Genomic DNA, 56,253 nt, shown 5'->3' on the forward strand with positions numbered 1-56,253 from the left:
GGATTCACCTAACCAAGAGGTTGCCTCCTGATCGATCGGAATCGCAGGCACCTTCTCCGATTGCTGGATTTGGTGACACCCAACGATTCCGAGCAGAACCCAGAGGATCTGCATGTCAGCTCGCTACAATTCGGACATTCGTTCAGCGTCGGAATTGAGGGGCATGCATGATCTTTCGGAACTCGTTGCCAGCCGCGGTATCTCAGATGGGACCGCGAGACGCGGAGTTCGTCTACAACGAGTCCGGCGGACATCTGAGCCACATGGTCTGCGCCTACTTCTTCGACACGACGGGCCATCCGCTCGCAGAGATGACGCACGACGACGCGGTTCGGTGGATCACCGAAAGATTCGGGTACTGGCCACTGTTCACGAGTCGACTCCAGCGAGTTCCGCTGGATCTGGACTATCCCTATTGGGTCCCGGCCGATTTCGACGTCGATGATCACGTGCACGTCCATCGTGCCCCTGTTGCCGGGTGGGCCCCGGTTCGTGAATTGCTCGGGCGCTCGCTCGGGGAGCCGATGGACCTGTCCCGGCCGCCCTGGGAGTTGCACGTCATGACCGGCGTGCACGGGATCGACGAGCTGCCGGGCAATCTGACGCTGATCATGCTCAAGACCCACCACGGGGCTGGTGACGGTCTGGCGATCCGCGATCTGACCAACCTTCTGTTCTCCGGTCCGCCGAAGCCGGAGACGAAGCGTGCCGGTTCGGGGCTTTCGTCGCTGGATTTGATCGGGCGCACGGTCGTCGGTTTGCCCGGCCAGGCGATCCGTTTCGGCCGGGGTCTGTCCGTGACAAAGGTTGCGGCCGAGACGGTTCGGGAGGCGGAAGAGGCCGGAGAGCTGCCTACGTACTCGGCCGACCGCCTACCGACCCGATTCAACGGCGTGCTGGGCGGAGACATCACGATCGATTTCCTGACGCTGGACGGCGCAGACATCAAAGCGATCCGAGCGGCCGTTCCGGACGTGACGGTCAACGACATCTTCCTGACCGTGGTCGCCGGTGCTCTCGACGCATACCTGTCGGAAAAGGGCGAGAAGTCGGCCAGTGGGTTGGCGGCGATGGTTCCCCGATCGATGCGGCAGATAGCCGAATGGGAATCGGCCAACCAACTGGCGCTGTTGACGGTCGATCTGCACACGGACGTCGAAGATCCGGTCGAGCGGCTGACACTGATCAGGGATTCGGCGCTGATGGCAAAGGGGCGGAGTTCGCACCCAGCCGTCCGTCGTTACGGCACACGCATCGAAACCTCGCCTGCGGCTCTGCTCAGACTCACCGGTCTCTCGCGTCGGCTCAACAAGCTGGACCCTTCGCACAAGGTCATTCAGAACACGACGATCAGCAATGTCCCGGTATCGGTCGACGGCAATGTTTTCGAAGGTGCGCCGGCGGTGGCAGTTCTCGGCGGGCAGGCGCCGGTCGACGGAGATATTCTGCGCCACTTCCTCATTGCCGCGCGTGGAGGTTCTCTGACGCTCAATGTCATCGTCTCGCAAGAGACGATGCCGGATATCGAGCACTACGTCGAATTGTTGCGGGTGGGGTTCACGACGCTTTTGCAGGCAGTTTCTGACCAAAATCGTGAGGTAGTCGAACGATAAAGTGCAACTTGCGTCGGAACTTGTGGTGAATCGACGATTTGTGTTCGGGAAATTTCTGTCGAATTCATCCTAATTAAGGTAATTGTCCGTAGTGGTGTCGAGTCGTTATCTCGCGGATTAATGTGACTGTCGACACGTCGAGTGTCTACCGCCGGACTGGTTCGATAATCGTCACCGACGGTAAAAAGAATCACCTACGCGAGGAGCTGAACATGGGTTCGTTGATGGATATTCTCGGTGGTCCGAATGGGGACGGTGCACCGATGCAGGCTTTGCTGACAATGCTGCTGGGATTGGACAATGTCGGTGCAAACCTCTTCGGTTCACTGGCTGACACCGCCGGTGGAATCTTCGGATCTCTCGACACCCTCAGCTTTACGCCGCCTGTCGTTCCCTGAGTTTTCTGATCGGCGTCATTTGCTCGTCCCAAGTGAACCACTGAACATCTAAAGGAGAACGTCATGCTTGAAGGATCTGTCATGGACGCTGCCGGCTCAGTCGGTGCGATCATCGGTCAGGGGTTGGGCAGCGTCAGTGGCCTGGCCGTCAAGGGTCTCGAGGCCCTCGCTGCGCTCAGCGGTGGAGAGTTGAAGGCCGCCAAGTAGATTGTTGATTTCGGGGCCTGCTCGTGTTGGCGCGTAGGCCCCGAAATACCTTTTGTCGGCGCGTAATTCTCGCCATGTCAGGTGCCGGAATCCTCAACCTAACGGCATGAGCATCCAGGCGGCGAGATATACCAAAGCCGCGGTTCCGCCCGTGCAAATAGCGGCGATAACGGCGAGTAGACGGACAAGATTGACGTCGGCGCCGAAGTAATCTGCAATTCCGCCGCACACTCCGGCGAACATTTTCTTGTCGTTGGAACGGGTGAAGGGGCGAGGTGTGTTGCTTTCGAATGTCATGCTTCAATTCTGAAGCGAGATCGCATCAGGCACCATCGGGGACGACCCCCATCTGCACCCTGATCTTTTGAGCCCGTCGTGTCATACCCCGGTAGTTCATCCCAGCTTCACCGAACGGTTGCTGCGGGAGACTACCTTGTCGGCGGTGACCGATTTAGCAGAACGCCGACCGTTCCTCAGCGCCTTCGCGGATCTCTCGACCGCCGTCGATCTGGCCGACACCGCCGCCTTCACCGTCGACGACAATGACGACGACGATCCGGTGCTGCTGACGTCGCCGGACGGTTTCGAGGTCGACACCTGGCGGGAGGGCTACCCGTACGACGCACGGATGCCTCGGGACGAGTACGAAATGTCCAAGCGTCTGCTGCAGATCGAACTCCTCAAGCTGCAGAACTGGTCGAAGGAAACCGGCGCACGGCACGCCATCGTGTTCGAAGGACGCGACGCTGCCGGCAAGGGCGGAACGATCAAACGATTCATGGAGCACCTCAATCCTCGCGGCGCACGGGTCGTCGCATTGGAGAAGCCGTCGGCCCGCGAGTCGACGCAGTGGTACTTCCAGCGCTACGTGCAGCACCTTCCGGCTGCCGGGGAACTGGTGATGTTCGATCGGTCTTGGTACAACCGGGCCGGGGTCGAGCGGGTCATGGGTTTCTGCACCGACGAGGAGCATGAGCGATTTCTGCGCCAGGTGCCGTTGTTCGAGCAGATGCTCGTCGACGACGGCATCAGCTTGATCAAGTTCTGGTTCTCGGTTTCCCCGCTGGAGCAGCGCACGCGGTTCGCGATCAGACAGGTCGATCCCGTGCGGCAGTGGAAGCTTTCGCCGATGGACATCGCTTCTCTGGACAAGTGGGATGCGTACACGGCGGCGAAGGAAGAGATGATCCGGTTCACCGATACCGACACCGCTCCGTGGACCGTCATCAAGAGCAATGACAAGAAACGCGCACGGATAAACGCGATGCGTCACGTGCTCAGTCAGTTCGATTACGACAACAAGGATTACGAGATCGTGGGTACTCCGGATCCGCTGATCGTGGGAAGCCTCGAATAGTCGGCGCGTGGGCTCTGCCCATCCGCGGCGTGGGTGGTTAGTGTGAGTTGAATGGAGACCGTACCGATCCAACTCCCCGACGGCACCGTGACCCCGATCCGTCTGTTTCCCGGACCGAACGACGACGCACCCGTGGTGGTGATGTTGCCCGGGCTCGGAGTTCCCGCCGGGTTCTACGATCCGGTGGCGCAGGCCCTGGTCGAAGCCGGCTTCAATGCGGCCATCGGTGAACTGCGTGGCCAAGGTGACAGCAAACCGCGCCCGAGCGCGTCGAGTGTTTTCGGATATCAGGAACTGGTCTCGATCGATTGTCCGGCGACGTTCGAGGTGGTGCGTGAGCGGTTTCCGGCCAGCACACCATTTCTGATGGGGCACAGCATGGGCGGCCAGATCGGGGTCATGTACGCGTCGAGGATTCGGGGCCGGCTCGGCGGACTGATCCTGGTTGCCTCCGGATCGCCGTATCACCGCGGATTCCCCGGAATCCGTGCGCCCGGACTCTATCTGGGTTCGTCCGCGATGTCGGTGACAGCCAACATCGCCGGCTTCTGGCCTGGAGACCGGGTCAACGTCGGCGGCTTCGGTCGACAGTCGAAAGTACTGATCACCGATTGGGCCCGGTTCGCCAGGACCGGTCGCATGGAACCCGTCGGTGCGGATATCGACTACGAGGAGCGGATCGCTCGCCTGACCTTGCCGGTTCTGTCGATCACGATCGAAGGGGACGATCTCGCTCCACGCCGGTCGGCAAAGAACCTGGTGGACAAGCTCTCCGGGGCCCAAGTGACGATGACGCACATCGACGAACCACTCGGTCACAACGGTTGGATACGCAATCCCACCGCTGTGAGCGAGCGCGTCGTCGCGTGGTTGCGCGACCGCTGAAAGATCAGGCGAGTTTCTGCCAGAGGAACTCGTAGGTCAGCGCAGTCTTGAAGGCCAGCTGAGCATTGTCCGCGGCGCCGCCGTGGCCACCCTCGATGTTCTCGAAATACAGCACCGGCTTGCCCAGCTCTTCCAGCCGTGCGGCCATCTTGCGGGCATGCGCGGGGTGGACGCGGTCGTCGCGGGTGGACGTCGCGATCAGGATCGGTGGGTACGACGCGGCGGCGTCGATGTTCTGATACGGCGAGTACTCCGAGATGAATGCCCACTCCTCCGGGACATCGGGGTCACCGTATTCGGCCATCCACGAAGCGCCGGCCAGCAGGAGATGGAATCGGCGCATGTCCAGCAGCGGGACCTGACAGACGATGGCGCCGAAGAGCTCGGGGTACTTGGTCAGCATGATGCCCATCAGCAGGCCGCCGTTGCTACCGCCCTGAGCTGCCAGAAGATCCGGGGTCGTGATTCCGCGATCGACGAGGTCTCTCGCGACGGCAGCGAAGTCTTCGTGCACCTTGTGGCGCCCGGCCTTGAGAACCTGTGTGTGCCAACCGGGTCCGTACTCGCCGCCACCACGAATGTTCGCAACCACATAGGTTCCGCCCTGCGTCAGCCAGGCACGGCCCAGAGAACCGCTGTACGACGGTGTCAGCGAGATCTCGAATCCGCCGTACCCGTAGAGCAGGGTAGGGCCGGGCTCGCTACGCGGACTGCGCACCACGAAGTACGGAACTTGGGTGCCGTCGGCAGAGGTGGCGAAGAACTGCTCCGTGGTGATGCCCTCGGCGTCGAAGAACGCGGGAGCCTGCTTGAGGGCAGTGGGTTCGGTTTCGCCGATCACGCCGTGCAAAAGAGTTGCAGGGGAGGTGTATCCACTCGAATTGACGAAGTACTCGTTGCTGACATCAGGGTCGGTGTCGAGAATTTCGATACTGGTCAGTTCTGGAAGCCCTTCGAAAGGTCGATCCTCCCAGCCGTTTTCGCCCGGCGTCAGGATTCGCAGCGTCGTGCGCACGTCGGTCAGGACCACCAGAATCAGATGATCGCGTGTCCAGGTGTAGTGCTCGAGCGAGGAATGTGCGTCGGGTTCGAAGATCGATGTCAGTGCTCGTGAGCCGGCAAGGAAATCGTCGTAACGGATGGCAAGCAGTGCGCCGGTCGGATATTCGGTGTCCTCGACGGCCCACACGGACTTGGTGCGGATCAACAACCACTCGTGGTGAATCGAGATCCCGGCGTCCTCGGGGACGTCCACGAGCACCAGTTCACCGTCGGGGCGAACTTCGAAATGCTGAGAGTTGTAGAAATCGACCGAGCGAGTGACGAAGTCCCGTTCGAACCCGGGCGTCGGATCGTGCGAAGCCGAGATGGCCACGTCCGTGGCCTGGCCCGCGTAGACGGTCTCGGCGCTGGAGAGGGGAGTGCCGCGCTTCCACCGCTGGGCCAGACGGGGATATCCGGAATCGGTGAGCGACCCCGGTCCGATATCCGTTCCGACGTAGACGGTATCGATGTCGATCCAGTCGATGTCGGTCTTGGCCTCGGGAAGGTAGAAGCCGGGATTCTCGCCCTCGGGAGCGAGGAACTCGCGCTTGTCGATGTCGAACTCGCGAACGACCGCCGCGTCTGCCCCGCCGCGGGAGAGGCTGATCAATGCACGGTTGCGGTGTGGCCGTAGAAGTTGCGTGCCCTTCCAGACCCAGTTCTCGCCCTCGGCCTCGGCCAGGGCGTCGAGGTCGACCAGGACGTCCCATTCCGGGTCGTCGGTGACGTACTGATCGAACGTCGTGCGTCGCCACAATCCGCGAACGTGGGTGCTGTCGCGCCAGAAGTTGTAGAGGAACTCACCTCGACGGCGGACGTAGGGGATTCGCGCGTCGGTATCGAGGATCTCGCGCACGTCGCTCTGTAGTCGATCGAAGCGCTCGTTGTCGGTGAGCTGCTCCTCGGTCACGGCATTGTGCTGACGGACCCAATCGAGTGCAGACTCACCGGTCACGTCTTCGAGCCAGAGGTAGGGGTCGTCGCCGGTGGTGGGCTGCTGATCGGAAGTCATACGTCCATTCTTACTGCTCGCTCCCGACAGCACTCGACCCCGCTCCCGAAACACTGGAGCGGGGTCGAGTGAGAACGAATCGGGTCAGACGCCCAGGGAGTGAGCGAGCATCGGCCAGGAGTTGTGGAGATCGTCCTGCCAGTAGCCCCACGAGTGGGTGCCGGTCGGCTTGAAGTCGAAGGTGGCCGGGATCTTCAGATCGCTCAGGCGGTAGGCGAGGTTGTGGGTGCAGTAGTTGACCGCTGCCTCGATGACGCCGCCGACGATCGCCTGGTTGGCGAGCGCACCGACCTGACCGTTGATCGCGGGATTGGCGAGAGTGTCGTGTGGGCCGGGGAGTCCGGAGCCGGTGGAGACGTAGAGTTCGGTGCCGCGGAGCTTCTCGGCGTTGAGGACCGGATCGTTGTCCTTCCAGCCCTGACCGTCGAGCGGGCCCCACATGTTGGTGATGTCAGCTCCGCCGCGGGTACCTGTGACAAGTTCGATCGCACTCTGACCGACGGGGGTGCTGGTCTCAGCGCATCCGCTGTACGCCCCGACGCCCTTGTAGAGGCCGGGAGCCGCGATGGCGAGGTTGAGGACCGAGGTCGCGGTCATGGAGATCGCGGAGATCGACTGGACCTTGTTGGTGTTGAACTCGGCGTCGATGACGGGCGGGAGTTCCTTGGTGAGGAACGTCTGCCACTTCTGGCGACCGAGAACCGGATCGTCGTTCACCCAGTCGGTGTAATAGCTGAACGCGCCTTCGAGTGGAGTGACGACGTTGACGTTCTTGTCCTGGAAGAAGTTCATGACGTCGGTCTTGCGTTGCCAGGTCGCCGAGTCTTCGCCGCCGCCTGCACCGTTGAGCAGGTAGAGCGTCGGGCGGGGTTCGCTGCCATCTGCGGGGAGGATGACCTCGAGCGGGATGTTGCGATCCATCGCCGGGGAGAAGACCGAGATGGTGACCTTGCGGTCGCCGGTCTTGGTGTTGCTCACGACGTGCGATCCGGACGTGTCACCGCCCGCAGAAGCTGTCGCCGGACTGATCAGCATCGGCAGCACCGTGGCCACTGCGAGAGCTGCGATCACACTGCCACGCTTGAAAATTCGAGCACGCATACGTTCGGATCCTCCACCTGAATGTCTTCGGATCCGGAACGGATCGAAGTGCCTGTGAGCCCTTACTGGAACAGGTTCACTTTTTGTTATGTGTCAGTAAAGCAGAGCGGGCGCAGAAAGTGACGCGATTCGATTGCCTGACAATTGAATTGGCCCCGGAATTAACCCCCGAATCAACCCCCGAATCGGCCCAGACAAGCACTCGACCCCGCTCCCGGAAGTGCAGGGAGCGGGGTCGAGTCGGAACGATTTCGGTCAGATGCCCATCGAACGAGCGAGCATCGGCCAGGAGTTGTGGAGATCGTCTTCCCAGTAGCCCCACGAGTGGGTGCCGGTCGGCTTGAAGTCGAAGGTGGCCGGGATCTTGAGATCGTTGAGGCGGTAGGCGAGGTTGTGGGTGCAGTAGTTGACTGCTGCCTCGATGACGCCGCCGACGATCACCTGGTTGGCGAGTGTGCCGACCTGTCCGTTGATCGCCTCGTTGTTCAGGGTGTCGTGCGGGCCGGGGAGTCCGGAGCCGGTGGAGATGAAGAGCTCGGTGCCGCGGAGCTTCTCGGCGTTGACGACGGGGTCGTTGTCGATCCAGCCCTGGCCGTCGAGGGGGCCCCACATGTTGGTCACGTCAGCGTCGCCGCGCATGCCCACAACCAGTTCGATGGAGGACTGGCCGACCGGTGTGCTGGTCTCGGCGCATCCGCTGTATGCACCGACGCCCTTGTAGAGGCCCGGAGCTGCGATGGCGAGGTTGAGGACCGAGGTCGCGGTCATCGAGATCGCGGAGATCGACTGGACGCCGTTGGTGTTGAACTCGGCGTCGATGACGGGCGGGAGTTCCTGGGTCAGGAACGTCTGCCACTTCTGACGGCCGAGGGACGGGTCGTCGTTCACCCAGTCGGTGTAGTAGCTGAATGCACCTTCGAGCGGGGTGACGACGTTGACGTTCTTGTCAGCGAAGAACTCGTTGACGTCGGTCTGACGCTGCCACGTCGCCCGGTCTTCGCCGCCGCCTGCACCGTTGAGCAGGTAGAGGGTCGGGCGGGGTTCGCTGCCGTCTGCCGGGAGGATGACCTCGAGCGGAATGTCGCGTCCCATGGAAGGTGAGTACACCTTGATGGTGGCGATGCGCCCGTTGTCCGTGCGGCTCGAGAGCTTGGAACCCGTTGTGTTTGCCTTGGCAACAGTTGCCGTGGTGGTCGACGGATCTCCGCCTGCGGACGACACTGCAGGGCTGATCAGCATCGGCAGCACGGATACTGCGGCTACAGCGGCGACCAGACGGCCACGCTTGAAAGTGCGAGCACGCATACGTTCAGAAACCTCCACCTAAAATTCCTTCGAATCCGCCCAGGAGTGAACGGTCCTTTGTTGCTGTTCCCGTACGGGAATTCATGCTGGGTACATGCTCTGTCGATAGGTACAGGGCGTGTGAGTCTTGTAAGTTCTACCGCATCGGTGCGTTATCCGCCAGTGAACCAGAGATTTGCTGAACGTACGACCAGTTTCAGGTGAATTTCCCTGATCATCGACGGGATTAGTGAGTGAACCGGACATATCCACTATGGGAACAACATTGTTGCCTACCTCTGCAGTCGAACGCGTCTGTCGAAGATCTTCTCCGATATCAGCGCCCAGCGGGGAGTTACGTTTCGGTGAACGTCGGTTACTCGCCGCAGACTCGCGCGGACTCGACGGCAATCGCCAAGAGTTTCGCGTGGCAGGCGCGGGTCGAGTTCCCGGAGATCACCCCTGTCTTCACCGTCGACGGCGTCGTCGAGATTCAGGAGTCCGGCGGAATCGCCCTGGCCTTCGACCTGGAGGACTCGAATCCGCTGGAGGGAGACCTGGCCAACGTCTCGTACTTCTACGACCTCGGAGTCCGCTCGATGTTGCCGACGTATAACTACATGAACGCTGCCGGCTGCGGCTGCTTGGACCTGGCGGACACGGGGTTGAGTGGATACGGCCGTGACCTGGTTGCCGAGATGAATCGCGTCGGAATGACGGTCGACGGCTCACATTGTTCTGTACAGACGGGGTTGGACATCTCAGCTATCACCCAGCGAGCAATGATCTACAGCCACTCGAACCTCCGAAGGTTGTGGGAGCATCCGCGCAACATCACCGACGATCAGGCCAGAGCGTGTGCGGAGACCGGCGGCGTCGTCGGGATCAACGGCGTGGGCATATTCCTCGGCGTCAACGGACCGGATGACGACCAGGCTCGGCTGTCCGCGATGGCCGACCACATCGAAGAGGCTGTGGGACTCGTCGGCATCGATCATGTCGGGATCGGCTCCGACTTCTCATTCGACGCCGACGACTTCCGCGAAGAGATCGAGCAGAACCCGTCGTCGTTCTCCGAGGCGTACACCGCGTGGGGGCCACTGCAGTGGACTCCTCCGGAGGAGGTGCTGACACTTGATCAGGTATTGCGTGAGCGGGGCTTCGACGAGCCGTCGATCGAGGCCGTGTACGGCGGAAATTTCGCCCGAGTTGCCCGAGAAGTGTGGGCTACCGACGGGTAATACGACCATCTGGGGACAGCGAAACGATGCAGGACTACCCTGGTGAATCGTGACCTCACACTATGACGTCGTTGTCCTCGGAGCCGGCCCCGGTGGGTACGTCGCTGCTATCCGCGCGGCACAACTGGGCCTGAGCACCGCCATCATCGAGCAGAAGTACTGGGGCGGTGTATGCCTGAATGTCGGCTGCATTCCGTCCAAGGCGCTTCTCCGTAACGCCGAACTCGCGCACATCTTCACGAAAGAAGCGAAGACGTTCGGCATGTCCGGAGACGTGTCCTTCGATTTCGGCTCCGCTTTCGATCGCAGCCGCAAGGTCGCGGACGGGCGAGTCAAGGGCATTCACTTCTTGATGAAGAAGAACAAGATCCCGGAGTACGACGGCAAGGGCACGTTCGTCGACGCCAACACCATCAGCGTGGAGCTGAGCAAGGGTGGCACCGAGACGATCACGTTCGACAACGCCATCATCGCGACCGGTTCGTACACCAAGCTGCTGCCCGGCACCTCGCTGAGCGAGAACGTCGTGACCTACGAAGAGCAGATCCTCACCCGTGACCTTCCGGGTTCGATCCTCATCGTCGGTGCCGGCGCGATCGGCATGGAGTTCGGTTACGTCCTCAAGAACTACGGCGTCGACGTCACGATCGTCGAGTTCCTCGATCGGGCACTGCCCAACGAGGACGCCGACGTCTCGAAGGAAATCGCCAAGCAGTACAAGAAGCTCGGCGTCACCATCAAGACCGGTGCCGCTGTGCAGTCCATCAGCGACGACGGCAGCAAGGTCACCGTCTCGATCAAGGACAACAAGTCCGGCGAGATCGAGACCGTGGTCGTCGACAAGGTTCTGCAGTCCGTCGGCTTCGCACCGCGCGTGGAGGGCTTCGGTCTCGAGAACACCGGTGTCGCGTTGACCGATCGCGGCGCCATCGCGATCGACGACTACATGCGCACCAACGTCCCGCACATCTTCGCCATCGGTGACGTCACCGCCAAGCTGCAGCTCGCGCACGTCGCAGAAGCTCAGGCTGTCGTCGCTGCCGAGACCATCGGCGGCGCGGAGACGCAGACACTCGGTGACTACCGGATGATGCCGCGTGCGACGTTCTGCCAGCCGCAGGTCGCCTCGTTCGGTTTGACCGAGGAGCAGGCCAAGGCCGAGGGCTACGACGTCAAGGTCGCGAATTTCCCGTTCGCTGCCAACGGCAAGGCACACGGTCTCGGTGACCCGACCGGTTTCGTCAAGCTGATCGCCGACAAGAAGTACGGCGAACTGCTCGGCGGGCACCTCATCGGACCGGACGTTTCGGAACTGCTGCCCGAGCTGACCTTGGCCCAGAAGTGGGACCTCACGGTCAACGAGTTGGCACGCAACGTCCACACCCACCCCACGCTCAGTGAGGCACTGCAGGAAGCGATCCACGGCCTCGCCGGCCACATGATCAACTTCTGACGGCAGGGCCTTCGGCCCCGTGCGCCTTTTCGGTAGTTCGCACTACCGGAAAGGCTCACGGGGTTTTTCGTCTTTTGTGTCGAGTTGTGTTGCGAAACCGCCATCTGAGGCCTTCGAGTCGGGGTGTAGGCGCGCAACGCATTAGCGTCCCGAGTCGACCATTCGGCTTTCGAAGGACCACTCATGAAAACTCGTTCCGTACTGCTCGCGGCTTGCGTCGCGCTGACGCTCTCCGCCTGTGGAACCTCAGGTGACTCCGGATCGGACGCCGAAGCTTCGGGTGCCGCCGAGGTGGGGGCGTTCCCCGTGACCGTCGACCACGCCTACGGTTCGACGACGATCGACGCGGAGCCTATGCGCATCGTGACCATCGGATGGAGTGGCCAGGATGCGGTGATCGCACTGAACAAGGTTCCGGTCGCCATGGAGAGCTTCTCCGGCGCCGGCATCGAGAACAACATCCTGCCCTGGGACGCTTCGCGTCTGAACGGTGCCAAGCCTGTTCTCATGACGACCAATCCCGATATCCCGTTCGAGCAGATCCTCGGGCTCGATCCCGACGTGATCCTCGCCGTGTACTCCGGCATCGACGAGGGCGAGTACAAGCGTCTCAGTGACATCGCGCCGACCGTCGCGTTCCCCGACCAGCCGTGGGATACGGCGTGGGACAAGCAGATGAGCATGATCGGTGCAGCGCTCGGACAGCCGGAGCAGGCTCAGACGCTGATCGACGAGACCGGGGCGTACTTCGAGAAGCAGGCCGCTGATCACCCACAGTTCCAGGGCAAAACCGCAACGTATGCAATGCGCACCGACGAGGGCCTGATCGTCTTCTGCGGCACCGACCCGCGGATCCGTCTTCTCGGCCAGCTCGGGGTGAAGACCTCGCCCGGTGTCGACGCAGTGTGCACTTCCGGCGACAGTTCGGTGTCCGTGGGCATGGAATCCATCGACACACTCGACGCCGACGTCTTCATTCTCGTCGACGCCGACGGCACCAACCTGGACAAGCTGATGTCCTTCGGTCCGTTCGCGAACATGACCTCGGTGTCGAACGGCCGTCTGGTTCGTCTGGTCGGAATGGACTACGCGATGGCTACGTCCGCTCCGACGGTGCTGAGCGTTCCCTACGCATTCGACGAGTTCATCGCTCAGCTCTCGGACAAGTTGAGCTGATTCCGGGCGTCGTACGACGCTTGTGACGCAACGATTTTCGGCACCTGCGATTCGAGTAGTTCGATCAGGGCCGTGATCTTTGCGGCGACGTCGGCGCCGAGTTCGGTCAGGCTGTATTCCACTTTGGGCGGGATGGTTTCGAGTACCTCACGGTGCACGAGGCCATCCCGCTCGAGTGTTTGCAGGGTCTGCGAGAGCATGCGCTCGCTGACTCCGTCGACGCGTCGGCGCAGGGCACTGAACCGGTACGGACCCTCGTTCAGTGCTGCCAGTGCGAGTGCGCCCCAGCGTCCGGTTGCATTCTGCAATGCCGCCCGAGAGTTGCACCCGCGAGCGAAGACGTCAGCCTCGAGGGTTGGGTCCACGACGTCGGCATTCGGATCAGGAGTCTGGGCAGCACGTGAAGGTGAGTCGGTGCTGGTCATGAACCCAGGCTACTACTGCACGATCCGATAGCGCTAACTCGCCGTGTTGCACTTACGAAAAATAAGTGCATGATGGTTGCAGAACGCATTTACGCTTCAACCTGGATCGGGAGTTCGCATGAGCATTGCAGTCACCGGCGCAACCGGAAACCTCGGACAACTGGTAGTCGAGTCGTTGATCGAGCGGGGAGCCGCCGCGTCCGACATCGTCGCAGTGGTCCGCAATCCACAGAAGGCGGAAAGCCTCGCCGCCCGCGGAGTAGTTGTACGCCAAGCGGACTACGCCGATGCCTCGGCGTTGGAAACCGCATTGGCGGGCGTCGACAAGCTGGTGCTGATCTCGGGAAGTGAAGTGGGGTCACGGCTCGCGCAACACACCAACATCATCGACGCGGCGAAGGCTGCCGGCGTCGGATTCATCGCCTACACGAGCATATTGAATGCTCAGGACACGCCGATGAAGCTTGCTGCCGAGCACAAGGCGACCGAGGACGTGCTCACTCGGAGCGGTATTCCGTTCGCGCTGTTGCGCAACGGTTGGTACTGGGAGAACTTCACCAACGACCTGGCCGGTGTGATCGAACGCGGCGCACTGGTCGGTGCGGGAGCGGAAGGCAAGATCGCGGCTGCGGCGCGTGCGGATTACGCCGACGCCGCAGCAGTAGTCGCGACCACCGATGGCCACGAAGGCGCAGTGTACGAGTTGGGCGGTGACGAGAGGCTCACCTACGCCGAATTGGCCGCAAAGATCAGCGAATTCGCCGGCAAGCCCGTCGCGTACCAGTTCGTGGACGAGCAGGCATACGAAGGCATTCTCGAGAGCGTCGGACTGCCTGCACCGGTTGCGCAGATCCTCGCCGATTCCGATGCTGCAATTGCCAAGGGGGCGTTGGACACCGAGTCGGGTGACCTGCAGAAGTTGATCGGCCGCAGCAGCACTCCGGTGACTGAGGTGTTGAGGAAGGCCTGACCTGCTGTGCGCCTTTATTAACCGCGGGCGGTTAATAAAGGCGCACAGGGGTTACCCCATGTGGACTGCACCCTCGGCGGGCAGATCACCCTTCTTGGCGCGGACCAGAACCAGCACTACCGGTGCGATGATCGCCAACAAGATTGCCGCCCAACCGAATGCGGCTGAGTATCCGGATACCTCGGCGCCGAAGAAGTAGTCCGTCATCGAGGCGACGAAGTCCTGTACCGGCTGGGGGAGTAGTGCCAATTGATCGCCGGTCGGGATGGTCGCATTCGACATGTCGACAGGAATGCCTTCCGGCGGGATCGGCGCCGCGTTGTCGGCGGTGAAGGCCGACTTGGCCGAAGCGTAGATCGTGGTGAACAGTGCGGTTCCGAGTGCGCCGCCGATCTGCAGGGTGGCGTTGACCAGGGCACTGGCAGCGCCGGCGTCGTGGTCGGGGACACCGATCAGTGCGAGGTTCTGCATCGGCACCATCAGCAGACCCAGTCCGAAGCCGAAGATCGCGAGGCCGGGGAACACGTGCGTCCAGTAGGAGCTGTGTACCTCGATCTGGGTCAGCATGAGCAGTCCTACTGCTGCCACCAGCGGGCCGGCGACCATGAGCGGCTTGGGGCCGATCTTGGTGGACAACTGCGCTGCGATGGTCGACGCCAAGACGATGAAGAACGCCATCGGCAGCGATCCGACGCCGGCCATGACCGGGCTGAATCCGAGCACGATCTGCAGGTAGAACGTCAGGTACAACGTGCCGCCGAGCAGGGCGGCGCCCACCAGCATGGAGCCGATCAGAGCAGCGCCGCGATCGCGATGCCACGGAACGCTCAGCGGTAGAAGCGGATTCTTGCTGCGGCTCTCGACGACCACGAAGATCGCGAGGAAGACCAGACCCAGTGCGATGAACAGCAAAGTGTCCGCCTGACCCCAGCCGTGCTCGGCGCGTGTGAATCCGTAGACCAGTGAGCCGAGCCCCAGGGCGATGAGGACAGCGCCGGGAAGGTCGTAGCTCGTGTCGCCGTGCGCTTTGGTTTCCTTGACGATCGGGACGGCCGCAGCGATGGCGATCAGCGCGATCGGGATGTTGACGAGCAGGCACCAGCGCCAGTCGACGTACTGCGTCAGCACTCCACCGAGGAGCAGGCCGATGGCAGCGCCACCGCCGGAGATCGCGCCGTAGACGGCAAAAGCCTTGGCGCGCTCCTTCTCTCCGATGAAGGTGGTGGTGAGCATCGACAGCGCAGCGGGCGCGAGCAATGCTGCGAAGACGCCCTGGCCGGCGCGAGCGATGAACAGTTCGATACCGCTCTGCGCGATGCCGCCGATGCCGGAGGCAACCGCGAAGCCCGCCATGCCGACGATGAAGGATCGCTTTCGGCCCCAGTAGTCGGCGATACGTCCGCCGAGGAGCAGCAGCGCACCGAACGCCAAGGCGTACGACGTGACCACCCACGCGCGGTCAAGGTCGCTTATGCTCAGTTCCTCCTGGGCTGCCGGTAGGGCGATGGAGACGATGGTGCCGTCGAGCACCACCATGAGTTGAGCGAACGCGACGATGCAGAGCACCAGCCAGCGACGTTGATGATTCGGATTCTCGGAGACAGCCGGGATCGGTGGCAGAGTGCCGCCGTCGACGTGGGACGTGGTGGTCATTGGAAAAAGGTATTCCAGCCTTCTCGGGTGAGTCAAACGAAATAGTTCGTTCGGTTACCATCATCACTATGGCTCCCACTGACGTGACCGCGACGAAACAGCGAATCCTCGACGCTGCGCAAGAAGAATTCGGCACCTATGGGCTTGCCGGTGCGCGCATCGATCGGATTGCGAAGAACGGAAACGCCAGTAAGGAGCGCCTCTACGCATATTTCGGTGACAAGGTCGCGTTGTTCCACGCGGTGCTCGACGTCGACTTCGAGCAGGCGATGGAATCCGTCGAGTTCACCGGTGAAGACATGCCCGCGCATGCTGTCGAACTGTTCGACGCAATGCTCGGCAAACCACAGATTCAACGGATGATGATCTGGGGTCAATTGCAGGGTGAGGCACCACGGATGAAGAAGTTGGCCGAGGAACATTCCAGCTGGGTTCCGCGAATGGCCACGATCCGCAAGGCTCAAGAAGACGGCCTCATCTCGAAGCACTGGGACCCCCAGGACCTGATCACGATGCTGTTCGGCCTCGTGTTCGGCTGGGTGGTGGCCCCCGGTGTGGCCGACAACCAGAACGTCGACGCCGACGAGATCGCGCGCCGCCGTGAGGTGGTGCGCGAGGCCGTCACTCGAATCTGCAAGCCGTGACTGTCAGCGAGAGAGGTACGCGGCCCAACCGCCGTAGTCGGTGATGTCAGCTGCGCCGTTTACGGCGTCATGAGTGCAGCTGAAACCGACTGTCGTTCTGCCGTCGGATAACTCGACGCTCGTGAGCGCCATCGGTGCAGGCAAGGCGGCGAGGAACGTTCCCAGCCCGGCCGGTGAGATTCGGAAGATCTCGCCGACGACCGGTGCGCCGAGTCCAGGGCCACGGCGTACCAGGCCGGGCTTCGGTGGCGTCGTGTCGAGAGCGAAGAGCCGGTAGGCATCCGAGGTCGTGACGGTTTCGACGTACCGCGCGCCGAGGTCGACCAACTGTGTGTTGAGGGGTTGCCCGCGCAGGTGAGCGCCGAATACTGCGAGGTCGATTCCGGTATCGACGAGGGTGGGTGAAGGCACATCACCGAGTCGTGCGGCGAGGTCGATGGCGATCTGGTCGTCGAAAGCGGGTACGACGAACATGACGCCGAACGGGTGATCTTCGGCAGTGCGGTGTCCGGGCGCCGCGACGGCCGCCATGTCGAGCAGGTTGCAGAAGTTGGTGAAAGTTCCCATCCGGCGGTTGATTCCGAATGGATCCTCGGTCACGGCAGCGATGGTCGGATGTTCGGTGGTGGTGGGAAGCAGTAGGGCGTCGAACCCGGCGAGGAGTTCCCGGGCGGCAGCCTTGGCGTGGGTGAGAGCGTCGAGATCGTCGACTAGCTGGTATCCGGTGGGGTGCTTCGCGCCGAGCACGATGTCGGACACCGCGGGATCTGCTCCGGCAGGACGAGTTTCGAGGAACTCGCCGGCAGCGGCGTACCGCTGCGCCACCACGGCGCCGTCGTAGAGCAATCGGGCCGCGTCGAGCAGTCCGGATATGTCGACGGTCTCGGTCTCGGCGCCGCCGGCTACCAGAGCTGTCACAGTGTCCTGAAATGCTGCTGTATACGACGGGCTCAGTTGAGCGAGATCCTCGATTCGGGGGACGGCGACGCGGGGATTCGGCGCCGCCGCGAGACGAACGTCGGAAGGCCAGACGCGGCTGCGGGGATCCCGAGGTTCGTGGCCGATCATGATTGCCGCTGCCGCGGTTGCCAATTCGAGGTCGTCGGCAAATACCGTCAGAGCGTCGTAGTCGACGCAGGCGGGCACTACTCCGTGGGCTGGGATGACGCCGAGCGAGAGCTTGAGTCCGTAGATCCCGTGGAACGCTGCCGGCACCCGGCCGGAACCGGCGGTGTCGGTGCCGATTCCGATGTCTGCAATTCCCAGCGCGACAGCGACGGCGGATCCGGAGCTACTACCGCCCGAGATCAACTCTTCGTCCCAGGCGCAGCGAACGGCTCCGTACGGACTGCGCGTTCCGACCAGTCCGGTGGCGAACTGGTCCAGATTGGTCTTCCCCAGAACAACAGCCCCGTGCTCGATCAACCGCGCAACGGCACTGGCGGTTTCGTCCGGCGAATACGCGAATTCGGGGCACGCCGCTGTGGTCGGCAGACCGGCGACGTCGACGTTGTCCTTGACGGCGACCAGACGCCCAGCCAGAGGAAGATGCTCGCCCGCGGCGATTCTGGCTTCGACCGAAGCGGCATCGGCAAGCACATCTTCCTTGCGGCGCAACGTGATCCAGACTTCGGGGCGATCTACTTCCTCGATCCGCTGGAATGCCTGCTCGACCCGGGCTGTCGGGGTGAAAACTTCTGCTGCGATGGTCATGGTGTGTACTGCTCCGATCAGTCCGTGATGTTGGCGAGTGAGAGCGCGGTGATCGCGCGGGTCACCCGGTCGAGGACGACGTCGAGAGACTCGCCGATGTGCTGGTGCAAAAGCGTGCGGGCCTCGGGCAGATTGCCGGCACGTAGTTCTTCGAGGATTCGAATGTGCTCCGCGATCGAGGTGTCGATGCGGCCGTTGACCATGAAGTCGTACATCCGAACGTGCCGGATACGGGAATTCACCGACAGCAGCGACGCGACCAGTTCATTGTTTCCCGACGCCCTCAGTACGGCGACGTGGAATTCCTCGTCCAGTTCGACGAACCCCGGTTCCTGAGCGGGCGGATCGAGAGCCAGGGCACGCCACCGCACCAATTCGTCGTCGAGGATTGTTCGGTCGTGCCGGATCGTCGGATCTGCGATCGCCCGGGTAATTCCTTGTAGTTCCAGAGTGATTCGGAGTTCATACAGATCTCGGATCCGCGGGATACTCGGGCGCACGGCGGAGAACCCGTACTCTTCCCGGCGCAGGAGTCCATCGGCGCACAGCATCGTCAACGCTTCCCGTACTGGTGTGCGAGAAATGCCGAAACGCGTGGAGAGTTTCGGTTCCGTCAGGCGCTGATCGAACCCGATAGTCCCGTTGACCAGTTCGGTGCGTAGTTCCCGGTAGACCACCTCACGCAGTGGCTCCGGCGCCGTATTCATCCCTGTCGACATACCTGTATACGCTATTGATCAGGTGTTTCGTCCAGATGTCTTCGGGTTAGAGCTGAGTTACGGCCGCCGCGGAACTTCAGGAGAAGTCGCGCTGAACCCGCAAGGTTCCGATCGTGGTGGCCAGGCCGTCGTACTGAGTGACCAACAAGGTGAATTCGATCAACCGACGATCGTCGAGATGCTGCGAGAGCGTTCCCCACGTGTCGTCGGTGACGTCCTTGGTGGTGACCAACTCGTCGACCGCAGTCAAGATCGCACGGTGACGCGGACTCAACTCGGAAGCGCCAGGGCCCTCGATGATTCGGGCCAGTTCTTCTGCGTCGATTCCGGCTTTGCGGCCGAGCCTGATGTGGTGATCCATCTCGTAACCGCAGTCCCGCAGGTGCGCGACCCGCAGGATGATCAGTTCGGTGTCGTGGCGAGAGATCTTGCCGCCGGGCATGAGTGAGCCGGAGTAGTGCAGCCAACCGCGGAAGAGTCCGCCCGTGCGCCCCAAGGTGCTGAACAGATGCGCATCGGGTGCTCCGGCAGCCTTCGACAGGACACGCCAGATTCCCCAGTTGATCGGACCGAGGTCCTTGAATCGGCCGGGCGGGATGCGGGGGTTCATGCGACTCCACGGATGTGAGAGGGACGGAGGTCGATAGCTCGTTGCGCGATGTGGCGAACCGCGGCGCTGCGGCGTGGCGCGTGTACGCGTGACTTCCGGCCGACGATACCGCGCTCGAACGCGTCGACGGCGTCAGCGACGGTCGTGGTGCCGGCGCTGGCGAGGGTTCCGCGTGCTCCGTCGAACGACAGTGCGGTGGTATCGGTGTCGATGTCGCCGATATACGCGACGCCCACCTTGGTGCCGAGGTGTTTCATTTCCAAGCGCAACGCGTCACCCAAGGCTTCGACGCCGGCGCGCGAAGCACCGAACGGTCCGCGAAACGGATGCTTGGCGGCGCCGTGAGCCGAGGCGACCACCAGGGCGTAACCGTTTTCGTGACTGATGTGCGGACCGGCTGCGCGCAGGGTGTAGTACGTGCCCATGAGATTGACTTCGACGGCGCGGCGCATGTCCGCAGGGTCGCCGCCGAGGATCGACGAGTTCGCCTCGACACCGGCATTGGCGACGACGACGTCGATGCCTCCCAGCTTCTCAGCGATGTAGTCGACGCCGCGAGATACCTGCTCGAGGTCGGCGACGTCGCACAACTGCCACGGCGCGCGGCCGCAGGAAGTGGCGACTTGTTCGAGAAGTTCAGGCTCGAGGCCGAGCAGTCCCACGGACGCACCACGGTCGTACAGGCGTCTGGCCAGCGAAGAACCGATATTGCGGGCAGCGCCGGTGATCAGGATGCGCCGACCCGTCAGGTCGTCCGCACTACTCTTGGCCGATTCGGCCTTGCCCGCCTCGCTCTTGCCCATTGCTGTGTCCCTACGCAGTGACCTTCTGGTCCTCCGACGCTAACACCGCCGGGTAGCTGCGACTGCAAGTACCGCCAACTCCGTCCGAACGGGTGTTCAGACCGATGCGGCTTCGAGACGCGGATGTGACGAGGAAGCCTGGGTCGACCGCAATCGACGGAATCGGACCACGGCAACGACGGCGGCAACAGCGGCGAGGATCACCAACGGCAGCGACGGACCCATCGTGGGTTCGATGACAACCAGTAGCACCGGCAGTCCGAATCCGAGATAGGTGCCGACGTAGAAGATCCCGGTCAGGGCGCCCCGCGAGGCCGGGGGAGCCAGCGACTCGAGGTCGAGCAGTCCCTCACGCAGACACAGTCCGTAGGCCGTACCGAGGACGAGCGCGCAGACGATGAACAACCCGAGCGCGGGGTGCGCGCCGCCGACGGCGACCAGGCAGTATCCGAGCGCCGCCAGTGCGGCGCCGACCGTGCCGGCCTGAGGACCCCAATTGCGATGGCGCGCAGCGGTTTGAACCAAGATTCCAGCACCCAGAGTCAGCGCCGCCGCGAAACCCGGAAGGAGAGGGCCGGAGTAGCGGTCTCCGAGCCTGGCCGTCATGGTCACAAAAGAGACTGTTGCGCTGGCGAACACCCACGGCGCCAACGGAAGTGCCCAGAGCAGCGCATTTGCGACGGAGCGCTCCGCGCCGTCTGGCGCATTTGCGACGGAGCGCTCCGCGCCGTCTGGGACGGGTGTGATGGTCGCGGCTTCTACGGAAACAGGTGTACGACTCCACACAGCTGCCGCGGTAACCGAACCCACCGACAAGACGGCCGAGACGACAAAGGGCGTAGCGAGTGGGAAGGCGGCAAATTGTGCCAACAGACCCGAAAACAGTGGTCCCAGTGCAAAACCCGAGGTGAGTACTACGCCCGCCATCACGGTTCCGGACTTGCCGCGAAGGTCAGCCGCCCACGCGGTGCCGGCGCCGATTGCCAGACCGGCACCGATACCGACAACGAGGCGCCCGACCATGAGCCCGGGCGCGTCGTGCCAGAGAAGAAGAATCAAGGTTCCGAGCGAGGCTATGAGCGCTCCGGGCAGGACGACTACAGCTCGGCCGACGCGATCCGACAGTGCTCCACCGGTCAACAGGCCGGGTAGGAGTCCGAGCGCGTAGATACCGAAAACACCGTCGAGCACGGTATGCGAAAGGCCCTCGTCCACCCGGAGAACCGGGATGAGCGAAGCAAAGTGGTTGGCGGCCCAACCCGTCGAAAGTAGAACTGCCAGTACCGAGATGAACCCGCGACGGGATGGATCGCCCATACCGGCAGCTTAGGCGGGTACCAGATCGCTCACGTCGGCGAGGAGTTCGAACGTGCGCAACCAAGCCTCGCGGTTGGTGCCGGTCGACACCGTGATCAGCTCGTCGGCCTGTGCATGCTCGGTGAACTCGTCGAGGTAGGCGCGGACCTCCGTGGGCGTGCCGATGGCGCTGTACTTGGTCATCTGCAGAACCTGCTGACCCGCGGGGGAGTCGAGCAGCATGTCCGCTTCGTCGTCCGTGAACTTGCGTCCGCGTCCGAGAAGAAGGCTGACGCGCGAACGCTTGGCCGCGAGGAAGTCCTGCTGAGCCTGCTCATGGGTGTCGGCGGCGATGACGTTGACGCCCGCGATGACGTACGGCTCCGCCAACTGCTCCGACGGCTTGAACTCGCGTCGATAGATCGCGACGGCGTCGCGCAGGGCGTTGGGGGCGAAGTGCGAGGCAAATGCATACGGCAGGCCGAGCATCGCGGCGAGCTTGGCTCCGAACAGTGACGATCCGAGAATGTAGAGCGGAACGTGAGTGCCCTTACCGGGAACGGCATTGATTCCGGGGACGCGCGAAGTGTCGCCGAGGTAGCCCTGAAGCTCGAGTACGTCCTGCGGGAAGCTGTCCGAAGAACTCGGGTCGCGTCGCAAAGCCTGCATGGTCTTCTGATCACTACCGGGCGCGCGACCGAGACCGAGATCGATGCGACCCGGGTGCAGAGTCTCGAGGGTGCCGAACTGCTCGGCGATCGTCAGCGGCGCGTGGTTGGGCAGCATGATTCCACCGGCGCCGAGGCGGATTTTGCTGGTGTGCGCGGCGACGTGGCTGATCAGAACGCTGGTGGCCGAAGACGCGATGGAACCCATGTTGTGGTGCTCGGCATACCAGATTCGCTTGTAACCCCACTCCTCGGCGCGCTGCGCCAAGGTCACGCTGGCGTCGAAGCTGTCTTTGGCGGTTTCGTTGTCGCCGATGTGGGCGAGATCGAGGATGGAAAGTGGTACGGCCATGGAGGTGGTGCCTTTCTCAGCGAATAGAACGCAAGCGTCGTTGTGAGGTGCAACCGCTGTGAGTCCATTCCTATTTCCGAGAGCCTTCCCACGCTGAGCAAGTGCGATTTTCGGAGGGGCGGTGACTCCCGCTCGATCAGTTCCGCACAGCGTTGGCCATGGCGGCCAACGAGAGGGCCTGCCGAGCGCGGTCGAGGACAACCGCACGAGAGATGTCGATGTGCGACACCAGTGCCTCGTGTGCTTGCGGAATCTTGCCGTCCAGCACCAGTTCGACGACGGAGATATGTTCCTCCACGGTGGCCTTCATACGGTCGGGAGTCAGGTAGTCGAACATCCGCACGGGGCGCAGCTTCGAGTTGACGGCCTGCAAGGCGTCGACCAACGCGTGGTTTCCGGACGAGGCGAGGAGCGCGATGTGGAACTCCTCGTCGAGCGTCACGAAGCCGGCGTCCGGTACCGGCATCTGTTTGAGAAATGCGTACCACTTGTCGAGTTCGGAACCGAGCGCGTCTCGATCATGAGCGGGGGCCTCACCGTCTAGTACCCGCCGAAGCCCGTGCACTTCGAGGAGTATGCGCAGCTCGTAGAGGCCACCCAACTCGTCGAGGTGCGGTCGGTACGGAAAGAGTCCATGTTCGTCGCGCTCGACCAGCCCGTCGGATTCCAACTTCGCGAGCGCTTCGCGCACCGGTGTTCGCGAGACACCGTAGAGATGAGCCAACCGTTCTTCGCCGAGTCGTTCGGATGGCGCGATCTGACCCGACATCAGATCGTTCCGGATCGACCGATAGACCTGCTCGCGCAGCGGCGGGCGCACACTCATGTCAGATTGCCATCGCTCGACGAACCGCCTCGGTGGACGTGGTGCCGCCCTCACCGGTCGAGGTCACGTGTCCCGCCGCGAGAATGCTGTAATGCTGCGCAGATTGGAGCGCGAAACCGATGTGCTGCTCTACGAGGAGGACACCGAGATCGCCGCGTTCGGTGAGTTCCATGACGGTCCTTTCGATTTCGGCGACCACGTTGGGTTGAATGCCCTCGGTCGGCTCGTCCAGAATGAGGATCTTGGGCTCGGTGATCAGGGCGCGAGCGATGGCAAGCTGTTGTCGCTGCCCACCGGAGAGAAGTCCCGCGCGACGGTCGAGGAGCGTGGTGAGTGCGGGAAACAGATCCAATGCCTCTGCGATGAGTGCCTTTCCGCGTTTGCGCCCGTCGGCGACCACCCGAAGATTCTCGGCAGTTGTCAGTTGTCCGAACGACTGCTGACCCTGGGGTACGTAGGCAAGTCCGCGAGCGACGCGGGCGCTCGGCCGTAGACCGGTGATGTCCTCACCGTTCAGAAGTACCTTTCCCCGTGTAGGTTTGATCAGACCGACGGCGGCGCGCAGCAAGGTGGTTTTACCCGCACCGTTGTGACCCATGACTGCCGCAACTCCGTCGCTGGGAACCAGCAGGGATACGCCGTGGATCACTTCGGTGCGTCCGTAGCCGGCGCGGATGTCGACGAGCTCGAGCATGATTCAGTCCTCCGGGGTCGGTTCGGTGTCGGCGCCGAGATCGGTTCCGGCAGCGGCTGTGCCGAGGTAGACCTCTTGCACCTTGGGGTCGGCTTGGACCTCCGCCACAGTTCCTTCGGCGAGTACTTTCCCAGCGGCGAGCACTGTGACGGACGTGGCGAAGGATCGCATGAAGTCCATGTCGTGCTCGACTACGACGACGGTTCGCGCACCGCCGATGCGCCGCAGAAGGTTCCCGGTCTCCTCGCGCTCCTCCAGGCTCATCCCAGCGACGGGCTCGTCGAGTAGTAGCACGGAACAGTTCTGTACCAACAACATTCCGATCTCGAGCCACTGTTTCTGCCCGTGCGCCAGAATGCCCGCGGGAGTGTCTCTGAGGTGCTCCAACCCGGTTGTCTCCAGCGCCTCTTCGATCTCGGGAAGCACACCTTTGCGTTTTCTGAGCAGGTTCCACGGTGATCGGCCGGCTCCGGCCGCGATGTCGAGATTCTGCAGCACCGAGAGCTCTTCGAAGACGCTTGCCGTCTGGAAGGTTCGCCCGACGCCGAGGCGGGCGATCTTGTGAACCTTCTTGCCGAGCAGTTGCTCGCCGGACTTCGTGATGGAACCCGTCGCGGGAACGAGTCCGGTGATGGCGTCGACCAACGTTGTCTTTCCAGCCCCGTTCGGGCCGATGAGAAACCTCAGGTCGCCCTGCATGAGGGTCAAGTCGACGCCGTCGACGGCCTTGAAACCGTCGAAGCTGACCGAAAGATTTCGTACTTCGAGGTACTCGGACGACATTCCGGCGTTGCCGCCCAGTGCCGGTGTGGGTTCGCTGGTGGCGGTTGTGTTGGTCATGACGACACCTCCACTGGTTCGGGTTGGGAGACCTTGACCGGTGGGTCGGCCGGGGTCTCACGCTTCTTGCGGTGGCGCATCAGGGCGAACAATCCGGCCACACCTGCCGGGAAGAACCCGACCACGACGATGAACATCAACCCTTGTGCGTAGATCCATCCCGAAGGGAGTTTCTCCGAGAATGTCGACTGCGCCCACGCGACGCCGATCGCACCGAGTACCGGACCCAGAAGCGTTGCGCGGCCACCGATCGCGACCCCGATGAGAAAGGCGATTGACGGAACGATCCCGACGTCGGCGGGGGAGATGATGCCCACGATCGGAACGAACAGCGCACCGGCGATACCGGCGAGGAACGCCGCGGTCACGTAGGCGACCAGTTTGATGTTCGCCGGATCGTATCCGAGGAAACGTACGCGCTCCTCTTGATCGCGGACGGCGACGAGGAGTTCGCCGTATCGGGAGTTCATCAGCTGGCGAATCAGAGCGACCGATGCGAGAAGAACTCCGGCGGCGATGAAGAACAACATCTGCTTGTTCGCCGGATCGTTGAGGTTGAAACCGAAGAACGTGCGAAAGCGGTTGAGGCCGTTGCTGCCACCGATCGACTGCTGGCCGATCAAGAGGATCGCGAAAGCCGCGGCGAGTGCTTGCGAGAGGATCGCGAAGTACGCGCCCTTGACTCTCCGCTTGAACACACCGAGTCCGAGGAGAAAGGCAACAGCGGCCGGCAGGAAAAGGATGGCGAAGATCGCCACGAATGGCGAGGCGAACGGTTGCCAGTATCCCGGCAGTTCGGTCTTGCCGGCGATGGACATGAAGTCCGGGACCGCGTCGCCCTTGAGTTCGGCATCGGCGATCTTGAGGTGCATCGCCATCACGTATGCGCCGATTCCGAAGAAGACGCCCTGGCCGAGCGTGAGCATTCCGCCTCTGCCCCAAGCCAAGCCGATACCGACAGCGACTATGGCGAAGCACAGGAATTTGGCCAACAGTGACAGCCTGAAGTCCGAGAGCACAGCCGGAGCGACGGCGAACAGCACGATCGCGGCAAGTGCGAAACCGCCCCACACCCGAATTCGGGAATTGTTCAGGATGCTCATACGAGGCTCCTCGTCTTGACTGCGAACAGGCCCTGCGGCCGAACTTGAAGGAAGACGACGATGATGACGAACACGATCACCTTCGCGATCGACGCTGTCGTCGAGTACTCGATGAACGAGTTCAAGATGCCGAGGGCGAAGGCTGCGATCACGGCTCCCTTCATCTGACCGAGACCGCCGACGACAACAACCAGGAAGGCGTCGATCAGATAGGACTGGCCGATGGTCGGGCTGGTGGAACCGATGAGCGTCAACGCGACACCCGCGACGCCGGCGAGCCCGGAACCGAGGAAGAAGGTCGTGATGTCCGTACGACGAGAGGAGATTCCGCTCGTCTCGGCCAGATCGCGATTCTGGACGACGGCCCGGATGCGTCTACCCATCGACGACTGCTTCAGTGCGACCGAAAGTGCGATCACCGCTGCGATCGCCAACACCAGAATGAAGATGCGGGTTTTCGGCACCACGGCGCCGAAAATATCGACCCCGCCCGAAAGCCAGCTCGGCGCCGAAACATTGACTGCCGGCGCGCCGAAGATGTCGCGCGCCAACTGCTGAAGGATCAATCCGACGCCGAATGTCACCAACAGGGTGTCGAGGGGTCGGTGGTACATCCGCGATACCAGGACCACTTCGAGCACGACACCCATCAGTCCGCCGACGACGAAACCGACGAGCAGAGAAATGATCAACGATCCCGTTGCATTCGAGATCACTTGCTGCACTACATATGCGGTGTACGAGCCGGCCATGATGAACTCGCCGTGTGCCATGTTGATGACACCCATCTGCCCGAACGTGAGAGACAACCCCAACGCTGCCAACAGGAGAATCGATCCGATACTCAAACCCGTGAACAACTGCCCGATCACAACATCCATGACAGACGCTCCACCTCTCTACTCGTCGATTCCGTCAATTCCGCCTTTTGTCGATCAGCTACCGAGCCCCTCAGCCCAGGGGTAGTTCTTCAGGTACGGATCCGGCTCGATCGGCTGTCCCGAATCCCAGACCGTGTAGATCAGTCCGTCGGAACGGATTTCGCCGATCCGGGCAGTCTTGGTGATGTGGTGGTTGTCGCCGTCGATGGTGACGAGTCCTTCGGGCGCCTGGAAGGTCACACCGTCGGCGTTGTCCTGAATATCCTTGACCGCAAACGAGTTGGCCTTCTCGACGGTGTTCTTCCAGAGGTAGACGGAGGTGTATGCCGCTTCCATCGGATCGGACGTGGGCTTGTCCTGGCCGAACTTTGCCTTGTACGCCGCGACGAACTTCTTGTTCTCGGGGGAGTCGATGGTCTGGTAGTAGTTCCACGCCGTCAGCTGGCCTTCGACGTTCTGGACTCCGATACCACCGACCTCTTCCTCCGCAATGGAGACGGAGACGACGGGCATGTCGGCAGGCTTCAGGCCGACATTCGAGTATTCACGGAAGAACGCAACGTTGGAATCGCCGTTGAGTGTGTTGAACACGGCATCGGCGTCGGCTGTGCGGACCTTGTTCACGATGGTGGAGAAGTCGGTCGAACCCAGAGGCGTGTAATCCTCGCCCTTGATCTCGATGCCGTTCGCTGCCGCGTACGCCTTGATGATGCGGTTGGCGGTCTGCGGGAACACGTAGTCGCTGCCGACCAGATACAGCGACTTGACGCCCTTCTCCTTCAGGTAATCCAGAGCCGGGATGATCTGCTGGTTGGTCGTTGCGCCCGTGTAGAAGATGTTCTTCGAATCTTCCAGTCCCTCGTACTGGACCGGGTAGTAGAGCAAAGAGTTGTTGTCCTCGAACACGGGCAGCATGGCCTTGCGGCTCGAGGAGGTCCAGCCACCGAAAACTGCTGCGACGCAATCGCTGCTGATCAGTTTCTCGGCCTTCTCGGCGAACACTGTCGGCTCCGACGCACCGTCCTCTGCCACGATCTGGATCTTCTTACCCAGTACACCGCCGGAATCGTTGATCTCCTGCACCGCCAACGAGATGGAGTCGCGGACCGTCACTTCACTGATGGCCATGGTGCCCGAGAGTGAATTCAGGGAACCGACCTTGATCGTGTCCCCCGAGGTGTCGACGCACGACGTAGCCGTCGAATCTCCCGATGCGGTGTCTGTTGCCTTGCTTCCGCAGCCGGTGAGAACCAAGCCCAGCGCGGCGAGAGCGGCCGGCGCGGCAAGGGTGCGCTTCGAGAAGGTTCGCATGTACGGGCCTTTCGTGTCGATGGCTCTGGCAGACAATGGCTCTGACAGATCTGTATCCGGAGTGCGTATACAACGCTGTATTCGTCGAGTGCACAGAGTAGGTGGAAGTTGTTGCGGTGGAATGACTGTCGGTGACAAGTGTGTGTCCGGTGTTTCGATTGGGTGTCCAGGACCTCACACCGCAGGTCAGCGAGGGTGCGGTGTTAGCATCGACGAGAAATTGATCAAGCACTCGCTTGACGATCGGAACGTCGGAAGGATCTTCTCGTGCGCTCGACCCGACGGGACGAAATACTCGCTCATGCGGCCAAGCTGTTCAGTGAGCGGGGAATCGCCGCGACGACGGTGCGAGACATCGCCGACGAAGTCGGGATCCTCTCCGGCAGCCTCTATCACTACTTCGACTCCAAGGATGCGATAGCCAACGAGATCGTCGTCCGGTTCCTCGAAGATCTCAACGTCCGGTACGAAGACTCGATCGAACCGGAAGGTTCGGCTCGAAATCGCCTGGCCACGATGGTGTCGGTGTCTTTTGCCTCGGCGGTGGATCACCCGTATGCCACGGAGGTCTATCAGGGAGAAGCCATACTTTCGTCGCAACCGGCGGACGCGCCCATCACCATCCTGGTTCAGAAGGCACACAGCTACTGGCGATCGGCTATCGCTCGCGGAATTGCCGACGCGGAGTTTCGGGAAGACATCGATCCCGAACAGTTTCACCGTCTCCTGCGTGAATCCGTCTGGTCCACCGTCGCGCAGTATCGCCCGCAGCTTTCCGAATTGGCCGAAGATCTGCAGCGCAATCTGATTTCGGTTTTCCTGGACGGCTTTGCCGCACGTTCCGTCGACGGCGAGCCGGTGGCACGCATTGCGCGGCGCACGGCGAAGAAGGAAGCGCAGACCGAATCTCCCGACTCGGACCTTGCCGAACTCCGCTCTGATGTCGACGAATTGAAGTCCGTCATTCGCGAACTCAGCTCGTCGATCCGGCAGCTGCAGAAGCCGTAACACCGCAGTTCCTGCGCGTGTAGTTCGGATTTTGACTATCAGTGTGACCCAGTGCATACTTCTGTCCACACTCGTAAATCAAGCGCTTGTTTGATTTACCAAGCACAGTTTGGACGGGAGTTCGATGTGAGACTCGGAAAGGCGATCGCCGTCTGCGCGGCAGTGGTCCTCGGGGCGAGCGCGTGCGCATCTGCCGGTGTCATTCCCGAAGACACCATCGTCATCGGTTTGGACGAGGACTCCACCGGGCCCGGTGCGTCGTACAGCACGATCGCCGGCAAGACGGTGCGGATGACCGTCGACCTGATCAACCAGGCGGGCGGAATCAACGGTAAGCAAGTCGAATTGGTTGTCGAGAACGACGAGAGCAGTCCCACCAAAACCCCGTCGATCATTCGGAAGTTGGTCGATCACGGGTCCAGTGCGGTCATCCTCGCCACGGGCAGCGGGTCGGTGCTGCAGGCCAAGTCGATTCTCCAGCAGTCGAAGATTCCTGCGATAGCTCCGGTCGTTCTCAGCGACGCCTTTGCCTCGGCGCCCGACAACGACTTCTCGTTCATGATTCCGAACTCGTTGAAGCAGTACGCCCAGGTGTACTGCGGGGCTTTCGAGAAGATGGGGTACAAGTCCCTGGGAATTCTCGGTGACGCGAGTGCGTCCATCGACGGAATCATCAAGACCCTGCGGCCGGCGCTCGAGAAGTGCGCGAGAGTGACGGGCGTCGAAAAGGCGCCGGTCGATGCCGCGGACATCACCGCACAGGTCTCACGTCTCGCGGAAACCGAACCGGACGCGATTCTGGTCGCCAGTATCGGCGGGCACTTCGAAATCCTCGCGCACAACACCTTGTCGAAGGTCACCCCGCAGACGCAACGCTTCTCACTCGCTTCCATCGGAAACCAGCCCGCATCTTGGGCTTTGGCGGACCCGAAGGCGTTGAGCGGCATGGTGTACATGGGCTCGCTCAGTGAGAACAACCCGAGAACCGCCGAACTGCGTCGCAAGGTGCAGGCGGTGAAGGGGCCTGATTATCAACTGACCGCCTACGACGCACAGGCGTACGACGCCGTCATGATGTTGGCCGAGGCAATCGAAATTGCCGGCGACCACCGAGATCGGACGGCCGTTCGTGATGCTCTTCAACAGGTTTCGGCACTTCCCGCCAGCTTCGGCCAGGACGGATTGACACTGTCGTTCTCCTCGCAGGATCACCTGGCTCCGGACAGCCTCTGCGGCCTGGTACTCGTCGAATTCGGTGAGGACAACAAGCCTGCCCGTCCGTGGGATTCCTACCAGCCCCCGTGCGGATAACCGAGGAGCATTGACATGACAGACGCACAACTGTGGCTCGCAGCCATCGAGATCGGTGCCTTCTTCTCGCTGATAGCCCTCGGAATGTATCTCGTGGTGGTCGGCGCCGATTTCTTCAACTTTGCGATGGGCCCGTACGCGATGGCTGCGGCCATGGCGTCGAGTTGGGTCGCGATCAATTACGGGCTCGCTCTCTGGATTGCCATGCCGCTGGGGATCGCGGTAGCGGTGGCGCTGTCGATCCTGACGGAAAAGCTTGTGGTCAAACAGGTTCAGAAGCGTTCGGGTCGTGGGGAACTACCGGCGTTGGTGGCGGTGACCGCAGTACTGTTCGGGATCCAGCAGCTCGCCGGCACGGTCTTCGGCCGAACACCACTTCCCGGACAGAAGATCTTCGACTTCGATCCGATATCGGTGCTCGGTGCCACCGTCGACAGTTCGACCGTTGTACTCGTCGTCGGAACTGCCGTGATCTTCGTCGGTATCGGACTGTGGCTGAACCGGTCCACCTCGGGCCGTCTGCTACGCGCCGTCGGCGACAGTCCGGATGCCGCCCGCGTCCTGGGCTTGCCGGTGGATCGGGTACGCCTCATCGCGTTCACCCTCGCGGGTGTGATCGCCGCCGTCGCCGGACTTCTGTTCGCTCCCAAGGCCGGTGTTCAGTTCACGAGCGGTCTGTCATGGACGCTGACGGCATTCATCGCACTCGTCATCGGTGGTACCGGCCGAAGTTGGGCTCCGCTGATCGGCGGAATGGTGTTGGGCGTCGTCCAGGTATTCGCCCCGTACTACTTCGGTGCGAGTGCTGCGCAAACCGCGATTCTGTTGATTGCCCTGGTGTTCTTCGCTTTCCGTCCGGAAGGCTTGCTCTCGAGGAAGGTTCGCGTCTGATGGCCTCGCTTTCTACCAGTCCGCTGACGTCAAATCCGCCCACTACATCCGGCCGTTCCCGGACGAGGATGCTCGCCCTGTCACGAGAAGCGCTGATCACCGTGGTCGTGGTTGCTGCCGTGCTGCTGTGGATGGGGCCGAGTCTGTACCGGCAGGATCTGGTGTTCCTCGCTGCGACGTATTCGCTGATCGCACTCGGCATGTACGTGCCATTCGTGCTCGCGGGATCACTGTCGATGGCGTACAGCGCGTATGCGGCGATCGGCGCGTATGCCGTTGCGCTGATCTCGGTTCGGACCGGGTTGTCGATGTGGTGGGGATGGATTCTCGGCGCCCTCGCCGCTGCAGCGGTTGCAGTACTCCTCAGCTTGGCAACACAGAAACTCTCCGGCTTCTACCTTGCCGCGGTGACCTTGTTGTTCGGTATCGCTTTCGAGCACTGGTTGATCGACGGGCCGAGTTTCACCGGCGGGTCGGCCGGGATCTCGGGTGTCGAGACTGTGACGATGTTCGGCTGGGAGCCACCGCGCTATGTGTTGGTCGTGTTCGCGATCTTGTTCGTGTGTCTGATCGCGGTCGCTGTGGATCGACTCCGGAAATCGGTGTGGGGGCTGATGTTGCAAGCTGCCCGCGACAATCGTAATGTCGCACGGTCTTCCGGCGTCAATCCTGCGCACCTGACCGTCGTGGCGCTGGCGATCGGTGCTGCGATCGCGTCGACCGGCGGATCGCTGTTCACCGTGTCGGTGCAGGCTGTCACTCCTGAAACCTTCACTCTCAGTATTGTTTTCCTCGCAATCTTCATGCCGATCATCGGCGGTCGCGGTTCGGCGTGGGGTGCTCCGCTCGGTGCATTGATCGTGGTGATCGTGACGCTGAATATGCCCGGGTACCAGGGAAGTGGCGAACTCCTGCTTGCCGGAGCCGTCCTGGTGATCCTCATCGTCGCGCCTGGTGGGGTGATCGGGTGGAGTCAGAACGTTCTGGGTCGAATGAACCGTCTGTACAAGGAGCGTGGCAATCGATGACTCGGCTACTCGAAGTGAGCGGGCTCCACAAGTCCTACGGAGGCGTCCGCGCTGTCGACGATGTCTCGTTCAGCGTCGGACCGGGAGAGGTGATCGGACTGGTCGGCCCGAACGGGGCAGGCAAGACCACACTGGTGGACTGCATCTTCGGCACTCAGCAAGCAGACTCCGGAACCGTCGCGCTCGCGGGTGCTCCCTTGACCGGGCCGTCGGAGCGCCGTGCACGGCAAGGGCTCTCGCGCACGTTTCAACATCCGCAGCTCGCGGCGGAACTCGACGCCGTCGACAACATCATCCCGGGACTGTACGGGCACAAGATCACCTCACCTCTGCACTCGCTGTGGTGGGCGATCAAAGGACCTTTCGAGAACTGGGACCGGACAGCACAGCGGGCCCGGGAGATTGCTGCGCGATACTCGGTCACCGACGTCGAGAGTGCTTGCGGGGATCTCAGTTTGGGGGCGCAGCGTCTGGTCGAGGTGGCGCGGGCGATGGCGACCGAACCCGAAGTCCTCCTGTTGGACGAACCGTTTGCCGGCGCGGATCACGACGGCATCGCTGCCATCTCCGGTGCCGTGCGATCGATTGCCGCGCAGGGCAAGGGAGTAGTCCTGGTTGATCACAACGTCGATCTCATCGCGGCGCTCGCAACCAAGATCGTGCTGCTCAATTTCGGATCAGTGGCGTTCTACGGACCACCGCAGGAGTGCTTGGCCAGCGACGCGATGCGAGAAGTCTATTTCGGTTCCGAATACGAGGAAGGCGCCTGACATGCTCGAACTCGACAGAGTCACAGTTCGATACGGATCCGCTGTCGCCGTCCGGGAAGTCTCCCTTGCCGCTCCCGCCGGTGAAGTGACAGCCATCGTCGGGCCGAACGGTGCGGGCAAGACCAGCTTGGCGGGATCCATCTACGGCTCGGTTCCCGCCACCGGGACAATCAAATTCGATGGTCGAGAGATCCAGAAATTATCGGCACTGGATCGTGTCCGCAGCGGATTTGCCTACGTTCCCCAAGGCAGGCAACTGTTCATGCGAATGTCCGTTCGCGAGAATCTACGCGTGGGCGCAGACCTGCTGGGATTGAAAGCCGAAGCCGTGGAAACAGCTTTCGAGAGGTTCCCGATCCTGCGTGAACGCTCGGAGAGTTATGCCGGGGTCCTCAGCGGTGGTGAGCAGCAGATGTTGGTTCTGGGGCGGGCCCTTCTGGAAACCCCGAAGGTGTTGCTCCTCGACGAGATGATGACAGGACTGGCACCGAAAATCGTCGCGGAGCTGCGAGCATTGGTCGGGGGTCTGGCCGCCGAGGGTGTGACCGTCATCGTGACGGAACCGGCACTTACTGCACTGAAATCGGTTGTCGACCGCGGATATGTCATGCAGCGCGGCGAACTCGTCCACGAATGCGATTCCGCAGCGACACTGGACAACGCGTACAAACAATCGATGGGCGTCCTCAGCGCCGACGGGAGATGATCGACGATCATGCTTGAAACGAAGACACTCGACTTCACCGTCGGTGAATTCGCCACGAATCCGGACCGCTTCGCCGGCGTCAGCATCAGCGAAATGGTCAGGCATTGGTCTGAGACCATCCCGGACGAAACCGCCTTTGTCACTCCGGAATCGAGGGTGTCGTGGAAGCAGTACGACGCGGCTGCCGATGCGATCGCGTCGGCGCTGGATCTAGCTGGTGAGGGATACGGACATGTAGCCGTGTTGCTCCCCGACACCGCTGTATTCCATGCGGCTCTCTGCGCAGCATTTCGTACCGGCCGCGTCGCCGTCGGAATCGGTTCGCGCTCGGGCATTCGCGAGATCTCTCATCTGATCGCCCGCTCGGAAGCCTCCGTTCTCGTCACCACTCGCACGCTGCGCGGCGTCGGTACCGCCGAACTCGTGGCGAGTCTGCGGGCAGAGCATCCCGGACTGGACGTCGTCTTCGCCGACGAACGCGCCGACGTGAGTTTCGAACGCGTGAGCGCAAACGGCGAACTCACCTCGTTGCCGGTCGAGTTAAAGCAGTTCCCCGCAACCAGTCCGTGTTTTGTCACGTCAGCCGTTTCGATGCTGAACTCGACCTCCGGCACAACGGGCCTACCCAAACTGGTCACACAAACCGAGGATCGTTGGGTTGGTTTCTCCGAGATTGCCGCCGAGGCGGCGGCGATCGGTTCGGATGAGGTGTTCCTCGGCGCGGTTCCAGCACCTTTCGGATTCGGCCTCTGGACTTCGCATTTCCTGCCGGCACTACTCGGTGCTCGCAATGTCGTCATGGAACGCTTCGACGTTTCGGTGATGATCGAGTTGATCGAGCGCGAACGGGTGACTGCTTTGAATTGTGTGAGTACACAATTCAAGATGCTGTTGCGTTCGGAGGCCGCGGAATCGGCCGATCTCTCGTCACTTCGTTTCATGTTCACCGGTGGTGAAGCCGTGCCCTATTCGGAGGCGCTGGCATTCGAACAACGTACCGGAGCGGCTGTCCTGCAGTTCTACGGATCGAACGAAACCGGCGCCGTCTCGGTGACGACGGTTTCGGACGATTCCGACACCCGACTGAAGACGTGCGGCCACGTCATCGATCGCATGCAAGTTCGTGTATTCGACGATGCGGCAAAGGAAATGACCGGCTCCGTCCGCCGCGGTCAGCCTGGGGTGAACGGACCGCTGATGTGTCAGGGCTATTGGGGGGACACCGATGCGAACGACGAGTTGTACACCGATGACGGTTGGATGCTTCTCGGCGACATCGTCGAGATCGACGAGACAGGACGGGTGCGTGTGGTCGGGCGCAAAGCCGACATCATCATTCGTGGCGGCAAGAACATCTCCGCGGTCGAAGTCGAGGAGTACGTGCGCGCGCACCCTTCGGTGGAGTTGGTCGCCGTGGTCGGGGTCGACGATCCGCTGTTCGGTGAGAAGGTCTGTGCGGTCGTCGTGTCCGCCGATGACGATCTGAGTTCGGAGGATCTGACCGCCTGGCTGCAGAGCCGAGGAGTGACCCGCGAGTACATACCCGAGTACGTGATGACGGTCGCCGAATTGCCGATGGCGGCAGGCGGCAAAGTAGCCAAGGGTGAAGTCAAGGCACTCGCGCAGAGGCGGATCGCTGAACTCGGCTGATCGCACTTGGCGGTACCGGCTTCGCGTTACGCTGATCCGGACATTGTGCCGAGAGTGAAGGAAACCCGATGACGAACCCTTCACCGCATCGGTGGCGCAGGCGCTTGCTGTGGGCTCTGGCAATTGTGTTCGTTCTGGTCGGAGCCGTGGTTCTGGCCTTCGTTCTGAGCCCGAGACCTGGCGCACTCACCGTGCGATGGGTCTTCGATCGTGATGCGGTGAAAGTCACCGAGGCGCTCGAGAAGCACGCGCCCGAAGGCGTCGACTCGATCAAGGACCAGCAGTACCGCGCCGATGACGACGACGCATACCTGGATGTCTACTTTCCCGCAGCGACGACGACCGCATTGCCTACGGTGATCTGGACTCATGGCGGTGCCTGGATCTCGGGAAGCAAGTCCAACTACGCGCCGTACTACGAGTTGCTGGCCTCGCGTGGCTACACAGTTGTGTCCCTGGACTACTCACTCGGACCTGAGCACCACTATCCGACGGCAGTGCGGCAGCTCAACGACGCTCACGCGTACGTCGTCGCGAATGCGGAACGGCTGCATGTTGATCCGACGACGGTCGTTCTGGCGGGTGATTCTGCGGGAGCGCAACTCTCGAGTCAGCTCGCCACTCTCATCACTGATCCCGCCTATGCGAACCGTGTGGGCGTGGTCCCGTCGCTGCGGCCGGATCAGTTACGTGGAGTAATCCTGAACTGTGGAATCTACGACGTCGGGAACATGGTCGGCGGACCCGGCATCATCGGTTGGGGAGTTGATCGGTCCCTCTGGGCGTATACCGGCGTGCGTGACTTCATGAGTACCGACGCAGCGGATCAGATGTCGACCTTGAACTACGTCAGCGATCGATTTCCGCCTGCCTACATCAGCGGCGGCAACGCCGATCCGTTGACGGATTCTCAGTCGAAACCGATGGCTGACAAATTGACCGGGTTGGGAGTTGCGGTCGACACACTGTTCTATCCGGCCGATCACGTTCCGGCGCTCGGTCACGAGTATCAGTTCGATCTGGACAATGCCGACGGTCTCACTGCGCTCGATCGCACGGTTCAGTTTCTCGAGGCTCATACCGGCTAAATGTCGGATTGTGGTGAACCACTGCGAAAATGGTCATTTTGGACAAAGCTCCGCGGGTGCGTTGCCAGGGAATTCTCAACTAGTCCTTTTGATCTAGCCTGGGTGAATCCGATCCGACCCCAGGAGTTGTTGTGCGCGCGTCTTCCCCCGACAGACGGCGAAGGCGCATTGTCGGAACCGCGGCGGTATTCGTCGTCATTCTGCTGTCCGGGGTAACCGCGGCACTCGTCAGTCCGTGGCCAGGAGTTCTCGTCGTACGGTGGATGTCAGCGGGTGGCTCCGAAGCGACACACGCACAACTCGACAGACATGCACCATCAGGAATCGTCTCGGTCCTCGATCAGTCGTACCGCGAAGGCGACGACGATGCACAACTCGACGTCTACTACCCGTCGGAGTCCACTTCGGCGCTACCGACGGTGGTCTGGGTGCACGGCGGCGGCTGGATAGCGGGTTCGAAAACCGACACCGACGGTTACTACAAACTACTGGCCGATCAAGGGTTCACTGTGATTTCGGTGGACTATTCACTGGGGCCGGACGCGTATTACCCCACCGCAGTGAATCAGCTTAACGACGCGTATCGATTCATCGTGAGCAATGCGGACAGGTTGCATGTCGATTCGAACAACCTCTTCCTTGCCGGAGATTCGGCAGGCGCGCAGTTGTCCAGTCAGTTGGCGACCGTCATGACCAGCCCTGACTACGCGTCGGAAATGGGTGTGGAGCCGGCATTACGTCCCGAGCAGATACGCGGAGTTGTCCTCGACTGTGGGGTCTACGATCTGAAACCGTTGCTGTCACAGGGGAAGTACCTCGGTTGGGGCGTCGACAAGCAATCGCTGTGGGGATACCTCGGAACAAGAGACTTCGACGGGTCGACTGCAGTGGGTCAGATGTCGACACTCGGGCACGTCACCTCGACCTTTCCATCGACGTTCATCACCGGCGGAAACATCGACCCGCTGACTGCCAGCCAGTCGAAACCCATGGCAGAACGGCTCGCCGATCTGGGCGTCGAGGTAGATGCACTGTTCTACCCGGACGATCACGAGCCTGCACTCGACCACGAATATCAGTTCGACCTCGACACCGTGGACGGGATGATCGCGTTCGATCGCACAGTCGCGTTCCTGCGCGACCACGTGCGTTAGCGCGGTCAGCGAATCACGTACGGCGAAATCGAACTCCGGTGCTCGCTGATGTCGAGGTCTTTACCCAACGGAGGGAAGGCACGCTGCGGACAATTGAGGCGTTCGCAGACACGGCAGCCCGAGCCGATCGGCGTTCCCGGATTCGACTCGTCCAGATCCAGACCGTCGCTGTAGACGAGTCGGTGGGCGTGTCGAATCTCGCATCCCAATCCGATGGCGAAGATCTTTGCGGGCTGTCCGTATCGAGCCGCTCGACGTTCGACCGTGCGCGCAACCCAGAGGTATCGACGACCGTCGGGCATCTGCGCGATCTGAGGCATGATCTTGCCCGGATACGAGAACGTCTCGTAGACGTTCCACAGCGGGCACGTACCGCCGCTGGTAGAGAAGTGGAATCCGGTGGCGGACTGACGCTTCGACATGTTTCCGGCACGATCGACACGCACGAACATGAACGGAACCCCGCGAAGTTTGGGGCGCTGCAGGGTCGAGAGGCGGTGGCAGATCGTCTCGTAGCTCGCGGAATAGAAGGCAGACATACGCTCGATGTCGTACCGGAAGTCCTCGGCAACCTCGTGAAACTGGCTGTAGGGCAGCACGGTGGCCGCGGCGAAATAGTTGGCCAAACCAAGCTTCGCCAGGGAAACCGACGCTTCGCTGGTGAAGTTGCCCTCGGCCACCAACGAGTCGAGCAGGTCGCCATGCTCGAGGTATGCGAGTTCTGTCGCGAACTTGAAGACCTGTTGCCCGCCGGAGAGGCGTGCGGAAATTTCCAGGACCCTGGTGTCCGGGTCGTAGCGATGAAGTATGTTCTCGCCCAAGTCGACTCGTCGAACGATCTGCACGTCATGGACGGACTCGAGGCGTCTGGCGATCTCGCCGGCGACGTCGCCACGGTGAAAGCGCATCCGGGCCGTGAGTTCTTCGGCTGCGGTGTCGAGATCGTGGATGTAGTTCTGTCGCTGATAGAAGTAGTCGCGCACTTCCTCGTGCGGCATGGTGATCGAACCGCTGCCGCTGCCGTCCGAGAAACGGTCCTCCGTAGCTGCGGCGAGCTGGGCCGTCGTGTTGCGGAAGCGGCGATGCATGTTCACCATCGCCTTGGCCAGGCCCGGGTGGGTGGAGACCATCTCCGCGATTTCGTGGGCGTCGGCGTCGATACCCATCTCCTGATCGAGGGCAACTTCACGCATTTCCGCGATCAGGCGTGTGTCGTCCTGCGGGGAGAAGAAGGTGGTGTCGACACCGAAGACTTCACTGATTCGCAGGAGAACCGGCACGGTGAGTGGCCGGACGTCGTGCTCGATCTGATTGAGATAGCTTGCCGAGATCTCGAGCGTCTTGGCCAGCGAAGCCTGACTCAACCCGCGCTCGGTCCGCAGTTGGCGGAGCCGGACACCGACAAAGGTTTTCGACATTTTCCCAGGATACGAGTGACAGTCCGGCTTCGCAAAGGTGGGTTCGCAGTCTTCGCACAGGGGCTCCGCCCCCGTGAGTGGTTGAGGAGCCTCGGCACTCCCTAACCACTCACGGGGCCGGAGGCCTAGACCCTGTTCTCCGAACGCGGGGCGCCGATTCCGGGATCGATCTGGAACGGCCCGCTCGACGAGGGTGCAAGGGGGAAGTCGAAGATCGCAGTCGGGAGATAGACCGTCGAACACGAGTTGGGGATATCCACGACACCCGACAGGCGGCCCTCGATCGGCGCCGCGCCGAGTAGCAGGTACGCCTGCTCTGGCGCGTACCCGAACTTGGTCAGATACTCGATCGCATGCAGGCACGCACGCTGGTAGGACAGATGTGAATCCAGGTACTTCTGTTCGCCGTCCAACGTGACGGAAGTGCCCGAGAACGCAAGCCACTCGGAATACTGCGGATCCGTGTTGCCCGGCATGAAGATGGCGTTCTCGGAAACGCCGTAGGTATCCATTCCGCCCTTGATGATGTCCACACGAAGATCGATGAAGCCGCCCATCTCGATGGCACCGCAGAAAGTGATCTCTCCGTCGCCCTGGGAGAAGTGAAGATCGCCGACCGACAGATTCGCACCGTCCACGAATACCGGATAGAAGATTCGGCTGCCCTTGGTGAGGTTCTTGATGTCCTGGTTTCCACCGTTCTCGCGAGGGGGAGCGGTGCGCGCCGCCTCGCCGGCCACGCGTGTGTACTCGTCACCGGTCAAGGTTCCCAGTACTGCATCGCGGGGCTCGGGCGGAAGTGCAAGCGGGGGAACCCGATTGGGATCGGTGGCAATGAGGGCGCCCTCGCGGGCATTCCACTTGGCGAGCAAGGCTGCCGACGGAGCCGTGCCCATGAGTCCCGGGTGGACGATGCCCGTGAACGAGACGTGCGGAATGTGACGCGACGTCGCCGTTTGGCCGGAGAAATCCCAGACGGCTTTGTACGCATCGGGGAACTGTTCGGTGAGGAAGCCGCCGCCGTTGTTCCGAGGGAAGATGCCCGTGTACCCCCAGCCTTGGCCGGCCAACGGACCCGAATCTTCTTGGGGGATAGGCCCGATATCCAAGATGTCGACGATCAAGAGGTCGCCGGGCTTCGCGCCTTCGACGGCAAAGGGGCCGGACAGCGTGTGGACCGTGGTCAGTGGTGCATTGAGAATGTCGTCGGCCGAGTCGTCGTTGTGTATTGCGCCGTCGAACCATTCGCGGCAATGGACACGAAACGCATCACCGGGTTTCACTGTCACCGCCGCTGGGATGTCCGGGTGCCACCGATTGTGGCCGACGATTGCCTGGTCGGTGAATTTCTTGGCGGAATCGAGTGGAAACAGCAGTTCAGGCATATGCACTCCTCATTCTCGAAGAAACGGAAAACTCGTGGCGGCAGGACTTTCGTGTCGGATCGGGCCTCATGGCGAGGACGCGCGGTGAGGACGCTCAGGGGCGAGGTAGCTTGCGGTGCAACGGATTGGACGTCGTCGGGGCAGATTGCCGGCCGCGGCCGGGTAGCGACCCACTGACCACGGCAGGCTCGTGAGCCGATCGAGCAGTGCTGTCCAGTAGACCCATCGCGGCCGACGACGCGTGACTCAACCGGGGAGACGAGACCACCCGCTTGGACTCGAGACTGCACTGGGGGCAAGTAATCGACTGGGGCACTTCGGCCATCGCGAACGACCGCTCGAGCGGGCCGCAGCCGGTACAGCGAAACTCGTACAGAGGCATGCGGTCACGCTATCGGAGGATCCGTAAGTGCGACACTGGAACGACACGCACCGGGTTGCCGATGCCGCAATTGCGCCCGTCAGCGCAAGTACACAACCGCGTTGTCTCCGCCGGTACAGGTGACGATGCCGGAGGTCACCTTGCATGCCATCGTGTACTCCTTGCCGGTCACCGGACTACGTGCGGACACGGTGCTGGATGCACCGGTTGCACCGGAGTTCCCGTAGGCGATCCGAACCGCCTCGGCAAACTCACATGAAGTTTTGCCCCCACTTGTCGCGGACTCCTTGTAACTTCCGGCCGGCTGCCCGCCGGGGCAGGCGGACGCACCGGCCGGGAAGTTCGCGGCGCGTGTGGTCGTCGGGGATGTCGTGCTGGGAGCGGTTGTCGTGGTGCCGGGTGTGTTCGCGGCGCTGATGGTGGTGTGGGCGGCGCCACCGGCGGCCGAGTTGGGGACGTCCTTCGGCCAGAGGACCCAGGCAAGCCCGCCGAAGAGAGCCAACACAGTGATGACTCCGATTACGGATACCGGAATCACCCAGCCGGGCCGACGCGGCGGCGGATTTCCACGTGGCGGTGCAGGCGGGAATCCCTGGGGCGGGGGATACGACTGCGGCGCGGCTCGGTAGCCCAACTGCGGCGGCTGTGGACCGGATTGCGACCATGCCTGGTTGTTCGGTGGCCGCTGATAGTTGTCCGGCACCGCTTTATCGCCCGGTCGGGGGCGTCGAACGACAAGTCATGGTTCGACAGCATATGGCCGGCGAATGGGTTGTCTGTGGCTTTCTGACGGGTAGATCCCTGGAATCGCCCGAGCGAAGGCTGTTGCCGAGGAGTGATTGCGGTCACTCGCGGGTAGTGAAGTTGGCTCCGAAGTAGCGGACAGGCCTGTTCCGAGTGGCGTGCGAACTGCCGGAATTCGCAAGCGGCAGAGTTGAGTGCATTTCGTTCACAGCCTGCGGTTTCTTTCCTACTCGCCAGTACGGAACCTGTCCGATTGGGTAGTACCAGCCGCGTAGGAATCTTCACAGACTTAGCAAAGTGTGTTGAAAAGGTAGCGAAGATTGGCATTAGCAACAGGTAGACGGCACTTTTTCGATGTGCCATTCTCGGTAAGTACACAAGAAGGGCCTGGCAAGTATGTGAAGTAGTACGCACGTACTGCTCACAACAGGCCGGACCAGCAGATCAAAGAGATGGAGTCTTGATGTCGACCACCGGCACCCCGAAGACCGCAGCTGAGCTCCAGCAGGATTGGGACACCAACCCTCGCTGGAAGGGCGTTACTCGTAACTACACGGCCGATCAGGTCGTCAAGCTCCAGGGCACCGTCGTCGAGGAGCAGACCCTCGCTCGTCGCGGATCCGAGATCCTGTGGGATCTCGTGAACAACGAGGACTACATCAACTCCCTCGGTGCACTTACCGGCAACATGGCTGTGCAGCAGGTTCGCGCCGGCCTGAAGGCCATCTACCTCTCCGGTTGGCAGGTTGCCGGCGATGCGAACCTCTCGGGCCACACGTACCCGGACCAGAGCCTCTACCCGGCCAACTCGGTTCCGACCGTCGTCCGTCGCATCAACAACGCACTGCTGCGCGCCGACGAGATCGCCAAGACCGAGGGTGACACCTCCGTCAGCAACTGGCTCGCTCCGATCGTTGCCGACGCCGAAGCCGGCTTCGGTGGCGCTCTCAACGCTTACGAGCTGCAGAAGGCCATGATCGGCGCCGGCGCTGCCGGTGTCCACTGGGAGGATCAGCTCGCTTCGGAGAAGAAGTGCGGCCACCTCGGCGGCAAGGTGCTCATCCCCACGCAGCAGCACATCCGCACCCTGACCTCGGCTCGCCTGGCTTCCGACGTCGCGGACGTTCCGTCCGTCATCATCGCCCGCACCGACGCTGAGGCCGCAACCCTCATCACCTCCGACGTGGACGAGCGTGACCGCCCGTTCCTCGACGGAACCCGCACGGCTGAAGGCTTCTACGGCGTCAAGAACGGCATCGAGCCCTGCATCGCTCGCGCCAAGGCTTACGCACCGTACGCAGACCTCATCTGGATGGAGACCGGCGTGCCGGATCTCGAGGTTGCAAAGAAGTTCGCCGAGTCCGTTCGCAGCGAATTCCCGGACCAGCTCCTGGCCTACAACTGCTCCCCTTCCTTCAACTGGAAGGCGCACCTGGACGACGCGACCATCGCGAAGTTCCAGAAGGAGCTCGGCGCAATGGGCTTCAAGTTCCAGTTCATCACGCTGGCCGGCTTCCACTCGCTCAACTACGGCATGTTCGACCTTGCCTACGGCTACGCCCGCGAAGGCATGACGGCATTCGTCGACCTGCAGGAGCGCGAGTTCAAGGCTGCCGAAGAGCGTGGCTTCACCGCCATCAAGCACCAGCGTGAGGTTGGCGCCGGCTACTTCGACACCATCGCCACCACCGTTGACCCCAACACCTCGACGGCAGCTCTCAAGGGCTCCACCGAAGAGGGACAGTTCCACTAAGAACTGACTTCGGGTGGGGGAGAGGCTCGGCTTCGGGTCTCTCCCCTGCTTGTATCACCGCACTACTTTCTCTCGTCTTCAAGGCAGTTCCGATTGCGTCGGCCACCAGCGTCGACGCAGTTCGAAGTGCTTGTTTTGCAACACCTTCACCAGACAAACTCCACGAGACAAACAAGGAGCTGACGTGACCAGCGAAAAAATTCAGCGCGTCGGCGTTATCGGCGCCGGAATCATGGGTGCCGGAATCGCCGAGGTGTGCGCCCGCGCACATGTCGATGTTCTGGTCTTCGAGCAGACTCGCGAGCTTGCAGCAGCCGGGCGTTCACGCATCCTGCGTTCGCTCGACCGCGGCGTGAGCAGCGGAAAGATCACAGAACGTGAGCGTGAGCAGGCCGCATGGCGTCTGCGTTTCACCTCCGATCTGGGAGATTTCGCGGACCGCCAGCTCGTCGTGGAGGCCGTCGTCGAAGACGAGAAGATCAAGAGCGAAATCTTCGCCGAGCTCGACGCGGTCGTGACGGACCCGGATGCGGTTCTCGCGTCCAACACGTCGTCGATCCCGATCATGAAGCTCGGCATCTCGACCAAGCGTCCCGAGCGAGTCATCGGCATGCACTTCTTCAACCCGGTTCCGGTTCTGCCGCTCGTCGAATTGGTGACGACGCTCAAGACCAGTGCCTCCGTCTCGCAGCGCGCCGAGGCTTTTGCCAGCGACATCCTCGGCAAGCAGGTCGTCCGCAGTGCCGACCGCTCCGGCTTCGTCGTCAACGCACTCCTGGTGCCGTACCTGCTCTCGGCGATCCGCATGGTCGAGTCGGGCTTCGCGACCAAGGAAGACATCGACAAGGCAACGGTTCTCGGCCTCGCGCACCCTATGGGTCCGCTGGCTCTGACGGACCTGGTCGGACTCGACACCGTCAAGTCCATCGCCGACTCCATGTACGAAGAGTTCAAGGAGCCGCTGTACTCCGCTCCGCCGTTGCTCCTGCGTATGGTCGAAGCAGGCTTGACCGGCAAGAAGTCCGGCGCGGGCTTCTACGAGTACGCCGACAACGGTCGCTCCACCAAGCAGGCAAGCTAAGGCCCAACGCCCCTGTGCGCCTTTCTGGTAGTTCCGGCTACCACAAAGGCGCACAGGGCGCTCGCGCCCCTCGGTTAGAAAGGTCGACCGCATGTCCAGCAGCACTGCAGCATTCGGCTCCAGCGTCCTGGGGTATCCGCGCATCGGGCCGCGCCGTGAGCTCAAGCGCGCCCTCGAGTCCTACTGGCACGGCACTTCGGACAAGGACGCACTTCTCGCGGTCGCCAAGGAACTCCAGGAATCGACCTGGAGCGAATTGGCTGCGACGGGATTGAGCCAGGTTCCCGGCAACACCTTCTCCTTCTACGATCACGTGCTCGACAATGCGCTGCTCTTCGGCGCAGTGCCGGAGCGGTTCAAGCCGCTCGAGGGCGCCCTCGAGCCGCTCGATTTCTACTTCACGATGGCCCGCGGCCGCCCGGACTTCCCGCCTCTCGAGCTGGTGCGCTTCTTCGGTACGAACTACTACTACCGTCAGCCCGAGATCGACGCGAACACAGTGTTCTCGCTCAACTCGGATGCACTTCTCGACGAGTTCGAACGTGCGAAGGCGCGCGGCATCGAATTGCGCCCCGTCATCATGGGGCCCGTCTCGCTGCTTCTGCTTTCGAAGGTCGGACCTGCCACCGAGAAGTCCGATCCGAACTTCACCCCGCTCGACCTGTTGGACGCGCTCCTGCCCGAGTACGAGAAGCTCTTCGAGCAGCTCGCCAAGGCCGGTGCGACCTGTGTTCAGTTGGACGAGCCTTCGGTCACCGAGGACCGCACCCCCGAGGAGCTAGCCGCTCTGGGACGTGCGTACGAGAAGCTTTCGACGGCCCCGCTGCGCCCGCGCCTGTTGGTGACGGGTCCGTACGGCAAGTTCGGCGAAGCCTTCAACATCTTGGCGCCCACCAAGATCGAAGCCTTCGGTCTGGACCTGGTGCACGGCAAGATCACGGCCGAGGAACTGGCCGCGGTGCCGAACATCAAGCGCAAGCGCATCTACGCGGGCGTCGTCGACGGTCGCAACGTCTGGCGCGTCGACAGGTTCAACACCTTGACGTACCTGAACGAACTCAAAGACGTTGTGCCTGACCTCGTCGTCTCCACGTCGTCGTCGCTGCTGCACGTGCCGTACGACGTGCTCTCCGAGTACGACATTCCGGGAGACGTCGCAGACCGTCTGGCTTTTGCGAAGCAGAAGGTCGGCGAAGTCGTCTCACTGGCGAAGGCGCTCACCGAAGGTCCTTCGGACAAGTGGCGTAAGCGTCCGACGAAGGTGCACTTCAAGCTCAAGCACGCTGTCCGTGCTCGGGTGAACGCGATCAAGCCCGAAGATCGTGTGCGTGCACCGTACGAGGAGCGTCGTAAGGCTCAGCAGGAACGGTTGAATCTGCCGTTGGTGCCGGCCCAGACACTGGGTTCGTTCCCGCAGACCGACGCGATTCGCCAGGCTCGTTACGAACTCGGCCAGGGGCGTTTGGAGTGGGACGACTACTACAAGCGCATCCAGGAAGAGATCGAGCGCACAATCCGTCTGCAAGAGGACATCGGTCTCGATGTTTTCGTGCACGGCGAGCACGAGCGCAACGACATGGTCCAGTACTTCGCCGAACTGCTCGAGGGCTATGCCTTCACGCACAACGGTTGGGTTCAGGCCTACGGATCTCGGTGCACGCGTCCGCCGATTCTCTACGGCGACATCGCACGTCCGAAGCCGATGACGGTCGAGTGGATTGCGTACGCGCAGTCGCTGACCGACAAGCCGGTCAAGGGCATGCTGACGGGTCCGGTCACCATGATCGCCCGTTCGTTCGTTCGCCAGGATCAGCCGCTCTACGAAACGGCAGAGCAACTGGCACTTGTCATTCGAGACGAAATCGCGGATCTCGAAGCTGCCGGAATCGCCATCATCCAGGTGGACGAACCGGCAATTCGTGAACTGCTGCCACTGCGTGAGGACGGCCGGGAGGCCTACCTGGAGTGGGCCGTCGACGCGTTCCGTCTGGCAACAGGTGGAGCGAAGCCGGAAACACAGATCCACACACATTTGACGTACTCCGCTCGGTCGTCGGTGGTCGACGCCATCGAACGGTTGGACGCCGATGTGACGGCTATCGTCGCGACCCGCTCCATCACGTGGGTTCTCGAAGCACTCAAGGAAGGCGCGCTCACGCACGGCGTCGGCCCCGGTGTCTACGAATCTCGCTCGGCTCGGATTCCCGACATCGACGAACTCGACGAATTGCTCACTGAGGCAAGCGAATCGATCTCTCTCGATCGCTTGTGGGCAAACCCGGACGGCGGCCTCAAGACCCGCCATCCGTGGCAACTCGAGCCTTCGCTGCGCAATATGGTTGCGGCCGCGAGGCGCCTGCGTCGTCGGGCCGAGCAAGCCGAGCGCGACGCCGGGTAAGTCACGTAAAGAACAAGTCATGGAGGGGCCTGCGAGTTGCAGGTCCCTCCATGCACGGGTAGGCATGTGTGCATGGTTACTGCTGCTGCTTATGCCGCGACGTCCGCTGACGGTCCCCTCGAGAAGACCACTGTCGAACGCCGCGAGCTCGGTCCACTGGACATTCTCATCGACATCAAATTTGCCGGCATCTGCCATTCCGACATCCACACCGCTCGCAACGAGTGGGGCGGAGCCAAGTACCCGATCGTCCCCGGACACGAAATCGCCGGCGTCGTCGCCGCCGTGGGGTCCGATGTCACCAAGCACAAGGTCGGCGACCGCGTGGGCGTCGGCTGCTTCGTCGACTCGTGCGGGGAGTGCGACGCCTGCACCGCCGGTGAAGAGCAGTACTGCCGCAAGGGTGTGACGGGTACGTACAACGCCACCGGCCGCGACGGCGAGCGCACTCAGGGTGGCTACTCGACGCACATCGTCGTCACCGAGCACTTCGTGCTCTCGATCCCGGAGGGCATCGAACTCGACGTTGCAGCGCCGCTCCTGTGCGCGGGCATCACCTTGTACTCACCGCTGCGGCACTGGAATGCCGGCCCCGGCAAGAAGGTCGCCCTCATCGGGTTCGGCGGCCTCGGTCACGTCGGTGTGAAGATCGCCAAGGCGCTCGGCGCGGAAGTCACCGTCCTGAGCCAGACGCTCGGCAAGAAGGAAGACGGCCTTCGTCTCGGTGCCGATCACTACTACGCGACCAACGACCGTGAGACGTTCAAGGCTCTTCGTGGCGAGTTCGACCTGATCCTCAACACGGTCTCGGTCAACCTCGACATCGACGCCTACATGTCCTTGCTCGCCATCAACGGCACTCTCGTCGAACTCGGCCTGCCCGAGAAGCCGATCGAAGTTCGAGCATTCTCGCTCGCCGCAAACCGTCGTAGCCTCGCCGGCTCCATGGTCGGCGGTATCCCGCAGACACAGGAGATGCTCGACTTCTGCGCCGAGCACGGCATCGGCGCAGAAATCGAACTGATCCCGGCGAGCGACATCAACGACGCTTACGAGCGCGTGATCAAGAGCGACGTCCGATACCGATTCGTGATCGACACCGCAACGATCTGACCCGCCCGGTCCTGCTCAGTCGAATTGTTCGCGGAGCTCAGTCGAGTTGCTCGCGAAGATTACTCAATGTCTTCGCGAGCAACCTCGACACGTGCATCTGGGACACACCGACTTTCTCGGCGATCTGTGTCTGCGTCAGATTTCCGAAGAATCTGAGCATCAACACCGTCCGCTCTCGCTCGGGCAGCTTGTCGAGAAGCGGACGCAACGCCTCGTGATTCTCGACGTTCTCGAGAGCTGCGTCGTAGTCACCGAGTGTCTCCACGAGCGGGAGATCGTCGGTGTGATTGGACGCGGCACCGTCGACCGAGACCGTCTGATACGCGTTGCCGGCGATCAAGGCCTGGGCAACTTCTTCGCGTTCGATCCCCAACGTCTCGGCCAACTCGTCGACGGTCGGCGCGTGCCCGAGCTGTTGTGACAGCTCGCTGATGGCCTGCCCGAGTTGGAAGTGCAACTCCTTCATCCGGCGGGGAACCCGCAATGCCCAACCGGTGTCGCGGAAGTGTCGTCGAACCTCGCCCATGACGGTGGGAACTGCGAACGAGACGAAATCGGATCCGCGCGTGGAATCGAAACGGTCGACGGCGTTGACCAGACCGAGACGCGCCACCTGAACCAGATCGTCGTGTGCCTCGCCACGACCGTCGAATCGTCTGGCGATGTGCTCGGCCAACGGTAGGCATCTGGTGATGAGTGCAGTGCGCACTCGTTCGTACTCCGGGCTGTGGGGCTCGAGGGTCCGCAGTTCCTCGAAAACTGGTATTACGTCCCGATATTCGTCGGTGGACCGCCGACGCGGGCGTGACGGGCCGTCTGCGGAAGCGGTCACAGGCGCCCGCTGAGGGCCTTGGTGAACTTCATGGTGGTGATGTAGCCGACGCCGCCGAGGTTCTCTTCCTGGTCGAGCGAAATCGAATCGGTGAGTTCGGTGAGGATGTGCCACCCGAACGAACGCTGACTGCTGTCCTCGTACTCCGTGGTCGTCGTGGACACGGACACGTGCAATTGCGGCGGCGTGAAGACGAACCGACACACCAGAACCGAATCAGGCGCAGCGCGAACGATCAGATGCGTACAGATTTCGTCCATGGCCAGTTTGATGTCGGCGATGGCGTCGAGGTCGAAGTTTTCCTGAATGGCAACGGTGGCGGCCAGTGCACGCAAAATCGACAGCTGATCGAGAGTCGCTTGAATCCTCAACTCCACAACTGGCTGAGTCTGATCCTGATCGGGCTCGAGTGCGCTGAGGTGTGCCATAAGTTCTCCGGATCGTCGTACCAGGGGTCGCGGTGAAGTCTGGTGCCGAGAACGATACCCATCCCGACCTTCACAGTGACCCCCGAACACGAAATTTGGTCGATGGTGGTGCCGGGGTAAACGACACGATTCTGCTCACGACCGTTGGCGATCGCAACATCGGATTACCTCGCGGAACCGCAGACCAAACCACATTTTTGTTCGGAACACCGAAACGAATGGTCGCAACGCACTTGTGACGTCCGTCATGCTGGCGTACTGTTTCAAACCGAGGTTGAGCACACAGCCGATGAGGGATTTATCCGTATTTCTGGAGACCCGTTCATCGTGCGTCTCCTTCGGAGGTCCCTTCTCTTTTGCAGAGTGTAAACCGTTGCGGGATGGGAGAACCATGACTGTTGTTCCAGGATCATCTATTTCAGGCTTTACGAACGCGGCGAAGGGATCGGTAGACTACGGACCTCCCGCGACCGGGACAGCGACCGCATCGTTTCACGCGCACCGTATCAGTGCACACACCGCTGTGATCAAAGTTCGTGGTGAGATCGATCTGATGAGCGCCAATGCTTTTCGTGACTTCTTGACGTACCACGTGGCCGCGGACCGGACGCTGGTCGTCGATCTATCCGAACTCGAATTCATGGGGACGTGCGGCTTGTCCGTACTGTCGATCCTGTCGACGCGATCACGCGACGTGGGCGGCACACTCGCGCTCGTCTGCGCCCGCCCGGTGCAAAGGTTGCTCAAAGCAGCTGGTCAGGAGTCGATGTTTGCCTGCTACGAGTCGCTCGATCATGCAATCGGACTCGAAGAGACCCGACGTTTTCCCGCTTGACCACGCAGTTTCAGTCCAAGCTTCGTGAAATCACCTTCGTGAATTCAGTTTCGCAGAGCCCGTCAGCGTCAGTGCACTTCACTTCGGTGAGTGCCCTTGTGTTGGCGGGCTCTCGGCGGTGCTGTGACGCAGCGGCCGTAGGTGCGGACCACTTCGGTGGCGACGTGATCCCACGAATACGATTCGCACGCTCGGGCCCGGCTCTGCCGTGCAAACGCCGCGCCTTCGTCCTCGTCGTCGAGAAGATGGCGGACTGCGCGAGCGGTTTCCACCGGGTTGTTGACCGGGACCCGACGCCCGGTGAGTCCGTCGATCACCGTATCCCGCAGTCCGCCAACAGGAGTCGCGACTACGGGAACTCCGCACGCCATTGCTTCCAGTGCCGCGATTCCGAACGGTTCGTATCGAGGGGTGCACACGAGGGCGTCGGCCGATCGCATCAGTTTCGGTAGTTGGCGGTGCGGAACCCGTCCCAACAATTGGACGCGATCTGCGACGCCGAGGCGCTCGGCGAGCTTGACCAAGCGGATCGCCACTTCGTCGGTGCTCAGTTGCGCGACGGGTGGCCCGCCGATCACCACCAACTCCGTATCCGGTAGCGAAGCCAGCGCGGCGACGGCAACATCGAAGCCCTTCTGCTCCACCAGTCTTCCGACGCAGATCAATCGATGCGGTGCGGTTTTCTTCGCGGCGGGTCCCTCCGGGGTGAATGCTTCGGTGTCCACGCCCGAGGGCACCATCGTGGTCCGTGATCGTGGTGATCCCTGCCGGACCAGATCGAAGATTTCGTCCGAACTGGTCGCGATGACATGGGTTGCGCCCCTGGCGATCAACGGTTCCAGGTGAGTCCGCTCCGAGGGGCTGTCGTCGGCTGCTCCGAGGTGGCGGTGCGCCGCAGATCCCAGGGAATGGAATGTCTGAAGTACGGGGATGCCGAGCGATCGGGTCGCGAGTTCCGTTGCCACACCGGACATCCAGAAGTGCGAGTGCACCACATCGGGTCGGTCGGTACTCCACTGAGCGCGCAGAATGCTGGCAAAGGTTCCCAGGTGAGGGAGGATGTCGGCATCCGGAAGAGCCTGCGTCGGGCCGGCCTCGAGATAGTCGACGGAGTACCCGGCGCGGGCGCGAACGCGGTCCGGCCCACCGACGTGGGCACGCCTGGTGAAGACGGTGACGTCGTGTCCGGCACGAACCAAGGCGGCAGACAGTTCGTCGACGTGCAGGTTCTGTGCACCGGCTGCCGAGCAGCCCACCGGTGCGAGTGGATCGGCGTTCACCGACACCATGGAGATCTTCAGCATTCGTCCGGGAGCCATAGCGGGCGAGTACTTCATCGGGTCCCCTCTCCACTTGATCGGTTCGTCTGGGGATACCCGGAGTCCGTGATCTGAACCGGGTTTCGACGCGGTCAGCGCTGGGCACATTCCAAACACGATGGCGAGGAGTGAGGTTCGATGACAGAACAAATGCTGGTCGACGCAACCGTCGGACTCGGGTTCGAGCGGTACGTACAACGGGTGGCGGTCGGTGTGGGGGCCGGCATCGAGCAGTGGTGTTGCAGGCGCGAGCACCCTCTGGAGGCTTACATCGCATTGGACCGAACTGTGCCGCGTTTCCCCGGGCGCGAGGTGGCTTTGCTGTGGGAGGAGACGTGCGGTTGGGCCCTGGCCGTGGAGACCAGATCAGGGGAGGACCTCATCGTTCTCGGATATCTGGGCGAACACGCAGTGCCGACCCCGGACGCCGTCGCCGATTTTGCCGCGACACTGGGCGCGCGCAGCCCACACTGGGTCATGAACAGACCATTGGCGGATTCGGACGAGACCGCGCGAGAACTGCGGAGCTACTCCGGAAGTGCTTACGCCTGAACAGTATCGAGGTCCGATCGGCTCAGTTGACTACATCCAGGATGGGATCGAGAACCGGAGTCGCTGCAGCCTCGACGGCCGGATCGTCCATGAGCTTGAAAACGATGTGACCACCGAGCGCGCCACCGACACCGACCGCGGTGAGCCCCAGCACCGACAGCACTCGCGCCAGCGCGAGTGAGTCCTTTCCGCGTAGCCTGTACGACGCCGCAAAAGACCAGATCCCCACTGCATTCGACGCCGCGTGCACCAGCCCCACTCGGCGTGCGACGTCGCCACGTTCGGACCAGTCCAGCCATCCCGTCAGCAAAGCCGGCGGAGTCGAAACCAATCCGAGCCCGATCAGCCGTCGTGCAGTCTGCGGATCGCCTAGAACATCGAGGATCAACGAAGCCGTCCACGCGCCCGCGGGAATGGTCACGAGGGCAGGATGGATGGGATGCCCGACGGCGGCGCCGCGGAGAAGTGCGGCGACAGTGCGCGATCGGTCGGATCGCTCCGTGATCTCGAGGATTCTGCGCCTGAGGCCAGTGGACGGACCGTCCAGTCCGCGAGCGGATTCGATTCCGCGATAAAGAGTTCCGATGTCCATGTAATTCGGCTACCCGGCGTAGACGTCGGGAAACCTCGAGGCGGCAGTGTCTTGTCGAACGTCATGCTCCGGCGTACGGTCGAAACGAAAGAGATCCGACCGGAGGAGCGAACGATGAAGCTCAATCTCTTTGCAGCGTGGGCGTCGTATTTCCTGGTGCTGGCCACAGTGGTCTGCCTCGGCAGTTTTCTGGTGGCGGCAGGTTCAGGCCAGGGTGGTTGGGCATTGATCGCCGGCCTCGCCGGCGTCGCGTGCATCGGCCTCGCGGTAGCCCTGTACGCCAGTACTGTGCGTCACGACCACAAAGTGCACCGCGAATCCCCACACCTGTTCTGATCAGGCCTGCTTCTGATCAAGACTGTGCGAGTCGTGCCTTCTCCGCCTCGATGTCGAAGTCGGCAGGGGGCCAGTCGAGATCGAGCTTTTCCAAAGCGTCGATCAGTAGCTCCGTGACCGCAATGCGGCTGTACCACTTCCGATCACACGGCACGACGTACCACGGCGCGTGCTCGGTCGACGTCTTGTCGAGCATTGCCTGATACGCCTGTTGATATGCAGGCCACAAACCGCGTTCGGTCACGTCGCCGGGGTTGTACTTCCAATACTTGTCCGGGCGGTCGAGACGTTCTTCGAGTCGCTTCTTCTGCTCGTCGAGCGAGACGAACATCGCGACTTTCACGATAGTGGTTCCGGCGTCGACGAGTTCCTTTTCGAACTGGTTGATCTCGTCGTAGCGCTTGCTCCAGACATCCTCCGGGACAAGATCGTGGACGCGCACTACCAGGACGTCCTCGTAGTGGGAGCGATCGAACACACCGAGATAGCCGCCGCGGGGGAGTTCCTTCTTGATCCGCCAAAGGTAGTGATGTTGCTTTTCCTCTTCGGTCGGGACGCCGAAGGCCGCGTGCTGAACTCCCGAAGGATCCACGTGACCGATCACGTGTCGGACCATGCCGCCCTTGCCTGCGGTGTCCATTCCTTGCAGAACCAGCAGGACTGAACGACTGTCCCCTGACCGGCCGTTGGCGTACAGCAACTCCTGCAGGTCGGACAGAACCGCGCCGCGCTCCTCGAGCAGACGTTCGCCGTCAGCTTTGTTTCCGGTGAATCCCGGAGTGCTGTTGCGATCGAGTTGATCGAGTTCGAACCCGGGCTCCGCCCGCAGGGTCTTGGCGGCCGGTGTTTCCCACAGCGAGTCTTGTGCCATGCCGAAAGAGTGCCACAGGATCGCGCCCGGCGGCTCGAAAGTTCGGTCTCGGGCGAGTCAGTCCTCGGCAGGCTTGACGAGGGGATGCGGAACCGACTTGAACTTGGCCGGTGATCCGTTGACCGCCGCTATGCCGGTGATGCCGCCCCACGTCATCATCGTGAGGTAGTCGATCAGCGATTCCGCGGACATCGACTTGTTGGAGATCCACCAGTGCGTCGCGAGCTGAATTCCGCCGACGATCCCGAACGCCCACGGCAGCGAACCGCCGGAATCCATCTCCATCTCGCGAAGACGATTGCCCAACACCGTGGAGAGCAATTCGGCGATCATGCGCTCGGAATCGGCAACGACGTCGCGGTTGGCGCCGGCGCCGTTGGCCATGACGTAGAGGTAGATGTCGGGGTCGGATGCCACCGTCTCGACGTATGCGGTGATGCTCGCCTGGGTGAGTTCGAAATCGTCGAGATCGCCACTGATCGCTTCGTAGATACGCGGCGACAGGATGGTCTCGACGTACCGCATCATCGTGGCGGTCGTGAGGTCGCTCTTGTCGGCGAAGTATCGGTAGAGCACGGTCTTGGAGACACCGATCTCGGACGCGATCTCGTCCATGCCGATCTCACGGCCGCGCGCGCGGATGGCGGCGATGGTGCCGTCGACGAGTTCCTCGCGGCGAGCGATCTTGTGCTCACGCCAACGACGCTTCCGACCGTCGGATTTCTCGGGCTTCGCATCAGCAACGACTGGGCCGTCTACCTGCTCGTTGTCCTGCACGGCATTCTTGGCCACGAGTCATCTCATATCTGTGGTGCGAGCCACGTCCGATCGGTCTACTTTCCGGTCCAGCTTAATGTCCGCGCCTTTATCTCGGGCACTCACATCCGCAGTTCGGGGGATTAGGTCCTGCAGAATCGGACTTCGTGTCGCTCGCGCTACGCCGCGTCACACCTTTCGGCACAATGGCGAGGGTGCAGCAACTGAGCCTCTCCGCCTTCGACGACGCCGCCAAGCGTCGGGACCTTCGCAAGATGAAGGTCTTCGCTACTGGCCTTCTGGGCTTCGCGACGGTGGTCTACATCTTCTGCCGGTGGCAGGAATCCCGCGGCGCCGGAGAGTGGGTCGGGTACGTCCGGGCCGCGTCCGAGGCGGGCATGGTCGGCGCGCTTGCCGACTGGTTTGCCGTCACCGCGCTCTTCCGTCATCCGATGGGCCTTCCCATCCCGCACACTGCCATCATCAAGCGTAAGAAAGACCAGCTCGGAGCCAGCCTGAGCTCATTCGTCGGTCAAAACTTCCTGGCTCCCGAGGTTGTGTCGGCCAAGGTGCAGCAGGCGCAGATTCCGCTGCGGCTCGGCACGTGGATGGCCGAACCTGCCAACGCCGCTCGCGTCGCCGCCGAGACGTCGACGGTCTTGCGCGGCATGGTCGAGGTTCTTCGCGACGAGGACATCGCCCAGATCATCGACAACACGATCGTGAAGCGTCTGGCCGAGCCCATGTGGGGACCGCCGATCGGCCGAGTGCTCGGTGAACTTCTCAAGGACAACAAGCAACTGCCGATCATCGAATTGCTTGCCGAGCGGGCGCATCAGTGGGCTCTCGGCAGCCAGGAGACGATCGATCGTGTGATCGTTCGCGATTCGCCCGCGTGGTCGCCGAAGTTCGTCGACGCCATGCTGGGGGAGAAGATATACAAGGAACTCGTCGAGTTCACCTGGAAGGTCCGTTCCAACCCCGAACACGAGGTACGCCTCGCCGCCAACCGCTTCCTGATCGACTTCGCCGATGATCTGCAGAACGACCCGGAGACCATCAAGAAGGCCGAGGGGATCAAGGCCGAGATCATGGGTCGCGAGGAAGTGACGGGTCTGGCGTCGTCGACATGGCAGGTTGCCAAGCGGCTCATCATGGAGTCCGTCGACGATCCGAACAGCACCCTGCGGACCAAGGTCGCCGAGAACGTCGCCGGCTTCGGAGTCAGGCTGCGTGACGACGAGTCCATGCGTGAGAAGGTCGACGGCTGGCTGGTGCAGGGCACCAAGTACATCGCGGAGAACTACACCGACGAGATCACTGGAGTCATCAGTGACACCGTCGAGCGGTGGGACGCCGACGAAGCGAGCCAGAAGATCGAGTTGCAGGTCGGTCGAGATCTTCAGTTCATCCGTATCAACGGCACCGTTGTGGGCTCGATCGCCGGACTGCTGATCTACACGATTTCGACGCTCATCTTCGGCTGAGCTGTCCGGTATGTGACGTCCACCACGAGTGCTAGCAGTAGTGCTTGCAATAGTTAGCACCCTCTCCTATCCTGGGAAATGTCCAC

General features: G+C 62.0%; 56 protein-coding genes (1 of these 56 running past the window's edge). 28 read left to right on the forward strand and 28 right to left on the reverse strand.

What is annotated here, in order from left to right; genetic code table 11:
* From ACBG85_RS07645 to ACBG85_RS07660, 4 genes are all read left to right on the forward strand, one after another.
* On the forward strand, positions 1-31 hold the 3' end of the coding sequence (locus ACBG85_RS07645) for a wax ester/triacylglycerol synthase domain-containing protein (protein ID WP_058038503.1). Its footprint begins 1,430 nt before the window's first position; the window shows 31 of its 1,461 coding nt (coding positions 1,431-1,461); the start codon falls outside the window, past its left edge; it ends in the stop codon at positions 29-31.
* 136 nt (positions 32-167) lie between these two features.
* A complete protein-coding gene (locus ACBG85_RS07650) occupies positions 168-1,613 on the forward strand; it encodes a wax ester/triacylglycerol synthase domain-containing protein (protein ID WP_054781531.1) in 1,446 nt (481 codons plus the stop codon).
* Between the two features lie 122 nt (positions 1,614-1,735).
* Positions 1,736-2,011: a hypothetical protein gene (locus ACBG85_RS07655; RefSeq protein ID WP_003941513.1), complete on the forward strand. Its 276-nt coding sequence runs from the start codon at positions 1,736-1,738 to the stop codon at positions 2,009-2,011.
* A gap of 63 nt (positions 2,012-2,074) precedes the next feature.
* Entirely contained in the window at positions 2,075-2,218 is a 144-nt protein-coding gene (locus ACBG85_RS07660) for a hypothetical protein (protein ID WP_003941503.1), read from the forward strand.
* Between the two features lie 93 nt (positions 2,219-2,311).
* Here ACBG85_RS07660 and ACBG85_RS07665 read toward each other — a convergent pair whose 3' ends face one another.
* Positions 2,312-2,515, reverse strand: coding sequence for a PspC domain-containing protein (locus ACBG85_RS07665; RefSeq protein ID WP_003941534.1), 204 nt, complete (start codon positions 2,513-2,515; stop codon positions 2,312-2,314).
* Between the two features lie 145 nt (positions 2,516-2,660).
* Between ACBG85_RS07665 and ppk2 the strand changes: the two genes are divergently transcribed.
* The gene (gene ppk2, locus ACBG85_RS07670) at positions 2,661-3,575 is read left to right on the forward strand and encodes a polyphosphate kinase 2 (protein ID WP_024487730.1); all 915 of its coding nucleotides are present in this window, start codon (positions 2,661-2,663) and stop codon (positions 3,573-3,575) included.
* 51 nt (positions 3,576-3,626) lie between these two features.
* Complete coding sequence (locus ACBG85_RS07675) at positions 3,627-4,460, forward strand: alpha/beta fold hydrolase (protein ID WP_020906717.1); 834 nt, start codon at positions 3,627-3,629, stop codon at positions 4,458-4,460.
* 4 nt (positions 4,461-4,464) lie between these two features.
* Here the strand turns inward: ACBG85_RS07675 and ACBG85_RS07680 are convergent, their stop codons facing one another.
* From ACBG85_RS07680 to ACBG85_RS07690, 3 genes are all read right to left on the reverse strand, one after another.
* Complete coding sequence (locus ACBG85_RS07680) at positions 4,465-6,516, reverse strand: prolyl oligopeptidase family protein (RefSeq protein WP_058038502.1); 2,052 nt, start codon at positions 6,514-6,516, stop codon at positions 4,465-4,467.
* A gap of 84 nt (positions 6,517-6,600) precedes the next feature.
* A complete protein-coding gene (locus ACBG85_RS07685) occupies positions 6,601-7,617 on the reverse strand; it encodes an alpha/beta hydrolase family protein (protein ID WP_003941485.1) in 1,017 nt (338 codons plus the stop codon).
* Positions 7,618-7,872: 255 nt separating this feature from the next.
* A complete protein-coding gene (locus ACBG85_RS07690; RefSeq protein WP_021343370.1) occupies positions 7,873-8,922 on the reverse strand; it encodes an alpha/beta hydrolase family protein in 1,050 nt (349 codons plus the stop codon).
* Between the two features lie 233 nt (positions 8,923-9,155).
* On the opposite strand from ACBG85_RS07690, the gene ACBG85_RS07695 reads away from it, so the two are divergent.
* From ACBG85_RS07695 to ACBG85_RS07705, 3 genes are all read left to right on the forward strand, one after another.
* Positions 9,156-10,142 (forward strand): dipeptidase, encoded by a 987-nt coding sequence (locus tag ACBG85_RS07695; RefSeq protein WP_058038501.1) that lies wholly within the window; start codon positions 9,156-9,158, stop codon positions 10,140-10,142.
* Between the two features lie 49 nt (positions 10,143-10,191).
* Positions 10,192-11,595, forward strand: a complete 1,404-nt coding sequence (gene lpdA / locus ACBG85_RS07700) for a dihydrolipoyl dehydrogenase (RefSeq protein ID WP_003941477.1) — start codon at positions 10,192-10,194, stop codon at positions 11,593-11,595.
* Positions 11,596-11,778: 183 nt separating this feature from the next.
* Positions 11,779-12,771, forward strand: coding sequence for an iron-siderophore ABC transporter substrate-binding protein (locus ACBG85_RS07705; protein ID WP_054781530.1), 993 nt, complete (start codon positions 11,779-11,781; stop codon positions 12,769-12,771).
* Here the strand turns inward: ACBG85_RS07705 and ACBG85_RS07710 are convergent.
* Positions 12,747-13,196, reverse strand: a complete 450-nt coding sequence (locus ACBG85_RS07710) for a helix-turn-helix domain-containing protein (protein ID WP_007735410.1) — start codon at positions 13,194-13,196, stop codon at positions 12,747-12,749. The genes ACBG85_RS07705 and ACBG85_RS07710 overlap by 25 nt on opposite strands.
* A 118-nt stretch (positions 13,197-13,314) precedes the next feature.
* On the opposite strand from ACBG85_RS07710, the gene ACBG85_RS07715 reads away from it, so the two are divergent.
* Entirely contained in the window at positions 13,315-14,166 is an 852-nt protein-coding gene (locus ACBG85_RS07715) for an SDR family oxidoreductase (protein WP_058038500.1), read from the forward strand.
* Between the two features lie 51 nt (positions 14,167-14,217).
* Here ACBG85_RS07715 and ACBG85_RS07720 read toward each other — a convergent pair whose 3' ends face one another.
* Entirely contained in the window at positions 14,218-15,819 is a 1,602-nt protein-coding gene (locus ACBG85_RS07720; RefSeq protein ID WP_372026802.1) for an MFS transporter, read from the reverse strand.
* Between the two features lie 68 nt (positions 15,820-15,887).
* Between ACBG85_RS07720 and ACBG85_RS07725 the strand changes: the two genes are divergently transcribed.
* A complete protein-coding gene (locus ACBG85_RS07725) occupies positions 15,888-16,463 on the forward strand; it encodes a TetR family transcriptional regulator (protein WP_003941498.1) in 576 nt (191 codons plus the stop codon).
* 3 nt (positions 16,464-16,466) lie between these two features.
* On the opposite strand, the gene atzF is transcribed toward ACBG85_RS07725, so the two are convergent.
* From atzF to urtA, 12 genes are all read right to left on the reverse strand, one after another.
* Positions 16,467-18,176 carry an allophanate hydrolase gene (gene atzF / locus ACBG85_RS07730; protein ID WP_058038499.1) on the reverse strand — a complete coding sequence of 570 codons (1,710 nt, stop codon included), beginning with the start codon at positions 18,174-18,176 and terminating at the stop codon, positions 16,467-16,469.
* A 17-nt stretch (positions 18,177-18,193) separates the two neighbouring features.
* Positions 18,194-18,895 (reverse strand): GntR family transcriptional regulator, encoded by a 702-nt coding sequence (locus ACBG85_RS07735; protein WP_019744458.1) that lies wholly within the window; start codon positions 18,893-18,895, stop codon positions 18,194-18,196.
* Positions 18,896-18,971: 76 nt separating this feature from the next.
* Positions 18,972-19,505 (reverse strand): carboxymuconolactone decarboxylase family protein, encoded by a 534-nt coding sequence (locus tag ACBG85_RS07740; protein ID WP_003941526.1) that lies wholly within the window; start codon positions 19,503-19,505, stop codon positions 18,972-18,974.
* Entirely contained in the window at positions 19,502-20,308 is an 807-nt protein-coding gene (locus tag ACBG85_RS07745; protein ID WP_042923321.1) for an SDR family NAD(P)-dependent oxidoreductase, read from the reverse strand. The genes ACBG85_RS07740 and ACBG85_RS07745 overlap by 4 nt, the downstream gene beginning before the upstream one ends.
* A gap of 96 nt (positions 20,309-20,404) precedes the next feature.
* Positions 20,405-21,625 (reverse strand): MFS transporter, encoded by a 1,221-nt coding sequence (locus ACBG85_RS07750; protein ID WP_063314793.1) that lies wholly within the window; start codon positions 21,623-21,625, stop codon positions 20,405-20,407.
* A 9-nt stretch (positions 21,626-21,634) separates the two neighbouring features.
* The gene (locus tag ACBG85_RS07755) at positions 21,635-22,624 is read right to left on the reverse strand and encodes an LLM class flavin-dependent oxidoreductase (protein WP_039973481.1); all 990 of its coding nucleotides are present in this window, start codon (positions 22,622-22,624) and stop codon (positions 21,635-21,637) included.
* A 136-nt stretch (positions 22,625-22,760) separates the two neighbouring features.
* On the reverse strand, positions 22,761-23,450 hold the full coding sequence (locus ACBG85_RS07760; RefSeq protein ID WP_020906727.1) for a GntR family transcriptional regulator: 690 nt from the start codon (positions 23,448-23,450) through the stop codon (positions 22,761-22,763).
* Between the two features lies 1 nt (position 23,451).
* Complete coding sequence (gene urtE / locus ACBG85_RS07765; protein ID WP_003941544.1) at positions 23,452-24,144, reverse strand: urea ABC transporter ATP-binding subunit UrtE; 693 nt, start codon at positions 24,142-24,144, stop codon at positions 23,452-23,454.
* 3 nt (positions 24,145-24,147) lie between these two features.
* Positions 24,148-24,984: an urea ABC transporter ATP-binding protein UrtD gene (gene urtD / locus ACBG85_RS07770; RefSeq protein WP_064688302.1), complete on the reverse strand. Its 837-nt coding sequence runs from the start codon at positions 24,982-24,984 to the stop codon at positions 24,148-24,150.
* On the reverse strand, positions 24,981-26,087 hold the full coding sequence (urtC, locus tag ACBG85_RS07775; protein ID WP_007735392.1) for an urea ABC transporter permease subunit UrtC: 1,107 nt from the start codon (positions 26,085-26,087) through the stop codon (positions 24,981-24,983). Before urtC ends, urtD begins: the two co-directional genes overlap by 4 nt.
* Positions 26,084-26,968 carry an urea ABC transporter permease subunit UrtB gene (urtB, locus tag ACBG85_RS07780; RefSeq protein WP_003941514.1) on the reverse strand — a complete coding sequence of 295 codons (885 nt, stop codon included), beginning with the start codon at positions 26,966-26,968 and terminating at the stop codon, positions 26,084-26,086. The genes urtC and urtB overlap by 4 nt, the downstream gene beginning before the upstream one ends.
* A 54-nt stretch (positions 26,969-27,022) precedes the next feature.
* Complete coding sequence (gene urtA, locus ACBG85_RS07785) at positions 27,023-28,279, reverse strand: urea ABC transporter substrate-binding protein (protein ID WP_007735391.1); 1,257 nt, start codon at positions 28,277-28,279, stop codon at positions 27,023-27,025.
* A gap of 267 nt (positions 28,280-28,546) precedes the next feature.
* On the opposite strand from urtA, the gene ACBG85_RS07790 reads away from it, so the two are divergent.
* The 9 genes from ACBG85_RS07790 (at position 28,547) to ACBG85_RS07830 (ending at position 37,885) form a co-directional block, all read left to right on the forward strand.
* Positions 28,547-29,287 (forward strand): TetR/AcrR family transcriptional regulator, encoded by a 741-nt coding sequence (locus tag ACBG85_RS07790; protein ID WP_003941474.1) that lies wholly within the window; start codon positions 28,547-28,549, stop codon positions 29,285-29,287.
* A 126-nt stretch (positions 29,288-29,413) separates the two neighbouring features.
* On the forward strand, positions 29,414-30,598 hold the full coding sequence (locus ACBG85_RS07795) for an ABC transporter substrate-binding protein (protein WP_064074216.1): 1,185 nt from the start codon (positions 29,414-29,416) through the stop codon (positions 30,596-30,598).
* A 15-nt stretch (positions 30,599-30,613) separates the two neighbouring features.
* Entirely contained in the window at positions 30,614-31,489 is an 876-nt protein-coding gene (locus ACBG85_RS07800) for a branched-chain amino acid ABC transporter permease (RefSeq protein WP_020906730.1), read from the forward strand.
* Positions 31,489-32,517 (forward strand): branched-chain amino acid ABC transporter permease, encoded by a 1,029-nt coding sequence (locus ACBG85_RS07805; protein ID WP_054781648.1) that lies wholly within the window; start codon positions 31,489-31,491, stop codon positions 32,515-32,517. Before ACBG85_RS07800 ends, ACBG85_RS07805 begins: the two co-directional genes overlap by 1 nt.
* Positions 32,514-33,287 carry an ABC transporter ATP-binding protein gene (locus tag ACBG85_RS07810; protein WP_007735383.1) on the forward strand — a complete coding sequence of 258 codons (774 nt, stop codon included), beginning with the start codon at positions 32,514-32,516 and terminating at the stop codon, positions 33,285-33,287. The genes ACBG85_RS07805 and ACBG85_RS07810 overlap by 4 nt, the downstream gene beginning before the upstream one ends.
* 1 nt (position 33,288) lies before the next feature.
* On the forward strand, positions 33,289-33,993 hold the full coding sequence (locus ACBG85_RS07815) for an ABC transporter ATP-binding protein (protein ID WP_054781647.1): 705 nt from the start codon (positions 33,289-33,291) through the stop codon (positions 33,991-33,993).
* Positions 33,994-34,002: 9 nt separating this feature from the next.
* Positions 34,003-35,643 (forward strand): class I adenylate-forming enzyme family protein, encoded by a 1,641-nt coding sequence (locus ACBG85_RS07820; RefSeq protein WP_054781646.1) that lies wholly within the window; start codon positions 34,003-34,005, stop codon positions 35,641-35,643.
* Positions 35,644-35,711: 68 nt separating this feature from the next.
* On the forward strand, positions 35,712-36,731 hold the full coding sequence (locus ACBG85_RS07825; RefSeq protein WP_058227461.1) for an alpha/beta hydrolase: 1,020 nt from the start codon (positions 35,712-35,714) through the stop codon (positions 36,729-36,731).
* 131 nt (positions 36,732-36,862) lie between these two features.
* Complete coding sequence (locus ACBG85_RS07830) at positions 36,863-37,885, forward strand: alpha/beta hydrolase (protein ID WP_083058865.1); 1,023 nt, start codon at positions 36,863-36,865, stop codon at positions 37,883-37,885.
* 5 nt (positions 37,886-37,890) lie between these two features.
* Here the strand turns inward: ACBG85_RS07830 and ramB are convergent, their stop codons facing one another.
* From ramB to ACBG85_RS07850, 4 genes are all read right to left on the reverse strand, one after another.
* Positions 37,891-39,303, reverse strand: coding sequence for an acetate metabolism transcriptional regulator RamB (ramB, locus tag ACBG85_RS07835; protein WP_003941547.1), 1,413 nt, complete (start codon positions 39,301-39,303; stop codon positions 37,891-37,893).
* 125 nt (positions 39,304-39,428) lie between these two features.
* Positions 39,429-40,688 (reverse strand): formamidase, encoded by a 1,260-nt coding sequence (gene fmdA / locus ACBG85_RS07840; protein ID WP_042923284.1) that lies wholly within the window; start codon positions 40,686-40,688, stop codon positions 39,429-39,431.
* 94 nt (positions 40,689-40,782) lie between these two features.
* Positions 40,783-41,070, reverse strand: a complete 288-nt coding sequence (locus tag ACBG85_RS07845; RefSeq protein ID WP_037129638.1) for an FmdB family zinc ribbon protein — start codon at positions 41,068-41,070, stop codon at positions 40,783-40,785.
* Positions 41,071-41,149: 79 nt separating this feature from the next.
* Complete coding sequence (locus tag ACBG85_RS07850) at positions 41,150-41,773, reverse strand: serine/threonine protein kinase (protein ID WP_223304378.1); 624 nt, start codon at positions 41,771-41,773, stop codon at positions 41,150-41,152.
* 504 nt (positions 41,774-42,277) lie between these two features.
* Here ACBG85_RS07850 and aceA point away from each other — a divergent pair.
* The 4 genes from aceA to ACBG85_RS07870 all read left to right on the forward strand — a co-directional run bounded on the left by aceA (position 42,278) and on the right by ACBG85_RS07870 (position 48,159).
* The gene (gene aceA / locus ACBG85_RS07855; RefSeq protein ID WP_003941533.1) at positions 42,278-43,567 is read left to right on the forward strand and encodes an isocitrate lyase; all 1,290 of its coding nucleotides are present in this window, start codon (positions 42,278-42,280) and stop codon (positions 43,565-43,567) included.
* Between the two features lie 184 nt (positions 43,568-43,751).
* A complete protein-coding gene (locus ACBG85_RS07860; RefSeq protein WP_003941541.1) occupies positions 43,752-44,648 on the forward strand; it encodes a 3-hydroxybutyryl-CoA dehydrogenase in 897 nt (298 codons plus the stop codon).
* Between the two features lie 91 nt (positions 44,649-44,739).
* Entirely contained in the window at positions 44,740-47,046 is a 2,307-nt protein-coding gene (gene metE, locus ACBG85_RS07865) for a 5-methyltetrahydropteroyltriglutamate--homocysteine S-methyltransferase (RefSeq protein ID WP_372026816.1), read from the forward strand.
* Between the two features lie 72 nt (positions 47,047-47,118).
* Positions 47,119-48,159: an NAD(P)-dependent alcohol dehydrogenase gene (locus ACBG85_RS07870; protein WP_372026818.1), complete on the forward strand. Its 1,041-nt coding sequence runs from the start codon at positions 47,119-47,121 to the stop codon at positions 48,157-48,159.
* A 37-nt stretch (positions 48,160-48,196) separates the two neighbouring features.
* Here ACBG85_RS07870 and ACBG85_RS07875 read toward each other — a convergent pair whose 3' ends face one another.
* Positions 48,197-48,991 (reverse strand): RNA polymerase sigma factor SigF, encoded by a 795-nt coding sequence (locus ACBG85_RS07875; protein ID WP_003941515.1) that lies wholly within the window; start codon positions 48,989-48,991, stop codon positions 48,197-48,199.
* Positions 48,988-49,419 carry an ATP-binding protein gene (locus ACBG85_RS07880; RefSeq protein WP_003941553.1) on the reverse strand — a complete coding sequence of 144 codons (432 nt, stop codon included), beginning with the start codon at positions 49,417-49,419 and terminating at the stop codon, positions 48,988-48,990. The genes ACBG85_RS07875 and ACBG85_RS07880 overlap by 4 nt, the downstream gene beginning before the upstream one ends.
* Before the next feature lie 391 nt (positions 49,420-49,810).
* On the opposite strand from ACBG85_RS07880, the gene ACBG85_RS07885 reads away from it, so the two are divergent.
* A complete protein-coding gene (locus ACBG85_RS07885) occupies positions 49,811-50,254 on the forward strand; it encodes an STAS domain-containing protein (RefSeq protein WP_283841979.1) in 444 nt (147 codons plus the stop codon).
* Between the two features lie 68 nt (positions 50,255-50,322).
* Here the strand turns inward: ACBG85_RS07885 and ACBG85_RS07890 are convergent, their stop codons facing one another.
* Entirely contained in the window at positions 50,323-51,591 is a 1,269-nt protein-coding gene (locus tag ACBG85_RS07890; RefSeq protein WP_003941555.1) for a glycosyltransferase, read from the reverse strand.
* 120 nt (positions 51,592-51,711) lie between these two features.
* On the opposite strand from ACBG85_RS07890, the gene ACBG85_RS07895 reads away from it, so the two are divergent.
* Positions 51,712-52,125, forward strand: coding sequence for a DUF6292 family protein (locus ACBG85_RS07895; protein ID WP_063314786.1), 414 nt, complete (start codon positions 51,712-51,714; stop codon positions 52,123-52,125).
* Between the two features lie 22 nt (positions 52,126-52,147).
* On the opposite strand, the gene ACBG85_RS07900 is transcribed toward ACBG85_RS07895, so the two are convergent.
* Positions 52,148-52,717, reverse strand: coding sequence for a DUF2231 domain-containing protein (locus tag ACBG85_RS07900; protein WP_372026823.1), 570 nt, complete (start codon positions 52,715-52,717; stop codon positions 52,148-52,150).
* Positions 52,718-52,831: 114 nt separating this feature from the next.
* On the opposite strand from ACBG85_RS07900, the gene ACBG85_RS07905 reads away from it, so the two are divergent.
* Entirely contained in the window at positions 52,832-53,053 is a 222-nt protein-coding gene (locus ACBG85_RS07905) for a hypothetical protein (RefSeq protein ID WP_039973486.1), read from the forward strand.
* 16 nt (positions 53,054-53,069) lie between these two features.
* Here ACBG85_RS07905 and ACBG85_RS07910 read toward each other — a convergent pair whose 3' ends face one another.
* Together ACBG85_RS07910 and ACBG85_RS07915 are read right to left on the reverse strand one after the other, a co-directional pair.
* Positions 53,070-53,924, reverse strand: coding sequence for a polyphosphate kinase 2 family protein (locus ACBG85_RS07910; RefSeq protein ID WP_054827968.1), 855 nt, complete (start codon positions 53,922-53,924; stop codon positions 53,070-53,072).
* 57 nt (positions 53,925-53,981) lie between these two features.
* A complete protein-coding gene (locus ACBG85_RS07915) occupies positions 53,982-54,716 on the reverse strand; it encodes a TetR/AcrR family transcriptional regulator (protein ID WP_003941527.1) in 735 nt (244 codons plus the stop codon).
* A gap of 170 nt (positions 54,717-54,886) precedes the next feature.
* On the opposite strand from ACBG85_RS07915, the gene ACBG85_RS07920 reads away from it, so the two are divergent.
* Complete coding sequence (locus ACBG85_RS07920; RefSeq protein WP_020968906.1) at positions 54,887-56,167, forward strand: DUF445 domain-containing protein; 1,281 nt, start codon at positions 54,887-54,889, stop codon at positions 56,165-56,167.
* The last annotated feature ends 86 nt before the right edge of the window (positions 56,168-56,253 follow it).

This window comes from Rhodococcus sp. NyZ502 (assembly GCF_041464245.1).
Classification (GTDB): domain Bacteria; phylum Actinomycetota; class Actinomycetes; order Mycobacteriales; family Mycobacteriaceae; genus Rhodococcus_F; species Rhodococcus_F qingshengii.

Coding starts and splice junctions, on each gene's coding strand:
- ACBG85_RS07805 (WP_054781648.1), top strand. CDS start 31,489: ATGGCCTCGCTTTCTACCAGTCCGCTGACGTCAAATCCGCCCACTACA.
- ACBG85_RS07910 (WP_054827968.1), bottom strand. CDS start 53,924: ATGGCACAAGACTCGCTGTGGGAAACACCGGCCGCCAAGACCCTGCGG.
- ACBG85_RS07895 (WP_063314786.1), top strand. CDS start 51,712: ATGACAGAACAAATGCTGGTCGACGCAACCGTCGGACTCGGGTTCGAG.
- ACBG85_RS07735 (WP_019744458.1), bottom strand. CDS start 18,895: ATGTCGACAGGGATGAATACGGCGCCGGAGCCACTGCGTGAGGTGGTC.
- ACBG85_RS07710 (WP_007735410.1), bottom strand. CDS start 13,196: ATGACCAGCACCGACTCACCTTCACGTGCTGCCCAGACTCCTGATCCG.
- ACBG85_RS07650 (WP_054781531.1), top strand. CDS start 168: ATGATCTTTCGGAACTCGTTGCCAGCCGCGGTATCTCAGATGGGACCG.
- fmdA (WP_042923284.1), bottom strand. CDS start 40,688: ATGCCTGAACTGCTGTTTCCACTCGATTCCGCCAAGAAATTCACCGAC.
- ACBG85_RS07880 (WP_003941553.1), bottom strand. CDS start 49,419: ATGGCACACCTCAGCGCACTCGAGCCCGATCAGGATCAGACTCAGCCA.
- ACBG85_RS07810 (WP_007735383.1), top strand. CDS start 32,514: ATGACTCGGCTACTCGAAGTGAGCGGGCTCCACAAGTCCTACGGAGGC.
- ACBG85_RS07725 (WP_003941498.1), top strand. CDS start 15,888: ATGGCTCCCACTGACGTGACCGCGACGAAACAGCGAATCCTCGACGCT.
- ramB (WP_003941547.1), bottom strand. CDS start 39,303: ATGTCGAAAACCTTTGTCGGTGTCCGGCTCCGCCAACTGCGGACCGAG.
- urtC (WP_007735392.1), bottom strand. CDS start 26,087: ATGAGCATCCTGAACAATTCCCGAATTCGGGTGTGGGGCGGTTTCGCA.
- ACBG85_RS07800 (WP_020906730.1), top strand. CDS start 30,614: ATGACAGACGCACAACTGTGGCTCGCAGCCATCGAGATCGGTGCCTTC.
- urtE (WP_003941544.1), bottom strand. CDS start 24,144: ATGCTCGAGCTCGTCGACATCCGCGCCGGCTACGGACGCACCGAAGTG.
- ACBG85_RS07685 (WP_003941485.1), bottom strand. CDS start 7,617: ATGCGTGCTCGAATTTTCAAGCGTGGCAGTGTGATCGCAGCTCTCGCA.
- ACBG85_RS07720 (WP_372026802.1), bottom strand. CDS start 15,819: ATGACCACCACGTCCCACGTCGACGGCGGCACTCTGCCACCGATCCCG.
- urtD (WP_064688302.1), bottom strand. CDS start 24,984: ATGACCAACACAACCGCCACCAGCGAACCCACACCGGCACTGGGCGGC.
- ACBG85_RS07760 (WP_020906727.1), bottom strand. CDS start 23,450: ATGAGTGTGCGCCCGCCGCTGCGCGAGCAGGTCTATCGGTCGATCCGG.
- ACBG85_RS07920 (WP_020968906.1), top strand. CDS start 54,887: ATGGCGAGGGTGCAGCAACTGAGCCTCTCCGCCTTCGACGACGCCGCC.
- ACBG85_RS07745 (WP_042923321.1), bottom strand. CDS start 20,308: ATGGGCAAGAGCGAGGCGGGCAAGGCCGAATCGGCCAAGAGTAGTGCG.
- ACBG85_RS07755 (WP_039973481.1), bottom strand. CDS start 22,624: ATGGCCGTACCACTTTCCATCCTCGATCTCGCCCACATCGGCGACAAC.
- ACBG85_RS07900 (WP_372026823.1), bottom strand. CDS start 52,717: ATGGACATCGGAACTCTTTATCGCGGAATCGAATCCGCTCGCGGACTG.
- ACBG85_RS07820 (WP_054781646.1), top strand. CDS start 34,003: ATGCTTGAAACGAAGACACTCGACTTCACCGTCGGTGAATTCGCCACG.
- ACBG85_RS07705 (WP_054781530.1), top strand. CDS start 11,779: ATGAAAACTCGTTCCGTACTGCTCGCGGCTTGCGTCGCGCTGACGCTC.
- ACBG85_RS07750 (WP_063314793.1), bottom strand. CDS start 21,625: ATGGGCGATCCATCCCGTCGCGGGTTCATCTCGGTACTGGCAGTTCTA.
- ACBG85_RS07870 (WP_372026818.1), top strand. CDS start 47,119: ATGGTTACTGCTGCTGCTTATGCCGCGACGTCCGCTGACGGTCCCCTC.
- urtA (WP_007735391.1), bottom strand. CDS start 28,279: ATGCGAACCTTCTCGAAGCGCACCCTTGCCGCGCCGGCCGCTCTCGCC.
- atzF (WP_058038499.1), bottom strand. CDS start 18,176: ATGACCATCGCAGCAGAAGTTTTCACCCCGACAGCCCGGGTCGAGCAG.
- ACBG85_RS07825 (WP_058227461.1), top strand. CDS start 35,712: ATGACGAACCCTTCACCGCATCGGTGGCGCAGGCGCTTGCTGTGGGCT.
- ACBG85_RS07715 (WP_058038500.1), top strand. CDS start 13,315: ATGAGCATTGCAGTCACCGGCGCAACCGGAAACCTCGGACAACTGGTA.
- ACBG85_RS07845 (WP_037129638.1), bottom strand. CDS start 41,070: ATGCCTCTGTACGAGTTTCGCTGTACCGGCTGCGGCCCGCTCGAGCGG.
- ACBG85_RS07660 (WP_003941503.1), top strand. CDS start 2,075: ATGCTTGAAGGATCTGTCATGGACGCTGCCGGCTCAGTCGGTGCGATC.
- metE (WP_372026816.1), top strand. CDS start 44,740: ATGTCCAGCAGCACTGCAGCATTCGGCTCCAGCGTCCTGGGGTATCCG.
- aceA (WP_003941533.1), top strand. CDS start 42,278: ATGTCGACCACCGGCACCCCGAAGACCGCAGCTGAGCTCCAGCAGGAT.
- ACBG85_RS07885 (WP_283841979.1), top strand. CDS start 49,811: ATGACTGTTGTTCCAGGATCATCTATTTCAGGCTTTACGAACGCGGCG.
- ACBG85_RS07680 (WP_058038502.1), bottom strand. CDS start 6,516: ATGACTTCCGATCAGCAGCCCACCACCGGCGACGACCCCTACCTCTGG.
- ACBG85_RS07740 (WP_003941526.1), bottom strand. CDS start 19,505: ATGAACCCCCGCATCCCGCCCGGCCGATTCAAGGACCTCGGTCCGATC.
- ACBG85_RS07815 (WP_054781647.1), top strand. CDS start 33,289: ATGCTCGAACTCGACAGAGTCACAGTTCGATACGGATCCGCTGTCGCC.
- ACBG85_RS07665 (WP_003941534.1), bottom strand. CDS start 2,515: ATGACATTCGAAAGCAACACACCTCGCCCCTTCACCCGTTCCAACGAC.
- urtB (WP_003941514.1), bottom strand. CDS start 26,968: ATGGATGTTGTGATCGGGCAGTTGTTCACGGGTTTGAGTATCGGATCG.
- ACBG85_RS07890 (WP_003941555.1), bottom strand. CDS start 51,591: ATGAAGTACTCGCCCGCTATGGCTCCCGGACGAATGCTGAAGATCTCC.
- ACBG85_RS07690 (WP_021343370.1), bottom strand. CDS start 8,922: ATGCGTGCTCGCACTTTCAAGCGTGGCCGTCTGGTCGCCGCTGTAGCC.
- ACBG85_RS07675 (WP_020906717.1), top strand. CDS start 3,627: ATGGAGACCGTACCGATCCAACTCCCCGACGGCACCGTGACCCCGATC.
- ACBG85_RS07905 (WP_039973486.1), top strand. CDS start 52,832: ATGAAGCTCAATCTCTTTGCAGCGTGGGCGTCGTATTTCCTGGTGCTG.